This is a genomic window from Mucilaginibacter sp. Mucisp73 (genome assembly GCF_059491465.1).
The window spans coordinates 6,457,238-6,514,908 of the sequence record NZ_CP168507.1 but is presented as its reverse complement, the minus strand read 5'-3'; the positions used below and the strand labels follow the sequence as shown (position 1 = coordinate 6,514,908).

Sequence of the window (57,671 nt, the reverse complement as noted above, 5' to 3'; positions counted from 1 at the left end):
AGTTATTGATATTGAGTTTACCGCTCAGGTCGGGCAACTCGGTACTGCCATATTTGTTGTTAATGGTAAGCGGATTTTTGGCGGGCATGTAAACGGTATAATTGATCTCCATTTTACGCACAGAGTTTTTCTTACCAAACAGGTTGCCCCAACTGCCGTTATCATCATCGTTTTGATTAATAGAAGTTTTGAACGATACACCCGAGCCGTCTTTGCTATCCCTGATATTTACATTATCAAGCAGTTTTTGTGCTTTATCTTCATCATTGGCCCCAACCTTAATCTGTACATCAACCTTAACTTCGCTTTTAGCCCAGGTAATTACCGTGATTTTGCCAAATTTGTTATCAATGTTAATCACATCGTTGCCGTCAACGTTATAGCTTTTGCTGTAGCTTTTTGTTTTTTCAACTATATCGCCATTCTGCACCTGTTGCTCATAGCGCTCATCACCATCGTAACTGTAGCTAAAGTTCTGGTCGAAGTTTTTAAAGCCGAAGTTTATATTAGGACTAAGCATCTCAAATTTATCGGCAAACTTCAAGCTGTCAAATCCTTTAAACTTCATTTTAAATTTCAGGCTATCAAAGTTTTTAAGCTTCAGGCTATCCTTAAACTTAAAAGCAAGCTGTTTGTTCAGCTTCAGCATATTTTGCATTTTAAGATGCAATTGCTTTTGCTGCTGCACGCGCAGGTTGCCCATTTCCTTTTGCAGTTCGCGCATTTTGGCGTTCAGCTCTTTCATTTTTTGCTGATACTCCTTGCTGTCGGTTACCGAAGTCCAGCCATCCCCGTTCAATTCAGCGGCGGGAGGCGGTGTAGGAGGCAATTTTGGCATTGCCGGCGCAGGCGGGGCTGCAGGACTTACCTGTGCAAAGTTCGCTGTACTTATGGCTAATAAGCCGATAAGCATAAGCAGGGCCGGACTAAATATTTTTGGTTTCATTGTTTTGTTCCTTTTTCATCTGGTTAAACTGTTCAATTACATTTAATTGCTGAGTTAGCACCTCGGTTTGTATTTGCAGGTTCCGGATCATTGCACGTAAAACACGTTCCTGGTTAGGGCTGGTGGCTAAATCACTGTTTAGTTTTTTATAGGTGGAATCCATCTTGGCTATCTCGGCGCTGAACTCCTTGTATAGCTGAGGATCATTTTTAGATGCTGACTTAAGTTCGGTAAGCTTGGTTTCAACAAGCGACGCATAGCGCACCTGCTGTTGGGCGTACTCGGGGTTAATAGCGGCAAGGTCAACGCCTTTTGTTCCTTTTTGGCTTTGTATAAATATGCCGAAGCCTATGCCCATTATGATGATCACCGATGCGGCCACTTTTAGCACGAAGCCCAGCGAAAAAGTCTTTGCTTCCCGCTTTTTTGGTTGTTCCTGCTCCTGGTCCAAAAAATTGAGCTGTGCCTCAATTTTACCCCACAAATCTGCCGATGGTTCTATTTCGTTAAATTCCTCGTTATTGTCGTGCATGAAATCTTCAAATCGCTTGCTCATGATACTTGTCCTTTCCTGTTTAAAATTTCAATTAACTTTCTTTTAGCTCTCAAAAACTGGGTTCTTGATGTGTTTTCTGATATGTTCAATATTTGTCCTATTTCTTCGTGGTCATATCCTTCAAGCAGATATAATGATATCACCACGCGATAGCCATCGGGCAACTGGTTCATGCCTTCTTTTACCCTGGCAACCTGGTACTGCAGGTCTTCATCGTCCCAGCTCTCGTCATCGGCAATATTTTCAAGATGGCCATCTTCCAGCTCAACCAGTTCCAGCTTTCGTTTGCGCAGCAGGTTGATCGACCGGTTCACAACAATCTGCTTAAGCCAGAGGCCAAATGTGGTATCCTGCCTAAAATCCTTCAGCTTGGCAAAGGCATCCACAAAAGCTTCCTGCAGCACATCTTCTGCTTCGGCAATATCGCCCACTATCCGAAAGGCCACGTTCAGCATAGCTTTCGAATACAAACGGTAAAGCTCATAACAGGCTTTTTTGCTCCCCTGTTTGCACTCAATTACCAGGTTGTAATGTTTATCAATATATATTGCTTCCAAATTCGTGACCGGCTTCAGGTTAATAGACGCAAGGCATTTTGCAACGTTGCACGTATGTGAAAAATATTTTTTTAATAAGGAATAATTTTTTTGACAGTTTTAAGTTGAGATGGGTTTAGATAAGCAGGTCCGCCTGAAAAATGCCTGACAAAATAGTTTAATAAAACAGCATAATGAAGAATTGTCATTGCTTCGCCCCTAATGATCACGCTCATAAGTTATTGATTATTAATGATATTTAAAATTAACCTATAAATATGGGCGTTGCCTGCGGCCCGTGCTATGCGCTCATACTGCACAGGCATTAGCCACAAGGCCGGTATCCGCTCCTATCACTAACGCGGCCACCGCATAACATCACTAAAATATATATTGTACACGTTATCACTTTTTTTTAGGATTTCACATGGTGGTTCCTCCAATGAGGCTTTTTTAAACATCATCTGCACATCATCCGGCAACATCTTTTAATCCTAAAAATCAGGGTTCAGATATTCATCGACCACTTTCACCGCATTATCATACCTATCCTGCCCAAGGCCGGAGATTACCTTATAATTAGCGTTGAGCGCCTGGAGTTCGCGGTGCCAAACGTTCATGAAATATGGGCGCTTGGTTGGGAAATTGCGCAAGGGATCATCCTGCCAGGGCAGATCGATATCCAGCAGTAAATAAAAATCATAAGGATGGTGGGGCAATTCGTCAAGCACCTCCTGCGGGGCGTTGCCAAACATTTCCTCGCTCCAGATCTTTACTGTTAAAAAAGTGGTATCACAAATCAGGATCCCGTTAGCCTGCGGCAGCAGCTTCTTTTCGAGTGCCAGCTGACCGTGAAACATATTAACCTCGTCTTGCCAGGTACAATCGCCCTTAAGGTTTGCACAATACTCACGCGAATACTCCGGCACAGCTATCGTGTTATAATGCGCCGCCAGGTATTCAGACATAGTTGACTTTCCTGTTGATTCGGGGCCTACAACTGCTATTTTGAGTATTTTGTTCATGAGGTAAAATTACATTAAATAAAAATCCCCTCATGGGAGGGGATTTGTGTCAAAGTGTTCTTTTTTTCGCCAATGACAACAGCGCAGCTATTGGGAAGACAAAAATGTCATAGGAGGAACAAAAGTAATCGTATGCTATACAGGGCGGCTTTGCTGCTGTGCGATTGCCACGCTATCGCTCGCAATGACATGTTCTTTTATTCTTTTCTGTAAAGGGAGCAAACTAATCTCTAATCACTGACCTCTAATCACTTATTCCGTTTTCTTCGGAACCCTTGTTGGTGTATCCTGGCCCGAAACTATAGTGCGCGAACTCAGGGCTATAGCGCGGATGGCCGAAGTAATATTATTCACATCCAGCGAACTAAATTCATCGCCAACAGTATGGTATAATTTGTCTATATCGATCTGGTCGGTTGAGATGGTGTGGGCCGGTACGCCAACTTCGGCCAGCGAAGCGTTATCACTTCTGTAAAACAGGTCCTGGTCCGGGTAAGGGTCCGGGTAAAACTTAAAGGCGGTACCTTTCAGGTTCTTCTGCAGGATCTCGCCAAAATCAGATCTTTCAAACCCGGTAATAAATGCCGAGTTAGTGCCAAATTTAGATGCCTTACCAATCATTTCGATGTTGAACATGGCAACTACCTTATCTGCATCTATTTGTTTGGCAAAATACTGCGACCCGTATTCGCCAATCTCTTCGGCAGTAAAGGCTACGAAAATAAGCGTACGGGCATTATTGTTGAGCTTTTTATAGTATTTAGCCAGGCTCAATACCGCGGTTGTGCCCGAAGCGTCATCATCCGCGCCATTGGCAATGCTGTCTGTTACGCCGGGTTTATCAGGTTTGATAATCCCTAAGTGGTCATAGTGGCCCGAAAATACCACATATTCATTCGGTTTGGTTTTCCCGGGGAGGATACCGGCAACATTAAACAGTGGCAATTCTTCATTTTTGATATCACAGTTAACATCAAATGATGCTGTGTTATCGAACTTGCCCAATACAAATACCAAGGGCTGCTTTACTGTGCCTTTAAAATTTGTGCTGCCTGTCCCCAGGTACGACTTAACCCGGCTAAACAAGTCTTTAAATTTAGGGTCGATCAGCAAAAGTGTTTTTTTGCCGCTTTGTGAAGCTGACCGGTACTCGGTCCTGAAATTTTTTTCCGCACCAACGGTAACTACCTGTACATCTTTATCGCTTGCCCATTTAAACGAATCCGTACTGCTTGCAAACGCGCTGTCTGCAGCTATAGCCTTACCATTGATGCTTACAGTCAAGCTAACAGGGGTCGACCGTACCATCGTAAAGTTTTGACGGTAACCGGTATTGCCTGCCATAGGTTTAAGACCGGCCTTTTTATATTCGCCTTCAATAAATGTAGCGGCCTTTTCAATGCCCGGCGTAAAAGTGGCTCTGCCCTGCATATCATCGGCAGACAGGGTTTTAATGATGCGGGTCACATCATCTTTACTGATCAGTTTATTTACATCCTGTGCAAAACCATAAGCCGAAACGCTTAATAATGCAGCTGTTACTATAGAGATCTTTTTCATTATTATTTGACTTTTGACTGCAGCCAGTTGTTACGGAAAGTTTCCTGTTCTTTGCTTAATTGTTTGCCTGCTTTTTCAAAGGTTACTACCTCAAAGTTTGGATTTTCCTCAAGCGTTATCGTAGTTTCATGGGCACCGGTCCGGTTTTTATAGTTTACCATGATCTTATCGCCCGGCTTTTTATCGGCAATGGCATCACTAAACCCTTTCTGATCTTTCACATCTTTTCCATCAACTTTCAGGATCACATCACCCGCATCGATGCCTGCCTTGTAAACCGGGGTACCTATAGTCGTGCTCGACAATATTGGCAAGCCTTCGGCATCAGCAGCACGTACCTGCCCGGCGCGGCCACGGCCTGGCGTAACTGCCAGCGGACCAGCCCAGCCTTTGCCCGGTTGTACTTTACGCAATACCAGGCCTGCTTTAGCCAATAGTTCTTCGTAATTGTTTTTGTCGGTTCCGTTGATGTAACGCTTAAAGAAATCGGCCGCGAACTTGGGGTTATTGGTTACTTTACCTAAATCGGTTTGCAAATCAGGTATGGTATACGGTTTCATTACTTTACCCCGGCTAAGCCAAACAGCACGCATATAATCATCAAGCGTCATGTTAAAATCGCTGCGGAGGCGAAGGTCGAGCGCTAATGCAATGGCGCCGCCATAAGTGTAATAACTGGTAAAATCGTTAACGTTGTTGTTAGGATCTATAGATACACCGGCATCGGCAAAAACCGAATAGCGGCTCATTTGGGCGGCCGAATATTTGGCAGCGGCAGGTGTGTTTAAGATCTGGTTTACCAAACCGGCAATGGTTTTGGTATAATCATCAACCGTTACAAAGCCGGCGCGGGCAAGTAATAATTCGCCATAATATTGCGTAAAACCTTCGGCAAACCAAAGCTCGCTGCTCATGTTGGCATGTTCAAAGTTAAAAGGCTCCAATGATTTTGGACGGATGCGTTTTACATTCCAGCTATGGAAGTATTCATGTGCATAAACACCCATGAGGTTATTTTCAAATCCTTCAACCTTGGGTGCCGGGATAGTTATGGAAGTTGAGTTACGATGTTCCATACCGTCGCCTGATACAGCAGGATTTACATCGCTCACAAAAGTGTACTCGCCAAAATCATAAGTGGGCAGTTCGCCAAATACGGCTTTTTCTTCCAACACCAGCTTCTGGATCATCTTGCCGAAGTTATCAATCACGGCCTGGCTATCGTCTGAGTGCATGGTAAGGTTTATTTTTTCTTTCTTACCATCGGTATTTACTACTTCCCAACTGCTAACGTTGTAATTGGACAGTTCGGTAGGGCTATCCATCATATATTGCAGATTGGGTGCGCTGTACACATTTGAGCCTTCATGTTTAAGTTGTGAAGCTACTTTCCAGCCGTATTTATCAATGTCGTTAAACTCAAAAGTAAGGGGGCGTTTATCCTGCCCTACCACCCACATAAACGTGGCGGGCATATTCAGGTGGGCATGACTCGGATCGATAGAAGCATAAGTGCCATCGGTCCAGTTGCCAAAAAGTGTATAGCTCACTTTCACCGCGGCCGGGTGTTCTCCCACTTCGTAAACGTCACCTTCAATTTGGGTTAAAGGCAGCTCCTTACCGTCAACATCGGTAGCTTTAACGTTGTAAATATTTTTACCAAACTCATGGGTTGCATACCGGCCGGCAGATGAGCGGCTCATCCGTACCCTGAAAGCACCTGATGGTGCCTGCGGAATGGTCATGCTTATCTCAGCCTCATGATGGGCGGCGTTTGGGAATGATATGGAATAGTAAATAGCTTTTTGTGGTTCCTGCTGTGCCATAGCACTGCACGCAAGTACCGAGGCGGCGGTAAAGAGTAGTAATTTTTTCATCAACTTAAATTATCTGCGCTGAAATTACTATTAAATCGCGAAAAATTTATATCAATATTATTACCTGATATTCTCTAATACTATCAAAGTTTTTTGTCTCAAAACCGGGAGATCATTAATGATAACCTGCCAGATAAGATTAAAATCAACGCCAAAGTATTCGTGAACAAGAATGTGCCGCATCCCGATAATCTGTTTCCATTCTAAATCGGTGAACATTGCCTTTGTTTCGGGCGTAATGTAGTTGGCGGCCTCGCCAATAATTTCAATTTGCTTAACGCAGGCAAACCGCATCATTGAATTTGAAAGAAATGTTGTTAAGTCGGTATTTAAAGTATAAGAATGAATCTCATCAATTGCCTCTAAAATATGTAGCAATCTTTGGCTATCGCCCATCTTACCTCTCATAAATCAAAATTTTGTCTTTTTCGATAAATGGCGAAAGGTATTTAGATATGGCTTTTGACGAAATAAGGTCTACCTTTTTATGGAGCCTTTGTTGTATATCGGCTTGCATAGATACAAACCCCAAACCAATGTGCTTTGAGTAGTCAAGATCAACCAGGATGTCGATATCGCTTTCATCGTCGGCCTCATTGCGCGAATAGGAACCAAACAGATATGCCTTTATTACGGGTTGCCCCGAAAAGTAATCTTTTAGTATTTGTATGTCCTTAGTTGATAACTGCATCGCTATACAAATATAACGAATCAATTGCTAAAATTACCTCCTCCAAACCTTTCGCTACTTCATTTAAAAACCGGTTTGGCGCCATTCATTCTGTTTTATTATATGTATATTTAAAGAAATTTGCCGGCTTATGATCCTTTTTTCAAAAAGAAATCTATACTACACCGATTATCAATGGACTACTTACATCCCGAATGATCCGCGTGTAAATGGCAGACCCGATCATACTACGTTTAACAAAAACGAAGGGAACGAGATGGTATACCTGATCAATAAATTAATGGTGATTTGGGATTACCGCTTTGCCAATACCGGCAATAAAATGGAAAAACTGATCCATGATGAACTTCCTGCCGATATCACCAGCCAGGAAGGTGTGCAGAACTGGCTTAAAACAAATTTGAAGTTTTAGGGTGAAAAAGCTAAAAGCGGAATGCTCAAAGCTTAAAGCATGAATAATAGGAAGCAAGTTAATCGCTTTTCGCTTTGGGCGTTCGGCCTTAAGCTCCCCTCTTATCCAAACAACAAGCTAAAAACCTCTTCGATACTACTTACAATTTTGATGTCGATATCGTAGCGGGACAAATCCATGCGCTTTTTATCCTGGCCGCTGGCAGGAAGGTTATATTTGGAGATAAAGATCTGGTTAAAGCCAAGCTTCTGCGCTTCGGCAATGCGTTGCTCTACGCGGTTTACCGCCCTGATTTCGCCCGAAAGTCCCAGTTCGCCTGCAAAACAGGTTTTGAACGGAATGGGCATATCCTCGTGCGATGAAATAATGGCCGCCGCCAAACCAAGGTCAATAGCCGGGTCCTCAACCCTGATACCGCCTGTAATATTCAGGAATACATCCTTTGCGCCCAACCTGAAACCACAACGTTTTTCAAGTACGGCCAGCAGCATGCTCATCCGCTTGGTATCAAAACCCGTAGCGGTACGTTGCGGGGTACCGTAAGCAGAAGCACTAACCAGTGCCTGGGTTTCAATTAGCATCGGCCTCATCCCCTCTAAGGTAGCCGAAATAGTGATGCCACTCAAGGGAGTTTCCCGGTGCGAGAGCAGGATCTCCGACGGATTGGACACTTCCCTCAATCCTTCACCCATCATTTCGTAAATACCCAGCTCTGATGCCGAGCCGAAACGGTTTTTGATGGTACGCAATATGCGGTAAACGTGGTGCCTGTCGCCCTCAAATTGTAACACGGTATCAACCATGTGCTCCAATATCTTCGGACCGGCAATCATCCCATCTTTGGTAATATGGCCTATTAAAAATACCGGTGTCGAAGTCTCTTTGGCAAAACGAAGCAGTTCGGCGGTACATTCCCTAACCTGCGATACACTGCCAGGAGTTGATTCAATATGTGCCGAATGCAGGGTTTGGATCGAGTCGATCACGACCATATCCGGTTCTAATGATTCTATCTGTTTAAATATGTTTTGGGTAGAAGTTTCCACCAAAACATAGCAGCCCCCCCCGCCCCCTAAAGCGGGAGCTGCTAACCCGCTTAGCCCTGTATAGTTGCCGCTGTTGGCACCCCCTTCAGGGGGCGGGGGGGGCGAAGCTAACCTTTCGGCCCGCATTTTTATCTGCCTTTCACTCTCCTCGCCCGATACATACAAAACTTTTTGGTTTGGCATATTGAGCGCAAGTTGCAGCATCAGGGTTGATTTGCCTATGCCCGGCTCACCGCCTATCAATACCAGTGAACCGGGCACTATCCCGCCTCCCAAAACGCGGTTAAACTCTTTATCGGGAGTTGGCACACGGTGCTCTTCGGTATAAGTGATCTCCGTTACGGCCACTGGTTTATTGGCCCGCTGCTGACTGGTTGACGCAGGTTTCCAGGCAGGTACCGCTGCATTGCCTTTTTCAATCACCTCCTCAACAAAAGTGTTCCATTGCTGGCATGACGGGCATTTACCCAGCCATTTAGGCGATTCAAAGCCACAGCTTTGACAAAAATACGCGATCTTGGATTTGGCCATTATTTATTCAGATGTGCAGATTACAGATGTGCAAATATGCAGATTATTTATTTTATTACTAAATTAATTAGCAAAACACATTGATGAATACTACTCAATTACCTTTACTTTTTATCTGCATAGAGCCTGAAATAGCCACACTCCTTAAGCGCTTCTTTATAGTAAGCCGTGTTATTGTATTTCTCTTTTAACTGTGCGAAATATTTGTAATACGCATCGGTAACAGGCTGACTGGCTTTTATATCGGCAAACTTGTCGGCACCTTTAAAGTTTGGGTCATTGTATATTTCATTCAGGGCACATTTACTCAGCATAAATGTACAGCGGGCACGCTGTTCATCTGTGGTGGCATTTTTGCGGGCCAGTTGATAGTACTTCATCGCAATTTGCATCGATGTCAATTTATCATCCATGCGCTGTTCGCCTTCGTAATAATAGCGGCCGGTTGGCCCGGTAGCTACCGCATCCGATTCGTAAAACAACCGGGCGTTACCGTAGTATGTGATATTGTAATAGGCATTCGCAATGGCATAAGCATTACTGTATACGTTTTTGCCTTGCTTAATTTCTGTATTTAAAGTGTTAAGCGTTTGCAGAAAACTTAGCGGCGTATATTTTTGCTTTTGCGGGGCTGCATGATCACAGTCATGGCAGTCAACTAATCTACCGGTAAAGGGGTTGCCTGCAAGCACAAAATCTTCGGGCTTCATTTTTTTGAGTTGAGCAATAGCTTCAGGTAACTTTTGCTGATAAACCAATGTGATAGCCCGATGGTAATATAAATTGTTAAGGGTTATAGGATAATAACGCAACATCGTTTGTTCAAAAGCAGTTTTATCCGGTTTATTTAACAGATCTATCATGTGCTGCACCCTTGTGCTATCCGCATAAAAATCCTGTGCATTGTTGTTAAAGCATACCTCCCTGATTGGGTTGCCTTGCTTTTTATAAAGCCGCGATATGGCAAGGTTACAAACCGAAATGGCATTATCAAACCGCAGGTCTTTGATCTTAATCTTACTATCGCGCAGGTTGGCAAGCCAGTTAAGGGGCTCCGTTAATTTTGCCTCTGCAGTGGCATCCATTTTTTTAAGGTTTTTGATATATAACATAAGGTCGAGCAACTTGCCCTGTGCTACAATCATTTTATCGCCGGCGGGGAACTGGTTTTTTGCTGTAGCATAAAACTTACCGGCTGCGGTGTAATTGCTATCCAAAAAGTTAAGGTAACCTGCCGCGAGGTTCCAATAGTAAGGCTTGGCTGTATTATTTTTAAAGGCAATGTTTTCAACAAGCCGTTTACCATCGTTATCGGATTTTATTACCGAATCGGCAGGTTTACCGCCTCCTGTTGTGGCCTCCCGGATGTTAATCAGACGGCTTAGCAGCAGGTCCAGTTTTTCGGATTTTGGGTTGATAGCCGCGATAGTTTTTATAGCCCTTGCGGCATCATATTGTACCCCCATCATATGCCACAGGGTTATTTTTTCTTCCGGCGTTTTGGCAAGCCTGAGTGTGGCATTCCAATCACTTTCATTTTGCGGGTGGAAGCTCCAGAAACTCGGGATCTTTAATTTATACGTGTAATCATAACAAAGGCTGTAGAGGTAGTTTGATAGGGCGTAGTTTTTTTGCCTGTAATAATATCCGGCTACATAGCCCATTGTACGGTAGTAAATGAGGTTTTTAGGAAAATGGTCTTTAAACTGATTAAACAAGTTCACAGTTGTTGCCGACGACGAATTATCCAGGAAGTAATAATAACGAACGGCTTGAAACCATAAACGCTCCTTGATAAAAGGATCTGTTTCGGCATCGAAGGCACTAATCAGCGTTGAAGCCAGCTTTACCGGCGAATGATTGGGTTTTACCTTATCCCACGAATAATATTGATCGTTTACCGAATAAGCCTCACTTATTTTGGCCAGCTTAAGGTAGCTATAAAAAGCTTTGAGCATTTTTGCCGATACAGTACCGGTGCTCATAACCGGGTATTTAGCGGGCAATACTTTGAGCGCGCCTGCTGATTTACGGGAAATGGAATCAACAGTGCCGGCACTGGCTTTAATAAGCAGGTACTGCAGTGAGGCTTTGCTGAATTGACGGTTAAAATGATCGTACCATTCGTCAACAATAATATCGTTATACCAGGTATTGCTCCCATCGGCATAGCCTAAGCCATAGTAAACCTCGTTCCCCGTGTAAAAGAAGGGGGAGTATTGCTTGTTGACAAAATATTCGGGAGTAAAAACGGAATATTCTTCCTCATACGAGTCGGCACAAGCCCAGATTACGCCGGCTATCGTTAGTGTGCATAAACTAAAAACGAGCAGAAATTTGCGTAATGGTTTCCTGGTTAAATTTTGAAAGGTCGATGTTGGCCAGTTCATAGTAGATGATGGTTGTATGTTTTTGTTTAGGCAGATGCTGTGTTAATTGCTGGGCGGCAGCGTTCAATGTATTGCTGTCCGTTTCTTCAAGTTTAAAAATATCATTTTGTTTGATATAAATTCCATCAAGAAAAAAGCTTGTTTTGGCCCTGTAATTTGCCTGCCCTTCAATTGGTTCAAAATGAGCCTGATCGGTAAGTTGCCTTCGCCCTATTTTTCCATATACCTGGATCACCCGGCCCTCCCTGATATGAATAGCCCAGGAAAATAAAGACAAGGCAATATCCAGCTTCAGGGGATAGCTGCCCAGGTAAGCGATATACTTATCCGCATCATCGCTATTGTATATTGAATTGGGCTGCTGCAGATCGGCGTTGAGCTTGCCCATGTTGTAAAACATCAATACCCCGCGGTCGGCAGGAGGCACACCTGTACGGTCTTTAAATTTAACCTGGTGCAGGCGGATGGTTGCTTCCAGTTGTTTATGGTTCAGGTTTTTAAAAGCCGTCAAAAAGCTGAAATATTTTAACCGTGTACTTAACGACCAATCGCAATCAATTTGTACTTTGGTATAGTTGATCTTCCTTTCCATGGCAAGTTCATTGATCAACTTATTACAATGTGCCGCAAGGCTGACTACAGCAGTATCTGCAGTGTTTTCGAAAGTTTTATTGGTGATGTAAATAACCGGGGTAATATTTAAGCCCGCCGGGAGCTCATTAAGTTGAACAATCGCATTAGGATATGAGCGTTGTTCTTTATCGTTCCAGCTTACATCAAAAAAACGGATATAGGCATTGTTGCCGGTTTGCTTTAATAAGGCTGTTTGCTGTTGATTAAGGTTGAAGCCGGTTTTCCAGTAATAAAAGGCTGTTGTGGCATTACCGGGTTTGCGACAGGAAGCCGTTGTTAACAATGCAGCCATTACTATCAACCACCGGGAATATTTAAGCATAGGTTATGAAATAGGTTGTTAACGATGGTAAAGTAAGGGATTTTTTTTATATTGTTTTAGAGGGGATAGGCTTGCGCCCGTACCCATATAAAAGATGCTTATGGTAGAAATTGTTTTCTTGAATGAACCCGATAAATATTTTGATGAAGGCGAATTTGTCGCTCATCTTCCTGCAGTTGAAGGAGAAGGTGAATTATTAAAAAAGCTAAGTGAGGTACTTAAATTTCCAGACTATTTTGGGGGTAATTGGAATGCCGTTTACGATTGTCTGTGTGATTTTCATTGGATAGAAAAGAAAGGAGTTGTATTGGTGCATAATGTTATGCCCATGCTTACCGAAGAAAAACTAAAAGCATATATAGAGGTACTTCATGATGCAACTAAAAGCTGGGGCATTGATGAAGCACATTATTTTAAAGTGATGTTGCCTGTAAAATCGATGCCGTTTTTAGAGCATATTTTAATTAATCTGAAATAAAAGCCCAGAACTTGCCAGTACTGGTCGAAGTACGCCGTCGCTTAACTTCGACCAGTACAAGACCATTAATACCTTACTTATTCAATTTCTTTTCAATTGCACTTCGTTGGTTGGAGCCTGCTGATTTCTTTGCCGCTTCCACCTTTTTTGCGGTTGTTCCTTCTTTGCGTGCTTCGTAGTTCAATTCGTGTGGCTGCTCTGATACAGAGTTCCTTTCCACTTTTACGCCTCTTTTTGACATTGCTTTTTTTATTAGATGTAACTGATTAACAACGGCGTACTTTAATGGTTTTAACCACCGGGTAAATAATTGTCTTTTTAAATTAATTACAACTAAATGAAATTTAGCTTGTTCAGCTATAAAGGAAAAAGCTATGAAATACCTATTTGCACAAAAAAACAATACCGGACTATGGATCACAGCCGGCATAACAGGAGTTTTGGCAGCAGGCGCGGGGATCTGGTTTTACTTGCGTGGCAAAAAATCAGATGAAACAGCCGGCCCACAAAAAGAACACGTCCAGGACTATCTTGAAGCCAAGCACCCCAAAAAGAAAAAACATAAAACCGATGTGGACGAGTTGGCAGACCTGGTACATCATCAGGCAACCTGAAAAGATTGTATGCCCCTAACTGGTCGGAGTTAAGCAGCCGGCAAACTCCGACCAACAGGGTTGTCGGCACGAACCAACTGGAAACAGCACAACCACCATTATAAATGTTATATATGAGAGGGAAACGTACCGGTACTTAAACAAGAATCTACTCTTCTGATGTCAGCATTACGGCGCACAGCGCCCTTATTGTTTCAGTTAACTTACCTTCGGCGTTTAACGCTACAAGTTCAGTCTCCCTAAAAACCCGTTTATGTAATTTCCCCTCGTGCTTTGCCTCAATGGTAATAAAGGCTTCGGCGTTTAAGCTATCCGGGCCAGATCTCGTTACCTTCAAAACTTCGAAGTTAGGCTCGAAAATCTCTTTTATTTTATCAATTATCTCCATATCTCAAAAATAAATGTATTGGTTTTAAAAAACATCAGATCAAATCGGGCTATTTTTCACATTTACTTATGTCTTGCTTTAATAACCAACATTTGATTACCTCCTTTTTGAAATTCGTAATCCACTTTTTGTATATCAATATTAAAATCCCTGCCAAGCACGTCAAGTAATTCGTCAAAAAACACAGGAACCCCGGCATTGAGGTTTAATATTGGGAAGATCCGCAATTCGGGGCATATGCGCATGATTTCCTGTATCGCTTCCGTATGAAACTTTAACCCCAGATTATCATACAGCAATAAAAAATGGGAGCTTAGGCCCAACTCAAATGCGTTATCCGCGAAAGAGGTTTTAGCGGGCATGGCATGTTTAATATATCTTTGCCGAAAGCCGTCCTGGTCAAAATCCCGCAGAAAATGGTTCATCGCGGTCATTCTTATTTCCTGCAGTTCTTCCACATCTTTAATGTTGTTCCAAACAAACTTATCGGCGTTAGCCCTCACCTGGCCTATCACTTCTACACAGGTTTCATCAATCCGTTTTCGGATATCATCAGTCGAAAATTGATATAAAGGATCGATGGAGATAACCTGCTTACCCATTGCGTGCATCTCCGCATTAAAACTTGCCGGACCATCACCTATACTGACAATCTTTTTGGTAACATCACCGGCGCTGAGGTTAAACATTTGCTGATATTCGGTAAACGTGCGGCCCCAGGGCACAACGTTATTTAGTTCAAAAGCCATTATTGTAATTTTGTTATAGATAAAAAAACAGACCCGTATAATGATACTGCCGGACGGATATTGAAAAAAAGGACTAATGCCTGATAGTCGTTATGATACCGGCTGCACAAAGCTGTGACGCCACCAATTGAGTTTGGTTATGTGATAATTGATCATTGATGGGCAAGATATGATTAAAGACTGGCAATAGCAAGGTTTGTTATTTATTCCAAATGCTAACCAACATAAGGCTTACGTCATCTCTGCTGCCATAAGGCTATTGCACCTGATACATATGCCGAACACAGCGACAGCCACGACAGGTAACACTGTTTTGAATTGGGTTAAGGTACCCCCAAAACAAAAAAGAGCAGATGCTCATCCAAACACCTGCTCTTTTTAAAGATCTTTAATTTGTGCCATTTTCAAACAGTTGCACTTCTGAATTTTTACAGTTTAATTTCTTCGTCTTTTGATGAGAAGAAATGGAATTCCGTGATCTGGTACGATGGGTTATTTTTAACCTTTATCCATTGGCCATATTTGATAAACCACTTCATTTGGCGGTTATAAATGCCCTTTTTAATAAAAGCCTCTATATATGGGTGTACGCACAGAGTTATGCCTTTTTCGTTTTGCTCGGAAAGGATGTAATTGAAGTTGTTCTCAATATCATCCATCAGCAAAATGGTTGGCCTGATAGTACCTGTACCATTACAGGTAGGGCAAACCTCGCTGGTAACAATGTTCATTTCGGGCCTTACCCGCTGACGGGTGATCTGCACCAATCCAAATTTGCTTGGTGGCAAAATGGTGTGCTTGGCACGGTCGTACTGCATTTCGGCACGCAGAAAATCAAAAAGCTCCTTACGGTTCTGCGGTTTGTGCATATCGATAAAATCGATCACCACAATGCCGCCCATATCGCGAAGGCGTAACTGCCTTGCAATTTCTTTGGCAGCTTCCTTGTTTACCTGGTAAGCGTTCTCTTCCTGGTTTTCTTTGCTGGCTGTGCGGTTACCGCTGTTTACGTCAATGACGTGCAGGGCTTCGGTATGCTCAATTACCAGGTAAGCGCCACCGGCAAGGTTAACTGTTTTACCAAATGCGCCTTTAATCTGCTTTTCGATACCGAAATGGTCAAATATAGGCTCCTTATGCTTGTGCATGCGGACTATACTCTCCATATCGGGCGAGATTTCATGAATGTATGACCGAATTTCTTCGAACATACTATTGTCATTGGTATAAATGTGCTGAAAATCTGGGTTCAAAATATCCCTGAGGATAGTTGATGTACGCCCAATTTCGCCCAATACCTTTTTTGAAGGCTCAACAGATGGCAGCTTGGTAATAAACTGTTCCCATTTCGAGATCAGGTCAAGCAAATCTTTCTGTAGTTCATCAACCCCTTTACCTTCGGAAACAGTACGGATGATAACGCCAAAATGCTTTGGCTTAATGCTTTCAACTACTTTACGGAGGCGTGTACGTTCAGTATTGCTTTTTATCTTTTTCGAAATAGAAATTGCTTCCGAAAAGGGTACTAAAACAACATACCGGCCCGCTATCGACAGGTCGGAACTTAAACGCGGCCCCTTAGTTGATATGGGTTCTTTAGCTATCTGTACCGGGATAAGCTGGTTTTTGGTCAATATCTCGGAGATTTTGCCTCCTTTATTGATATCTGCCTCAAGCTTAAACCCATCCAGTAGCTTTGACTGATATCCCCCGCTACGTACCTGCTTGGTTAGTTTAAGCAGGCTCTGCACCTGCGGACCAAGATCAAGATAATGCAAAAAGGCATCCTTCTCATAGCCAACGTCAACAAAGGCGGCATTTAAACTGGGCATGATCTTTTTGATGCGGCCCAGATAAATATCGCCAACTGTATAGTTGTTGCTTACCTGTTCTTTGTGAAGCTCTACGAGTTGTTTATCCTGTAATAATGCAATGGTAGCCCCGTTGGGGGATGAATCGATAATTAATTCCTTTATCAATTGCTACTCCATTTCTTATAACGGTAAAAACCGTGTGTTAATAAGTGGGTAAAAAACACTAATAAATAAAAAGTACCCACCCCGGTTTGGGGCAGGTAAAATCACTAATGTTTAGTCTTAAGTCGTTGGTCGAAAGCTTAAAGTCAGAAAAAAAGACTTTGTACTTAAGACTAAGAACTATCGACTTAACATAAATGCTTATTTCTTTTTATGTCTGTTTTTTCTTAAACGTTTTTTACGTTTGTGGGTAGCCATTTTGTGTCTTTTACGTTTTTTACCGCTCGGCATAATAATAATTTTAAAATGTGTGTTAGTTATTTAATTCCTTAATATATCCATCAATGCGCTGACTGAATACAGGGTCAGGCATCATTTCTTTGCATTTCTGGTAAGCGTCGATAGCTTCCTTTTTCATGCCTAATTGCTTATAGCTTTCGGCTAAATAGAAAGTAGGTTCCAGTTCCTGCTTTTGCGCAAGCAGTGTTTTAAACCTGCTTACCGCTTTTTCATACTGACCCGATTTCATGGCGAACATACCTAAGTTAAGGTTAGCGTTCCAGTTTTTCGGGTCTTTTTTAACAACCTCAAGCAACAGCGCTATACCCTGCATAGGGCCTGCTGCGCCATTAACGTAAGCTATGCCCAACCCGGTTTTACCTTCAAGGCTTTCGGGTTGTAATTTCAAAGCATTTTGAAATGCTTCGGCAGCATCATTCACAAACGCAGGTTGAAATAAAGTATCCTGTGTAAGTTTATATGCATCATTAAAACGGTTACCTGCATTTATCCAGTCTTGTACCTTGTTTTGTTTACGGGCTAATGCCTGGTAGTAAAACGCTGCCGGTGCAGGCTGGTTAACATCGTCCCAGTGCTTGGCAAGCTGCGCTTGCAAAGATGGCGCATCTGCGTCTGATGCTTTTTTTAACTGGGCTTCAAGGTCATTGATCTTAGCCGCCAATGCATCCCCAATAGCTGCTTTGGCAGGGGCCGACACCATATCAACGGTAACATTAGCTGCCGGTTTAGCGGCGCCTGCAGAGGCGGCCATGGCCGGTTTGCCGTTTTTATCGTCTTTTGGTTTTACCAAACCTTTTACGGGCAACCAATACAAATAGCCCATAATAACAACTACGGCTGCACTAACGACTATTTGTTTTTTATTCATGATGGCTTATAATTATTTTTTGCTGGTTTTGTTACCTGACTTTACTTTCTCAACAAAAGTTTTAGCCGGCTTAAAGCTTGGCACAAAGTGCTCAGGGATAATGATGGCAGTATTTTTTGAAATGTTACGTGCTGTTTTCTTAGCTCTTTTTTTAACCACAAAGCTACCGAACCCTCTTACATATACGTTTTCGCCGCCAACCATTGAGCTTTTAACAACTTTGAAAAACGCCTCAACAGTTTCCTGCACGTCTACTTTCTCTATACCTGTTTTTGATGAGATTTCAGTTATAATTTCTGCCTTAGTCATATCTTATTTACTTAATTTAATTTTATAAATACTTAACTGTTTTGGGGTTGCAAAAGTATTGCTTTATCCGTTAACAGCGAAATATTTATCCGTTTTTTTTTGCTAGGGCCGTAAAACCTACATTTTCGTTACAATTTTGAGTATGAGAGGCTTATAAATTACTGGTTAAACATCAATTTGCCGGTGTAAAGAAGTGTGAAAAAAAGTGTGAAAATCTATCAATCCAACTGGTAGTAAAGGGCTTGTACTTTCACAGGTTAGTTGCCAATATTTTATCTTTTATTTTAAAATTTCAGATCCCCGGCCTCCCGGCTTTTCTCCTGGTTCCTGAATCTTGATTTCATATCTCCCCACCCTCCTCCCTCTTGTTGGTTCTTGATTGCCTGTCTCATGACTCTCCCTCTATGCCTCCTGCCCTCCTCTCTTGATTCCTGATTCTTGCCTTCTTGTTTCCTGCCTTCTTGTTTCTTAATTACTTTTACAACAATGAATTTTACCGACGAACTGGTACAATGGTACTTAAACAACAAACGAAACCTGCCCTGGCGCAATACTACCGATCCTTATGTGATCTGGCTATCCGAGATCATACTGCAGCAAACCCGGGTTGAACAGGGCATGCCATATTTTTATCGTTTCCTGGAAAAATATCCTGACGTAAGCAGTTTTGCCACTGCTCATGAAGATGAAATCCTGAAGCTGTGGCAGGGACTGGGTTACTACTCCAGGGGGCGCAACATGCTTAAAACAGCCCGGTTGGTACAGGAGCTCCATAACGGACGTTTCCCGGATAGCTATAATGAACTGATAAAACTAAAAGGCATTGGCGAATACACGGCCGCCGCCATCGCTTCGTTTGCGGCTAATGAAGCCAAAGCCGTGGTAGACGGTAACGTTTATCGTGTACTGGCGCGATACCTGGGTATCTATGAACCAATCAACTCAACCGGGGGTAAAAAAACATTTCAACAGGTTGCCAATGATTTTCTTAATAAGAAAATGCCGGGACTGCACAATCAGGCCATGATGGAGTTTGGCGCCATGCTGTGCAAACCTAAAAATCCGGCCTGTGGTATTTGCCCTGTCCGCCTGGGCTGCGTGGCCTTCAACACCAATGCTGTAGCCGCACTTCCGGTGAAATTAAAAACTGTAAAAGTACGTGAGCGCTTTTTTAATTATTTCCTGGTAACCAGCGGCGACACCATTTTGATGAACAAAAGGGGCGATAAAGACATCTGGGCCAATATGTTTGATTTGCCTATGGTAGAAACAAGCTCACTTTTAACCCTGACAGCGCTATTGAAACAACCCGAAGTTTTAGCTTTTTTTGGTGATGATATTGAAGCTACTGAAATCTCGCCGGTGCATAAACACATCCTTACCCATCAGCGGCTTTTTGTAAGGCTGATAAAAATTGAAAACCAGCCCCTTAAAACGCACGAAAACTGGGTTAAAATCAACGTTCAGAACCTGCCGGAGTTAGCTTTACCAAAAATCATTTTTATATTATTAAAAAATATTTTTAATTTGTAAAATAATTTTGCGTTAATTTATGGCATGTCTGGAATAAACAAAGTAATACTCGTTGGCCACTTAGGCAAAGACCCTGAAGTGCGGAATTTAGAAGGTGGCGTATCTGTTACGAGTTTCCCTTTAGCTACTTCCGAAACTTTTAACAAAGATGGCCGCAAGGTTGAACAAACCGAATGGCATAATATTGTAATGTGGCGGGGACTGGCAGAAGTAGCGGCCAGGTTTCTTTCAAAAGGGAAGCTGGTTTATATTGAGGGCAAACTCCGCACCCGCTCATTTGAGGATAAGGAAGGTATAAAAAAATATACTACCGAAATTGTGGCCGAAAACTTCACTATGCTTGGCCGCAAGAGTGATTTTGATACCGAGCCGTTAAAATCACCCTCAAAAAATGGGGACTCATTTATAGATCATTTAAATGCCGAAGACTATTAAATTACCGATACTTACTAAAACATCCCAAAGAAAAAATGCCGGTAACACTTGTCACTGGCATTTTTCATATCCCGCGGAATTATAAATCGGTTATTGCTTAAAATAGTTCACACCCTGCGGCGCGGTACAATCGTCGGCCGGTCCGCATATATATGTCAACGTAAGTACATTCCCTCCGGCATTTAAAACCATAGTGTAGTTCGCCGTTACCGCAATGACGTTGCTAACCGCCGCCAGTTCGGAAACCGGACCAAAAGCATTGTTTTTATTTTGATAATCGGTTATATCATACAAGGTTAACACCGAATTCTGGATCTTATACTTTCCAACCCTTTTTGACGCTGTTCCGATAAGCTTTTTGGAAACCGAGTCGATACTGGTCACCGTACCTTCAAATGTGTGATCGGTTTTAAAATCGTATTCATATTGTGTCCATTGTTTTGAAAAAGCAGCAGGAACAATCCATTTTCCGGATATGTTTAGCTCGCTGTTTGTTACTGTCTCTTTATGACAGCCCCAAAACGCGGTTACTAAAACAATAGCTAACAAGCCTAACACTTTGGCAGGATTCGTAATTTGTTTCATATCAATGATTACGCTTAAAAAAAGCATAATGATACAGCAGCATATTCTTTTTCCCGGCAAACGCAAAGCCCTCATATAATGGACTATATGAGGGCTTTGCCTGTTAATATATTATCTTCCTCCCGGAGGGCATTTAGCTTTCAGATACTGTGTAAATAACGTGCGCAAATGCTGTGTTGTACCTTCGCCTTCCGATATCGAGTGCGTACGGTTAGGGTATGACATCAGCTGGAACTGCCTGTTGTATTTCACCAGTTCATCAATCAGCAGCTCGGCATTTTTGTAATGCACATTATCATCGCCCGTGCCATGAATGTAAAGCAGGTTGCCTTTCAAATTCTTAGCATAAGTAACCGGCGAACCTTTGGTAAACACTGCACGACCTGCATCATCGGTTGGTACGCCCATATAGCGCTCCTGGTAAATGTTATCATAAGTAAGCTGGTTGCCTACGGCCGCTACCGCTATCCCTGTTTTATAAATATCTCCATACTGGAACATCAGGTTAAGGGTTGATGAACCGCCGCCGCTCCAGCCGTGCACTGCTATACGGGCGGAATCGACAAATGGCCATTTAATGATCTCTTTGGCAGCCATAGCCTGATCGCGGATATTGATGATCCCTATGTTCTTGTAAATAGCCTTGCGCCAGGCTGTGCCTTTAGGGGCAGGGGCGCCACGGCCTTCAACCGACATGTAAATATACCCGTCATCGGCCATGCTGCCTTCATACAGCCTGTTACGACCTGTTCCCCAGGTATCCGTTACGGTTTGTCCGGCCGGTTCGCCATAAACGGTAAACAGTACCGGGTATTTTTTATTTGGGTCGAAATTGGTTGGCTTTACCATCCAGCCGTCCATTTCAATGCCATCAACAGTTTTTACTTTGAAAAACTCGGGTTTATTTTTAGCGTTTTTATCAACGGCTATTACAGTACCGCCGATATGTTTATGAGCGGGCAAACTGATCACCTCGCTTTGAGGGTGGGTATAGCTGTTGCTGAAATTATGCAGCGCAACCTTGCCATTCGGCGAAATATCATAGCTATGCGTCCCCGGTTCATCAGCAGGCGAAACACGCTCGGCCGTGCCGCCGCTTAATTTTATTTTGTAAAGATATTTCTGTGTAGCATTATCCGGCGAAGCGATGAAGTATACATAACCCAAAGCTTCGTCGATCATGTCGATGCCGATCACATCATAGTTGCCTTTGGTGATCAGGCTTTCTTTGCCTTCGCGGGTTATTTTATACAAATGGCGCCAGCCATCCTTTTCGCTCAGCCATAAAAAGCTTTTACCTTTTTCAATCCAGCCCCAGCCTACCGGGTCGCCGCCGGCTACACGCGCTTTAACGTCAATCCATGAATCGTTGTGTTCTTCGCGAATTACACGGGTGGTACCGTTTGACACGTTGCCTATAAACACGCGGCTTTCATTTTGCGCACGGTTTAGTTGTTCAAGAATAACTTCGTTTGAGTTATCGGCCCATTCCATATTGGGGATGTAGTGCTGCACAGCATCGCCGGGCACATTGATCCAGGTAGTTGTACCGGTAGCGGTGTTAACAACGCCCACTTTACATGAGCTTGGATCTTCGCCCGCAACAGGGTACTCAACCGGCACAACATAGGGATAAACCGAATCGGTAGTGTTCAGCATCAAATAGGTTTTGATCTTGCTGGCGTCTAATTGCCAGTACGCAATTGATTTGCTATCCGGCGACCAGCGGAAACCATCGCGGCAGCCAAACTCTTCCTCATAAGCCCAGTCAAAAGTACCGTTGATAAGCGTTTGGGTACCATCGGTAGTTAATTGTTTTACTGTGCCATCGGCGAGGTCTTCCATGTAGATATTATGCCCGCTTACGTAAGCAGCTTTACTGCCATCGGGCGAAAATTTAGCGAACATCAGTGATGATGCCGGCAGGTTTTTACCCAACTGCCAAAGTTTTTTGGTGTTTGAATCATAAACCCAGTAATCGCCGCGGGTATCATAACGCCATACTTTTTTGGTATTGGTATTAATGAGCACTTTTTTGTTATCATCGCTCACCGTAAACCTTTTAACACTGATAGGCGCTTTGCCTGCAGGTGTCAATTCTTCTTTGGTAATAAAAACAGTTTTTTTGGAGGTATCGCGGGCATCAATCATGATGATCTGCCCGCCGGTTATGCGGTAATACTGATAGCCGTCTTTTGTCCAGTTAACGGCAGCCCGTTGCGCCCGGGCCGTATTTTGCAGTAAGATTAACAATAGCGCAGTAAGGAAAAATAATCCCGAACGGTAAAATTTCATATACATTTAGTTTGAATTAATAGAGCGGCGTTATTTTTATTTATTAAATAACGTCACTGTAAATTTTGCGTTAAATTAGCACAATAAAGAACTCTAAAGCCCTCTGTAATGAAAAAAATACCTCTATTGCTCGCTGCCTGCATGTTATTTTTCGCATCGGTAAACGCCCAGCGGGCCGACAGGAGCAAATTCATTAAAGACAGTTTAGACCTATATATCAGCAAGGCCTTAACCAACTGGCGCGTGCCAGGCATAGCTGTTTGTATTGTGAAAGATAACAAGGTTGTGCTGATGAAAGGTTATGGCATTAAAGAGCTTGGCCTCATGAACAAAGTTGATGAAAATACCCTGTTTATGATAGGCAGCAATACCAAGGCTTTCACGGCAACAGCGCTTGCCATGCTGGAGGCAAACAAAAAACTGTCATTAGATGATAAGGTAACCAAATACATACCTGAATTTAAACTGGAAGACAAAAACGCAAGCGACCAGGTAATAGTGCGCGACCTCCTTTGCCACCGCCTCGGCTTCCGGACCTTCCAGGGCGATTTTACTTTTTACAATACCAACCTTACCCGCCAGGAGGTAATTCAGCGTTTGGGCAAGCTTAAAGCTACCTATCCGTTCCGCACACGCTGGGGATATACCAACGCCGCATTTTTAACGGCCGGCGAGATCATTCCGAAGGTTACCAACGGGCACTCATGGGAAGCTTACTTAAAGGAAGCCATTTTTGCACCACTGGGCATGGGCAATACTTTGGCCCTAAGCAAGGATTTGCCAACATCCTTAAACCGCACGGTGCCGCATACTATTGTCGACGGCAGGCTTACGCCAATCCCTTATTGCCAGATAGATGGGATCGCACCTGCGGGATCTATCAGCTCGTCGGTAAATGACATGAGCAAATGGGCACTTGCTTTACTGAACGATGGTAAGGTTGGGCAGCGCCAGGTGATCCCTTCCGCAGCCATCCAGGCAACACGTGTGCCGCAGGATATTGTGAGTAGTGTTCATCATATGAACGGCGAAAATAACTTTGAGCTTTATGGCTTAGGCTGGTTTATCCAGGACTACTCGGGCCACAGGCTGGTGATGCACGATGGCGGGGTTAACGGCTATTTGTCGTCAGTAACGCTTTCGCCGCAGGATAACCTGGGCATCATCATATTAACCAATACCGATCAGAACCAGTTGTTTGAGGCCCTGCGCTGGGATATTTTAGATGCTTACTTCAAACAACCTTTCCGCAATTACAGCGAAGGTTATTTAAAACAATACAAAGCCAATATCGCAACCGAACAGGCCGAAGATAAAAAGCTGAGGGATTCTGTACTGTTAAACCCCAAACCAATGTTGCTGCCAAACAAATACATTGGCAAGTACAGCAACGATTTTTATGGCAACATGGAGGTTACCCAGGGCGAGGGCAACAATCTTGAAATGCGCTTTGAGCATCACCCTAAAATGTATGCCTTGCTAAAACCACTTGGCGGTAACCGCTTTTATGTAACCTTTTCTGATCCTACACTGGGGAAAGCTGTATTTCCGTTCATGGTACAAAACGGCGAGGTTACGGGAGTACGCGTAAAAGTGGCTGATTTTGTAGAGCGGGGCGCGTATGATTTTAAGAAGAATTAAAGCAGGGTTAAATAAGATAAAGATGAGCTAACAAAAGCGTGGGATTGTGCGGCTCCCCTCTTGAGAGGGGCGAAGGGGTGTGTCTCTGCTTTGATAAGCTAATTACATAAACACACCCCTGCTAACGCTCTCCCCTTCGCGCCCCCTCTCAAGAGGGGATTTGAAAATTTAAAAATCTCACATAAAAAAGCGGGATAATTTTTCCCGAAAGAAAAACTATCCCGCTGAAAATATTTAAGCACTAAGCCGCTTATTGCAGCACAATCTTACGGATACGGTTGTTATAATAGTCGGCTACGTAAACATTGTTGCCGGCATCAACTGTAATACCCTGCGGCGAGTTAAAGATCCCTGCAGTGCCCACACCTTCCGCGAACCCGCTTGTTCCGTTACCGGCAATTACTTTTAACACTTTATCCCTGGTGATCTCCAGGATCCTGCCATTCTGGTCGGCTATGAAGAGGTTCCCGCTTTTATCAAACGCAATGGCCGACGGGTTGCCAACAACTCCGGTCCGTTTATTACCGCCAACAAAAGTAGTAACAACACCCGCCGGGGTTATTTTACGAATGGCATGATTAAGCGTTTCGGCTACATATATATTATTATTGGCATCAATAGCTATGCCGTTGGGCTTATTAAAAGTAGCGCTGGTTGCGGTTGCATTATCCAGGTAGCTCGCACCCCTGCTGCCTGCAAATGTGGTAACAACACCCGCCGGTGTTATTTTGCGGATCAGGTTATTGCCCATATCGGCCACAAAAATATTTCCGGAGCCATCAATTGCTAACCCGCGCGGACTGTTAAACGTTGCTTTGGTGCCTGTACCATCGGCATATCCGGCATCGCCGCTGCCTGCAAAAGTGCTTACCACACCTGCCGGGGTAATTTTACGGATATTATTATTGCCATAATCGGCTACATAAATATTGCCCGTTGCATCGGTAACCAAACTTTGCGGAGCATAAAACTGTGCGGTGGCTATAGGGCCGTCAACATAACCAATGCTACCGTTGCCGGAAAGTGTAGTGACATCTCCTGCCGTAGTAACTTTGCGTATGGCACTGTTAAATGAATCGGCTACATAAATATTGCCGTCGGTACCTACGGTTATCCCCTGCGGACTGTTGAAAAGAGCGGCGCCGCCCAAACCGTCAACAAAGTCGGCCGTGGTATTACCGGCCAATGTGCTAACTGTGCCCCCTGTTGATGTTGTACCATCGCCGGTGGTAAACTGCACCACTTTACCGTAGCCTGTACCCGCGCTGTTTACAGCATATGCCCGTGCATAATAAGTTGTTTTAGGGCTTAAGCCGGTAAGTTTTGTAGTATAGGCGTACACAATTACCGTGTCGGTGGTTTTCTTATCGGCAGTGGTGGGAGTTTGATTGGTGGCGCTGTAACAGATACCGTAGCTGCTCAGGCTCACGTCAGTCGATCCATTAAATAAACCGCCTGTATAGGCTATGGTTCCACTTTCGGTAGTCACCACATCCATTGTGGTTAAATCAGGCACGGTTACGGGTGTAACGTTTCCTTTTTTACCACAGCTTGTGCCGGCCAAAGCAACGGCAAATAAAATTGTTTTGGTAAAGCTCTTTTTCACGAGTTAGTTTAAAAGTTATATGTAGTAAGTAAGCAAAATTAACTTATCAATACGTAGCAAATTACTTTAAAGTAACATTTTAACAAATATTAACATACTTATTACTTACCAAAAGGCTCCGCCGCCCTGCAAACACAAATAAAACCGGTCAACTGCTTCCACACGGGGGCAAAATCATCAAAATCCGGCAACATTTTTGGTGTATACCTGTTATTAATTTACTATGAAACTCATAACGCTGTTCATATCCATTTTGATAGCCAATACAGCTATTGCGCAAAAACATGTACCACTGCCCCACGGAATGATATTTGGCGAAAAGCCCGACACGATAGCTTTAATGCCCGCCTCCAAACTGGAAGCTTTTATGGGTAAAAAAACACGGATCACTACGGCCGTTAGCGGCAGGGTTATTAAAGTAACCAAAGAAAAAGGCGGCTGGTTTGAAATGGATGCGGGTAACAACCGGGTTATAACGGCCCATTTCACCAATGCAGGGATAAACCTCCCCCGACAATTGGCGGGCCGTACGGTAATCATTTCAGGAATAGCGGCCAAACAATTTATTGCCGATGACCTGCAGCACATGGCCGGCGATACGGTTAGCGGCAAAAACCAGCATAAGATAAATACCAACCCCGGCCGAAAGGTTAGCTTTGAAGTAAAAGGATTAATGGTAGATAAATAAAGCTATTCAAGCCGGATAAACACCTACCCGTTTGTTACAATGAGCTGCCTTAATTTTTCAGAAACCTCGTTTTTGTTTATGGTAGATGCATCGCGACGGCATTTTAGATAATGCTCCCGGGCAATTTTTTCGGCCAGGTCGCCGATGGTTTTTACATGCATCTCTTTGCCAAAACGTCCCGCGAGTTTTAAACCCATCCCGGCTATTACCATACCGGCAATACCTATGGCCAGGTAATAAAAGGCCAGAACAAAGCTAACCACCAATATCATGGAAAACAGGTTAACTATCCATTGCTTGGGCTGAAGCAACCGGATCTGGAAACCCATCTCTTCTTCAATAGCGGCCACAGCCTCAATACGGCTATCGCGCGGAAAAAGATCAGCGAGTTTGGTTTGGGGCTTTATGATATCTTTATCATACCCCGATGATGTATTGATGGCATTACGGAGTTTGTAAAACGCCTGCTGTGTGGTACAGCCATCATTTGTTTTTTTTACCTTTTCAACAACAACGTCGCAAAGTTTACCAAAGTTTTGCACATCGTTTACCGATGTATCGTTTAAACTGATGTTAAATGATTTTTCAATTTTCACTAAAACATCATCCATATCTTCAGGATCAACACTCTTCAGGTTGATTTCCTGACCATTAGCCGTATTAACTTTCAATCTATAGCAACTAAATACAACAATAGTGAACCTGCAATTAGGGCTGCAGGTTCACGTTATTAGCAATTAAACTACAAAGGCTGCAATTTAATGTTTTAATTATTTACTCAAATACATTGATTTCTCTTTGTACAAGTGCCTGAAGTATGGATCCTGCAGGTTAGGGATAAAGCGGATAGCCTCACCTGTCGATTTCATTTCAGGGCCAAGCTCCTTGGTAACTTCAGGGAACTTATCAAATGAGAATACCGGTTCTTTGATGGCATAACCCCAAAGCTTGCGTTCGATGGTAAAGTCGCTCAGCTTATTGGCTTCAAGCATAACCTTTGTGGCTATGTTGATGTATGGCACATCGTAAGCTTTGGCGATGAAAGGCACCGTACGTGAAGCACGCGGGTTTGCCTCGATCACATACACCTTATCATCCTTAACCGCGAATTGTATGTTCAGCAAACCGCGTACGTTAAGCGCTTTTGCTATTTTTTTAGTATATTCTTCTATCTGGTGGATTACATTGTCCGACAGATCGAACGGAGGCAATACAGCGAATGAATCGCCCGAGTGGATGCCTGCAGGCTCAATGTGTTCCATGATCCCTACAATATGTACATCCTCACCATCGCTGATCGAATCAGACTCAGCCTCAGCGGCACGGTCAAGAAAGTGGTCGATCAGTACACGGTTGCCAGGCAGGTTGCGCAGTAAGCTTACCACGGCTTTCTCCAGGTCTTCGTCATTGATCACGATGCTCATGCCCTGGCCACCTAATACGTAGCTTGGCCTTACCAACACCGGATAACCAACTTTGTGAGCAACTTCAAGTGCTTCTTCAGCGCTCTCAGCTACACCGTATTTTGGATATGGAATGTCAAGGTCTTTCAGCAGGTCGGAGAAACGGCCGCGGTCTTCCGCGATGTCCATGTCATTGAATGATGTGCCAATGATTCGGATACCGTGCTCGTGCATTTTCTCGGCCATTTTAAGGGCTGTTTGGCCACCCAGCTGAACAATTACCCCATAAGGTTTTTCAAGCTCGATGATTTCGCGTACATGCTCCCAGTAAACAGGCTCAAAGTACAGCTTATCGGCCATGTTAAAGTCGGTTGATACAGTTTCAGGGTTACAGTTAACCATGATGGCTTCAAAACCTGCTTCCTTGGCTGCAAGCAAGCCGTGCACACAACTGTAGTCGAACTCGATACCCTGGCCAATACGGTTAGGGCCCGAGCCTAATACGATGATCTTTTTCCTGTCAGATGCTACCGACTCGTTTTCGCCTTCATAGCTTGAATAGTAGTATGGAGTTTTAGCAGGGAACTCGGCAGCGCAGGTATCCACCATTTTGTAAACGCGGTGCATGCCTAAAGCCTTACGGCGCTGGTACACATCTTCCTCGGTAACGTTGCCTAAAATGTGGGCTATCTGCACGTCAGAGAAACCTTTTTGTTTCAGGGTGTACAGGAATTCTTCGGGAACGTTGTTCAATGAATAACGGCGAAGCTCTGTTTCAAGGTTAACCAGCTCCTGGATCTGGTTCAGGAACCAGCGGTCGATCTTGGTTACTTTACGTACCGACTCGATTGGCACACCAAGGCTCAGGGCATCATAGATGTGGAATAACCTGTCCCAGCTTGGATGCTCAAGACTGGCCATGATCTCTTCGAGGTTGCGGCTCTGACGACCGTCGGCGCCTAAACCGGCACGACCGATCTCCAGGCTTTGGCAGGCTTTCTGCAAGGCTTCTGTAAAGCTGCGGCCAATGCCCATCACCTCACCTACCGATTTCATCTGCAGGCCAAGTTCTCTGTTAGCGCCTTTGAACTTATCGAAGTTCCAGCGAGGTATTTTAACGATCACATAATCCAAAGTAGGCTCAAAATAAGCCGAGGTTGTTTTGGTGATCTGGTTTTCAATTTCATCAAGGTTGTAACCTATCGCCAGCTTGGCAGCAATTTTAGCGATTGGGTAACCGGTAGCTTTTGAAGCAAGCGCTGATGAGCGTGATACACGAGGATTGATCTCGATAGCGATGATCGCTTCATCAGCAGGGTTTACCGAGAACTGAACGTTACAACCGCCGGCAAAGTTGCCGATGGCGCGCATCATCTTGATAGCCTGGTTACGCATTTCCTGGTAGCAACGATCGCTCAGGGTCATGGCAGGGGCTACAGTGATCGAGTCGCCGGTGTGGATACCCATCGGATCAAAGTTCTCGATAGAGCAGATAATGATCACGTTGTCGTTGCTATCGCGCAGCAATTCCAATTCGTACTCTTTCCAGCCTAATACTGCCTGTTCAACCAATACCTCGTGGGTTGGTGAAGCCTGTAAGCCACGGTTAAGGGCAGCGTCGAAATCTTCTTTTTTGTGAACGAAACCCGCGCCTTTACCACCCAGTGTATAGCTTGGGCGAATAACCAGCGGGAAGCCAATTTCCTGCGCGCCTTCTTTACCTTCAAGGAAAGAGTTGGCGATCTTTGATTTGGCCACCCCTACGCCGATGTCAACCATCAGCTGGCGGAAAGCCTCGCGGTTTTCGGTTTTTTCAATGGCGGCAATATCTACACCGATAACTTTAACGCCATATTTTTCCCATATGCCGCGTTCAGACGCTTCGATACAAAGGTTCAACGCGGTTTGACCGCCCATGGTAGGCAGCACAGCGTCTATCTGCTGTTCGGTTAAAATTTTCTCAATGCTTTCGCAGGTGAGCGGCAGAAGGTAAACATGATCGCTGATAACTTTATCCGTCATGATAGTTGCCGGATTGCTGTTAATAATAGAAACGGAGATGCCTTCTTCTTTTAACGAGAGAGCGGCTTGTGAGCCGGAATAATCAAATTCGCAAGCCTGGCCGATAATGATTGGGCCGGAGCCAATGATCAGAACGGATTTGATGGAGGTGTCTTTGGGCATAGGGCTTTTTTTAAGTCAAAAGTTCTAAGTCAAAAGTCAAAGGCATTTAGGCCTTTAAACGGTTTTTCCTATGCGCTGAAAGCCAAGAAATCCCGACTTCAGCGTCGGGGTGCAAAGATAGAGTTTTAACAAACACCATTCATGTTTTTTTTCATATTTAATATTGTCGCAATAACACCCGGCATTTTTTAAGTTTAGGGGCACATTTTCTTAAAACAATAGGCTTACTATTTCCGTAAAATCTCACTATATTTACTTACAGCCCGGCCTGTAATTTCCAATTGAACCTGTAATTGCGCCAGGGCGCAATACTTTATATTTTAAGGACTATGATAAAGAAGCCTGTTTTTCCGTTGCTTGCGGCTATTTTATTTTGGGGCAGCTGTGCTATGCTGCAATCAGTTGTTAAATCAACATTCCCGTATACCGCCACTATGGTTATTCCGGCATCGGCCAAAGTTGATGAACCTGAAACCGCAATAAGCACGGGTAACAGCTTTGACCAGGATTTTACTAAAGATGGCAACAATGCCAGCAGGATAAGCGAGGTACGCATCATATCAGCCAAACTGCAGTCGAGCGACCCATCAGATTATAACATTGGCAATATAGCGTCATTAAGGGTATACATGGCTAAAAACGATGGCAGCGAAGAGGTGATGGTGGCCATACGTAAAGATATCCAACCCAACGCCGGCAACAGCATAGTACTTGACATTGACAACTCACACTTTTTAGACGAACTGGTGCGGCAGCCAAGCGTACGCATCCGGATGGTTTATCGCCTGCGTAAAGCTGCGGCAACTGATGCCAGCCTGAAAGTATCGTTGGGAATTGGATCGTACCCGGCCAATTAAACCGGGGATCTTACAAAAAATTTACCTGATCAATTTATTATCTGAATCGGGGAATATCAAAATTGGCTCATAATTCCGGGCTTCTTCAACCTCCATGTAGGCGTATGACATAATGATCACGATATCGCCAACCTGTGCCAGGCGGGCAGTAGCGCCGTTAAGGCATACGGTGCCTGTTCCGCGTTCGCCTTTGATAACATAGGTTTCAAAGCGGGCGCCGTTATTATTGTTCACTATCTGAACCTTTTCGTTGGGGATGATATTTGCAGCCTCAATCAGGTCTTCATCAATAGTGATACTGCCCACATAATTCAACTCCGCCTGCGTTACCTTAACCCGGTGAATTTTGGACTTTAATATTTCAATTATCATGGCGCAAAGTTAGGAATAAATTTAGTCGATAGTCCATAGTCGATAGTCCATAGATTGTAAAAGATTTTCCATCGGCCGGATAACCAGTCTACCAAAGCATCCATGGACTATCGACTATGGGCTATCGACTAAGAAATCAACACATTATCAATCAATCTTGTTTTACCTACGCGTGCTGCAACAAGGGCAACAATAGTTTCGGATGCAGGGGCGGCATGATGCAGTGTTTTGCCATCGGCTATCTCAAAATACTCCAGCTCAACGCCGGGTTCGCTGCTGATCATTTGAGCTGCCTGCTGCTGCAGGGTGTCAATTTTGTTGATATCGAAGTTGTCCTTAACCCGGTTAAGGGCTTTGGAAAGAATGAGCGAGTGTTCCCTGTCATACGGGGTAAGGTGGATGTTCCTTGAGCTCATGGCCAGGCCGTCGGGCTCACGCTCAATCGGGCACATCACCAGCTTAACGGGCATCTCCAACACCTCAACCATTTTACTGATCACCATAAACTGCTGATAATCCTTCTGCCCAAAAAAAGCGATATCGGGCTTCACAATATTGAACAGCTTATTCACTACCTGAGTAACTCCCTGGTAATGTCCGGGCCTGAATTTTCCTTCCAGCAGGTATTCCAGATCGCCCATGTCAAAATGCCATTTTTCATTATCAGCATACATCTCGGTAACCTGCGGATTAAACAAAATATCGCAGTTAACTTCTTCCAGGCGGCGGATATCATCTGTTATAGGGCGGGGGTATTTTTCAAGGTCCTTAGGATCGTTAAACTGTGTAGGGTTTACAAAAATACTGCAAACAACCTGGGTGCTTTGCTGCTTTGCCAGTTCAATTAAACCCAGGTGCCCTTTATGCAATGCGCCCATGGTTGGTACAAAGCCAATTACTTTTACCGGCTTACGGTTAAAATAATCGGTTATTTCATTTTTAGTGCTGAATATTTTCAACGTAATAGGTGTTACAAAATTTGGCAAAGGTGTACAATTGCTTAAAAATAACCAAAAGTTACTTGCATAATTCGTTGGCAGTTTATATAATATTAGTTATATTTGCAAACTCAAATTTTTTGACTTCTTTACATTTTAAATACTGATTTAGTGATGGGTAAATCTAAGCTTTTGTTTATAACTCATGAAATGTCCCCTTTCCTTGAACTCACAAAAATTGCTGAAATAACACGCCAACTTCCGCAGGCCATGCAGGAGAAAGGTTACGAGATCCGTATCCTTATGCCGCGTTTCGGCAATATCAATGAGCGCAGGAACAGGCTTCATGAAGTGATCAGGTTGTCGGGTATGAATATTATTATCGACGATAATGATAACCCGCTGATCATCAAAGTAGCATCTATCCCGGCGGCGCGTATGCAGGTGTATTTTCTGGATAATGAAGAATATTTTCAGCGTAAGCATGTGTTTGCAGACAAGGAAGGTAAATTTTACGCCGACAATGACGAGCGTATGATTTTCTTTTGCAAAGGTGCATTAGAAACTGTTAAAAAATTAGGCTGGGCACCGGATGTGATCCATTGTCATGGCTGGATGAGCGCGCTTGTGCCTGCTTATCTGAAAACAACCTACAAAGACGATCCTACATTTAAGCACTCAAAAATCATTTACTCTATTTATGAAAATGATTTTAAAGAGCAATTGCACAATGACTTTGCTACCAAAGCCATCATGAGCAATATGAACGAGCAACATGTGGAGCCTTACAAAGGCGGTACCAATTCGGCGCTGTATGCCGGTGCAATCCACTACTCAGATGGTATTGTTTTGGGCAGCCCTGATATTGATGCAGATGTGTTAAATAATGTTAAAAACAGCAATAAATCGGTTTTAGAATTTGATTCTACCGCAGATTTCGAAAATTATTACAATTTTTACGACGAAATTACCAACGACGAATTGGTGGATGTTGCATAAGACTTAATATTATATATGAAATTTTTCCGATTAGACTTATTGACCCTGTTAATAAGTCTTTTTATTTTGAACAGTTGTAAACGCCAGGATGGTATTGGTTTGGGCGTCAATGATCAAAACGAGATCAATGGCAACCTGATAGTTGATACCAACATTGTTATTAACACTGTTGTTGAAGATACCGCGGCTACCTCGGGTCAAAACCGGACACCGCTTGCCAACTTTACCGACCCGGTATTCGGCACAACAAAAAGCATTGTTGCTTTAGGTGTTAACCTGCCTAACGGCGCCGCTTACACTGTTCCTGCTGGCACCCTGACAATTGACTCGGCTGTACTTGTGCTTAGATACTCTGACGGCTTTTATGGCGATTCGCTGGCTTCACGCTATAAAATAAACGTGTATCAGCTTCAACAAAAGGTAGAAAGCAAAACTTATTACAGCAATAACCACTGGGATGCCGATCTGGGCACTTTGCTTGGGTCTAAGACCTTCACAGCCCGTACGCATGATAGTATCACCATAGCCCGCATCCGTACCGACACATTAGATACCGTTCAGCGCGTAGCACCTCAGTTACGTGTACCGCTTAGTAAAGCTTTTATCTATAACAACCTGTTTAATGCAAGCGGTGCTGTACTTGCATCACCAACAACTTTTCAAAGTACTATAAAAGGCCTTTACCTTTCATTAGACAAGGCACAGGCCAGCGATGCCGGCGGTATTATCCAGCTCAATCTGGCCTCATCGCAAATTGATGTTTTTTATAAGGTTGTTACCGCCTCCACCAGTACAACATCCAGTACCATTGATACGGCATCCGTAACCCTGCCGTTCTTTAACCGTGCTGCCGAAATTACGCATACTTATAGTACTACTATCCAGGCAGCCCTGAATAATACAACAACATCGCAAAATACGGTTTACCTCCAGGGGCTTGCAGGCTTAAGGGCTAAGCTCAGTTTCCCTGGTCTTGACAAGCTTGTTGACTCATCGGTAGTATTAAACCGTGCCGAAATTGTGATAACACCACGTGCCGGTTCAGGTGTACCTTATGCACCTTTGCCCAAGCTAACGATGTACAGGCTGGATATTGCCAAACAAAGAACATTAATACAAGACGCCACCGCAAGTGACCCGCGTTCGCAAACAAGTTTATTTGGCGGCAGGTATGACCGTACCAAAAAAGAATACCACTTCCTGGTTACGGCTTTTGTTCAGGACCTGATCCGTAAAAAAACAGTTGATTACGGTACCTACATTGCCCCGGTTGATACTACACTTATTAACACCACAACTGGTATTGACGTGGCACCGTCAACACAAACGGCAGCCCGTACGGTAATAGTGGGGAGCGATAAGTCAACCCCGGGTTACAGCATCCGCATGAACATCATTTACACCAAAGTCCGCAAGTAAGATATCTCTCAATAAACAAAAGAATCCCCGCTTAGGGGATTTTTTTGTTTAAGACAAACACACTTCTTAAAATACTTTTTTAAGTATTTCAAAACTTCCTCATTTTCGAAAAAAATCAAAATAATTATTGCAGATATGTGTTATATAGCTGTTTATTTTGCGGCGTTTAACATTTATACTTGATTATTTTATGTGCGGAATTGTTGGTTATATAGGATTCAGGGATGCTTACCCTATCGTTATAAAAGGGCTTCACAGGCTCGAATACCGGGGCTATGACAGTGCCGGTGTTGCCCTGCTTGATCATGACCTTAAAGTTTATAAAAAGGCCGGCAAGGTTGAGGACCTTGAAAATTTTGTGAAGGGAATTGACCTGAAGGGGACAATAGGAATGGGCCATACCCGCTGGGCCACCCACGGCGAACCGAGCGACCGTAACTCGCACCCCCATTCATCGGGCGACAGGAGGCTTACTATTATCCACAACGGTATTATTGAAAACTATGGCGTGATCAAGGAAACCCTTGCTGCAAAAGGCCATGTTTTTAAAAGCGATACGGATACCGAGGTTTTAATACACCTGATTGAGGATATCCAAAAGGCAACCGGCCTTGATTTGAAAGACGCCGTGCGCGTGGCTTTAAACAAAGTAATTGGCGCATATGCCATCGTTATCATGAGTGCGGATGAGCCCGATCTGCTTATTGCAGCCCGTAAAGGCAGCCCCATGGTAATTGGCGTAGGCAAAGGCGAATATTTCATAGCTTCGGACGCTACACCTATTGTGGAGTACACTAAAAATGTGATCTACCTGAATGATAACGAAATTGCCTATGTACACCGTGAAAACCTGCTGGTAAAAAACATAGACAATTCGGTACAAACCCCCTATATCCAGGAACTGGACTTAAAGCTGGAAATGCTGGAGAAAGGCGGCTACGATCATTTCATGATGAAAGAGATCTATGAGCAGCCCCGTTCCATCCGCGACTGCCTGCGCGGCCGTATTTACCCTCAGCAGGGCAAAGTTCAGCTGGGCGGCATTAAGGAATACACCGAGAAGCTTAAAAATGTTGACAGGATCATTATCGTGGCCTGCGGCACCTCCTGGCATGCCGGGTTGGTAGGCGAATATTTGATTGAAGAATACGCGCGTGTGCCGGTAGAAGTTGAATATGCCTCCGAGTTCAGGTACCGCAACCCAATCATTACTGAAAAAGACCTGGTGATAGCCATTTCCCAATCGGGAGAGACAGCAGATACCATGGCCGCCATTGAACTGGCTAAGGAAAAAGGCGCTACCATTTTCGGCATTTGTAATGTGGTTGGCGCATCTATTCCGCGTTTAACGCATGCGGGCGTTTATACCCATGCCGGGCCCGAAATTGGCGTAGCATCCACTAAAGCCTTCACCGCCCAGGTAAGCGTGTTAACACTAATAGCTTTTTATATAGCCCAGCAGCGGGGTAAAATCACTCAAAGCAAAATGGTTGAATATTTAACCGGCTTAAACGAAATCCCTAACCTGGTACAGGAGGCCCTGAAATTAAACGAACATATCCGGCAAATTGCAGCCCGGTTTAAAGATTCGACCAATTGCCTGTTCCTGGGCAGGGGCAGTTCATTCCCTGTAGCCCTGGAAGGCGCTTTAAAGCTCAAGGAGATCTCCTACATCCATGCCGAAGGTTATCCCGCTGCCGAGATGAAACATGGCCCTATCGCCTTAATTGACGACGAGATGCCGGTCGTGTTCATTGCCACCAAACATTCATCGTACGAAAAGGTGATCAGCAACATACAGGAAGTAAAAGCCCGCAAAGGCCACGTAATTGCTATTGTATCCGAAGGAGATACCGAAGTAAAAGGCATGGCCGATTATGTGATAGAGATCCCGCAAACCAATGAGGCGTTTGTGCCGCTGGTGGCAACCATCCCGCTGCAGTTACTGGCTTATCACATAGCTGTAATGCGCGGCTGTAACGTTGATCAGCCCCGTAACCTGGCCAAGTCGGTTACCGTTGAATAAGGAATAAAATCAGATTTTTACCAGCCCCTGCCAGTAACGGCAGGGGTTTTGTTATTTTTGGGAAGAAACAAATACCTGCTACCTATGAGTTTTGAAATGTTTACCCAGGCCGAGTCCTGGATCTCCCTGATCACACTTACGCTTTTGGAGATCGTTTTAGGGATCGATAACGTGATATTTATTTCCATCCTGTCTGATAAATTGCCTGCCGCCCAGCAAAGCAAGGGCAGGCGGATTGGTTTGGGCATGGCCATGATCACCCGCATCCTGCTGTTATTATCTATTAGCTGGGTAATGACGCTTACGGCCCCCCTGTTTAACCTGAGTTCGGTTTTGAGTATTACCAGCCCGGATTGGGTTGAAAAACTGGCTATTTCCGGCCGCGACCTGATCCTCATCATTGGCGGCCTGTTCCTGATCTATAAAAGTACTGCCGAGATCCATCATAAAATTGAAGGTGAAGAAGAGACAGAAGGCAATGTAAATAAACATTCGTTTTGGGGTACGATATTGCAGATCATGTTATTGGATATCGTATTCTCGCTCGATTCGGTGATCACCGCGGTAGGGATGGCCAGCCATGTAGAAATCATGATCTTAGCCGTCGTTATAGCCGTAGGTATTATGATGTGGGCATCAAACGGGGTAGCATCGTTTGTAAACAAGCACCCAACCGTAAAAATGCTGGCGCTATCATTCCTGCTGCTGATCGGCGTTTCGCTCCTGGCAGAAGCTTTTGAACAGCATATCCCTAAAGGGTATATCTATTTTGCCATGGCATTCTCTGTTTTGGTAGAGATGCTGAATTTGAAAATGAAAGCGAATAAGGGAAAGAAAGTGGTGAAGAAAGTGTGAGAATCAATAGCACTTGTATACGTTTTTTGTAATTAACGTAAGCTATAAAGAAGAACGTCATTACGAAACAATCCCAAGCTGTACAGGGTAGACCTGCTAACCGGGGATTGTTTCGTATCTTATGATGACTTATTGCAAGTTATTAAGTATATTCTTTTGATCCGTTTAAATATGGGCGTTGCCTGCGGCCCGTGCTATCCGCTGATACGCCTGCAGGCCTTATGCTCATTGGCCGGTATCCGCTCCTATCACTAACGCGGCCTCACGCATTTTTTCCAGGTTCCCTTGATAATTACTTACGGCAACGACGTTTTATAAATTTTGGCCAATAAATTAAGCCAATGGCCTAATGACTCAAATGACGCACTATAGCGCCACTACCATCGCTTTACCTGTATATTTAACAACCTTATCAGCCTTGGCTGTTAAAGCTACATCCGAGCCATGAGCACCTTTAACCATCACAATATTAAACGTGCGGCTTTTCAGCTGGCCGGGGAAATGCCCCTTGGTATCTGATATGGTAAGCTTACGGGTTTTATCATTCCAGTTCAGGTTAAATGTAGCTGATTGTCCTTTCTCGTAATTGTAGTTATCGTTTTCATCTTCGTAAAACTTAAATGAAGCATCAGCGCCGGGATAGATGCGAAGCTCAATATTGCTGTTTGGTTTTTCGGTTGCGTATTCAACATCCGGGCCCATTGGTATAATTGAACCTGCTTTTACATATAACGGCAAAATCTCGATAGGTGCCGCAGCGCTGATGGTTTGGCCGCCGTCAAGCAGTTCGCCGGTCCAGAAGTTATACCATTTGCTGGCGGCAGGCAGGTAAACCTGGCGCGCCTTGGCTTTTTTATCTGCATCACTTGAAGTATATAGTTGTTCGGTTACCGGGTTAACCATAAAGGCCGGCCCGAACATATACTGATCAGGAATGCCGTAAACCTTGCTGTCGCCGCGGTAATCAAACGCCAGCGAACGCATAATGGTATAATTATCATTAGTTACACGGCCTGCCAGTGAATAAATGTATGGCATCAAACGGTAACGGAGCTTATCAAAGTTAAGCAGGATCGACCTTGTATTTTCGTCCCAGTTTTTGCTAAAGATGGCTCGCTCACCTTTACCGTGGATGCGGAAAATAGGGCAAAACGTACCGAACTGGAACCAGCGGGTAAATAACTCGCGCTTATCCGGCTGCGACCAATCGGCAGGTTTCCAGTGATAGTGATAACCGCCGATGTCTGACGTCCAGTAAGGGATGCCAGAGGTACAGGCATTAATACCTTGTGGTACCTGGTCTTTAAAATCATGAAAAGTACATTCAATATCGCTCGACCATAATGTAGAGGCGTTGCGCTGCTCGCCGGCAAAAGACTGCCTTACCAAAAAGAAAGCACGTTTACCCGGAATATCCCTTCGCCAACCTTCGTATACGCCTTTGGTGTGTTGTAGGGAATAAGTGTTAAAATAATCAATGCCCTTGCCTATAGCAAAATTACTTTGACGGCGGGCGTCAAGCAACGCGCCATTATCCGGCTCGCACTGATCAATCCACCAGGCATCCCAGCCGTAGCGCTTAATGAGGCTGTCGCGGGCCTGGTCCCAGTAAAGTTCACGGGCTTTAGGGTTATGGGCATCGTAATAAGTATCAAAAGTATGGGTAACCACGTTATCCCAGGTGATATCAGTTAAACCTCCCATTTTGTTCAGCGCGTCATAGTTAGGAGTGCCTTTGCCAAACACCGGCCAGATGGAGATCATGGCGTGGATATTGGCTGCGTGTAAAGCATCAACCAATTTTTGCGGATGCGGGTAACGTTCCGGTTTCATTACATGTGAACCTATCGGCAATGGGTCCCAGTAGTACCAATCCTGCACAATCACATCAACCGGGATATGGTTATTGCGGTAATTATCCTTTACGGTAAGGATTTCGTCCTCGCTCAGGTACCTGTCCTGCGATTGAAACAAGCCATAAGCCCATTTACCAAACATCGGCGCTTTACCGGTGGCGGTTCGATAAAGATCGATGATATGGTCAAAGCCCGGCCCGTAAAAAAAGAAATAATCAACCTGCTTACCGCTTTCGGATACATATTTAAATTTAGTGTTGTCCGCTTCGGCACCATAAAAATTACTGGCCGAATAGTTATCCCACATTAAGCCATAGCCTTTTGTTGATAACAGCACCGGGATAGCACCTGTAAGATATTTAATAGCCAGGTCCTGGTTACGGCCTTTGTAATTGATCGACATAGAATCTAAGGGATGGCAGCCTAAACCAAACAAGGCCTCATCCTTCGGCGATGCAAACTGTGTAGTAACGTTATAAGTGCTGATCCCCGCGATGGTTGCCGGAGTAATGGATTTATTGTCGCTGTCCTCGGCAGTGATCACGTTACCCTTCAAATCGGTATAGGTGATGGCATTGGTAGCCTTATTGATCTTTACTTTCAGCTTTGCCGTAGTAATAACCACCTCGGTTTTCCCATCAGTAACCTGGTACGCTGAATGCTGAACCCATTTATTACTCACAACCAATGATGGCTTGGTCTCAAAAGCATCAAAGATGGTATATTTTACTTCAACGATATCGTCCCTGCGGATAAGCACTTTCATCAAACCTTTGTCGAGCGTGAAAGTAACGCCATCAGCCGCCTTTTTGAAAGATTTAATAACTGCCATAGCCGGCAAGGCGGACAAGCCAGCCAAAAGAAAAATGAACCACGCAATCGATTGCCCAACTTTTGCGCCTTTATGAGATACCTGTTTAAACATCATGACTATCACTGATTTGGTTTATACTGAGTGTGAGATTAACACTTAATTTGACACCGTGAATATAGCGTACTTTTTTTTAATTGGAGGAATTTTTTTATGTCGAATTATTAGTTAGCTACTATAAGCCCCGGATATTGAATACATCTTAAAAGTGATACAATTTACCACGCATTTTTTTGCAAAATGGTGATACTATATGGTCAGTGTTAAAATGTTTAAAACAGGGTATTCTACTAATGGAGACGTGATTTTGTAAGTTACTGATTATCGATAACAGTTGTTCATTCCGACTGTAAGAAGGTTTTGCAATTTTATAAATGTCTGACTATCAATGATATCATTACGTGGAATTTAACAAGTGTGCACCATTTAAAAATGGAACAGTGGCTTTTTACCGGGTGGCGTTTGCGGCCAGACTACTATATGAATAATAGAGTGACGGGACAGACAAGGCTTATGAAAAAGGTCATTAAACGCAAAAAAGCCTTAGGTATTAGCTAAGGCTTTTGCGATTATTGCACTATTGCAAGTGATAAAGGGTGGCACCGACCTACTCTCCCACGTTTTACCGCAGTACCATCGGCTCTGGCGGGCTTGACTTCTCTGTTCGGAATGGGAAGAGGTAGACACCGCCGATATAGGCACCTGAATATTTTATAGATTTGAGATGTTAGACTTGAGTATTGAGATTTTTATCTCATGTCTCATATCTGTTGTCTCATATCTAAGACAATTATTGAAAGAAGTACTTGAATTTAAGAGAAAACAACAGCTTTTGTTGTTTATCTGTTTGTCTTGGATTAGAGGCAGCGACTAATCTCTTAATCTCTAACCTCTAATCTCTGCTTTGAAGAAAGCTTCGGGCAATTAGTATTACTCGGCTATGATGTCACCACCTTTATACCTGTAACCTATCAACGTAGTAGTCTCCTACGACCCTCAATGGAAGTCTCATCTTGTGGCTAGTTTCGCACTTAGATGCTTTCAGCGCTTATCTATTCCCAACGTAGCTACTCTGCAGTACACCTGGCGGCATAACAGATTCACCAGAGGTTAGTCCAACCCGGTCCTCTCGTACTAAGGTCAGCCCCACTCAAACTTCCTACGCCCACAACAGATAGGGACCGAACTGTCTCGCGACGTTCTGAACCCAGCTCGCGTGCCACTTTAATGAGCGAACAGCTCAACCCTTGGGACCTTCTCCAGCCCCAGGATGTGACGAGCCGACATCGAGGTGCCAAACCTCCCCGTCGATATGAGCTCTTGGGGGAGATCAGCCTGTTATCCCCAGCGTACCTTTTATCCTTTGAGCGATGGCCCTTCCATGCAGAACCACCGGATCACTATATCCGTCTTTCGACCCAGCTCGACTTGTCTGTCTCACTGTCAAGCAAGCTTTTGCTATTGCACTCCGCGTACGGTTACCAAGCGTACTGAGCTTACCTTTGAAAGCCTCCGTTACCTTTTTGGAGGCGACCACCCCAGTCAAACTACCCGCCAAACAATGTTCTCCACTTTGTAGAGTTAGACACCAAATACAGAAAGGGTGGTATTTCAACGTTGACTAACCAACTCCTAGCGAAGCTGGATCACAGTCTCCCACCTATCCTACACATCCTGTATCCGATATCAATGTTAAGCTATAGTGAAGGTGCATGGGGTCTTTCCGTCCCGTTGCGGGTAACCGGCGTCTTCACCGATACCACAATTTCACCGAGCTCATGGCTGAGACAGCGCCCAGATCGTTACACCATTCGTGCAGGTCGGAACTTACCCGACAAGGAATTTCGCTACCTTAGGACCGTTATAGTTACGGCCGCCGTTTACTGGGGCTTCGATTCAATGCTTCGCCTTGCGACTAACATCCCCTCTTAACCTTCCAGCACCGGGCAGGTGTCAGGCCATATACGTCATCTTGCGATTTTGCATAGCCATGTGTTTTTGTTAAACAGTCGCCTGGGCCTTTTCACTGCGGCTGACATTGCTGCCAGCGCCCCTTCTCCCGAAGTTACAGGGCCATTTTGCCGAGTTCCTTAGCCATGATTCACTCGAGCACCTTAGGATTCTCTCCTCGACTACCTGTGTCGGTTTACGGTACGGGTTTTTATTACCTGAAGCTTAGCGGGTTTTCTTGGAAGTCTGATTACCTGAACTATCACCTTGTCCGAAGATTCGGTGTACTATCAGCTTTCAGCAAAGTCTGCGTACTTAACTACAAACTCTATACCTACAGCCTTTAACGAACTATTCCGTCAGTTCGCGTCAGTGTCACTACTCCGTCACCGCATCGCAGTAATAAAAAGTACTGGAATATTAACCAGTTGTCCATCGGCTACGCCTGTCGGCTTCACCTTAGGCCCCGACTAACCCTGATCCGATTAGCGTTGATCAGGAAACCTTAGTCTTTCGGTGGGCGGGTTTCTCTCCCGCCTTATCGTTACTTATGCCTACATTTGCTTTTCTATTCCCTCCACAGTCAGTTACCTTCCTGCTTCGCCGGATAATAGAATGCTCCCCTACCAGTCACATTACTGTGAATCCATAGCTTCGGTATACTGCTTGATGCCCGTTTATTATCCATGCCCGATCGCTCGACTAGTGAGCTGTTACGCACTCTTTAAATGAATGGCTGCTTCCAAGCCAACATCCTAGCTGTCTGTGCAATCGGACCTCGTTAGTTCAACTTAGCAATAATTTAGGGACCTTAGCTGATGGTCTGGGTTCTTTCCCTCTCGGCCATGGACCTTAGCACCCATAGCCTCACTCCAGCGTATATTATAAAGCATTCGGAGTTTATCTGGATTTGGTAGGATTTGACTCCCCCGCACCCAATTAGTAGCTCTACCTCTTTATAACTCAACCGCCAGGCTGTTCCTAAAAACATTTCGGGGAGTACGAGCTATTTCCCAGTTTGATTAGCCTTTCACCCCTACCCACAAGTCATCCGGAAACTTTTCAACGTTTATCGGTTCGGTCCTCCAGTACCTGTTACGGCACCTTCAACCTGCCCATGGGTAGATCACAAGGTTTCGCGTCTACCTCCCCTGACTATACGCCCTTTTCAGACTCGCTTTCGCTTCGGATCCGTGTCTTAAACACTTAACCTTGCCAGGGAAGAGTAACTCGTAGGCTCATTATGCAAAAGGCACGCCGTCACCCGTTTCCAGGCTCCGACCGCTTGTAAGTACACGGTTTCAGGTTCTATTTCACTCCCCTGTTCGGGGTTCTTTTCACCTTTCCCTCACGGTACTGGTTCACTATCGGTCTCTCAGGAGTATTTAGCCTTACCGGATGGTGCCGGCAAATTCCCACAAGGCGTCTCCGACCTCGCGGTACTCAGGATACCACTATCCTACTATCAATTACCCGTACGCAGCTCTCATGCTCTATGGCCGGGTTTCCCACCCCGTTCCGGTTCTCTTTAATATTCATGTTGTGGTCCTACAACCCCTGCTATGCCGTAACATAACAGGTTTGGGCTTCTTCCATTTCGCTCGCCACTACTCTGGAAATCACTATTGTTTTCTCTTCCTCTGCTTACTTAGATGTTTCAGTTCGGCAGGTTAGCGCATTTATGCAGTTATTCTTCAAATAACTAGGTTTCCCCATTCGGAAATCTGCGGATCAAATCATATTTGCTAATCCCCGCAGCTTATCGCAGCTTATCACGTCCTTCTTCGCCTCTGAGAGCCAAGGCATCCCCCGTGTACCCTTTCTTACTTTCTTCTACTCTTGCGCCTTTTGCGCCGCAAGGTATGTCTTTATTTTAGTCCGTCGTTCGACAGAGTCAAGAGTTCAGGAGTCAGGAAGCAAGATTAATCTTGTTTCCTTATTCTTGTAATCTTGGTTCTCAATCAAACAACTTCCTATCTGTTGTTTTCTCTTGTTTTCAATTACTTCTTCCAATATGTCAAAGAACGTTTTGTTGAGCTGAAAGCTAAATGCTTAAGGCTAAAAGCTTTTGAAGGCTTTCTGCTTTAGGCTTTGCGCTTTAAGCTTAACATCGTGGAGAATAACGGATTCGAACCGTTGACCCCCTGCGTGCAAGGCAGGTGCTCTAGCCAGCTGAGCTAATCCCCCGTTAGATGAGCGATCAGAGATTGGTTGATCAGTGATTAGTTCTTTTTCCTAATCTCTATTCTCTAACCTCTTCTTGCCTGCGGCTTGCGCCGCACAGTAGTCCCGAGCAGATTTGAACTGCTGACCCCTACATTATCAGTGTAGTGCTCTAACCAAGCTGAGCTACAGGACTATTTGTTTTTAGTTGCAGTTATCAGTTGCAGTTTGCAGGACTTTTCTGCCTACTGCTGCTGCCACTGCTTACTGCCACTTGTCCTGTGCTTACTTTCGTTTGCACATTCCACAGATGGCTTCATCTTCTGGGTTTCCTTTTGTCTTTTTGTTTGTGTTTTAAGAAATATCATGTAGGTAACAGTTCCGAATTACTCAGAGATACTGCTCCAGAAAGGAGGTATTCCAGCCACACCTTCCGGTACGGCTACCTTGTTACGACTTAGCCCCAGTTACCGACTTTACCCTAGGACGCTCCTTGCGGTTACGCACTTCAGGCACTTCCAGCTTCCATGGCTTGACGGGCGGTGTGTACAAGGCCCGGGAACGTATTCACCGCGTCATTGCTGATACGCGATTACTAGCGAATCCAACTTCACGGGGTCGAGTTGCAGACCCCGATCCGAACTGTGAATGGCTTTAAGAGATTGGCATCCTGTTGCCAGGTAGCTGCCCTCTGTACCATCCATTGTAGCACGTGTGTAGCCCCGGACGTAAGGGCCATGATGACTTGACGTCGTCCCCTCCTTCCTCTCTATTTGCATAGGCAGTCTGTTTAGAGTCCCCACCTTAAATGCTGGCAACTAAACATAGGGGTTGCGCTCGTTGCGGGACTTAACCCAACACCTCACGGCACGAGCTGACGACAGCCATGCAGCACCTAGTTTCGTGTTCCGAAGAACTGTGACGTCTCTGTCACATTCACTAACTTTCAAGCCCGGGTAAGGTTCCTCGCGTATCATCGAATTAAACCACATGCTCCTCCGCTTGTGCGGGCCCCCGTCAATTCCTTTGAGTTTCACCCTTGCGGGCGTACTCCATAGGTGGAACACTTAACGCTTTCGCTTAGACGCTGACCGTATATCGCCAACATCGAGTGTTCATCGTTTAGGGCGTGGACTACCAGGGTATCTAATCCTGTTTGATCCCCACGCTTTCGTGCCTCAGCGTCAATCATACTTTAGTAAGCTGCCTTCGCAATTGGTGTTCTGTGACATATCTATGCATTTCACCGCTACTTGTCACATTCCGCCTACCTCAAGTACATTCAAGCTCTTCAGTATCAAGGGCACTGCGATAGTTGAGCTACCGTCTTTCACCCCTGACTTAAAAAGCCGCCTACGCACCCTTTAAACCCAATAAATCCGGATAACGCTTGGATCCTCCGTATTACCGCGGCTGCTGGCACGGAGTTAGCCGATCCTTATTCTCAAGGTACATTCAACTTCTTACACGTAAGAAGGTTTATTCCCCTGCAAAAGCAGTTTACAACCCGTAGGGCCGTCTTCCTGCACGCGGCATGGCTGGTTCAGACTTCCGTCCATTGACCAATATTCCTTACTGCTGCCTCCCGTAGGAGTCTGGTCCGTGTCTCAGTACCAGTGTGGGGGGTCATCCTCTCAGATCCCCTAAACATCGTCGCCTTGGTATGCCGTTACCACACCAACTAGCTAATGTTGCGCATGCCCATCTTAGTCCTATAAATATTTGATATTAAAGCGATGCCACTTCAATATGTTATGCGGTCTTAATCTCTCTTTCGAGAGGCTATCCCCCTGACTAAGGTAGGTTACATACGTGTTACGCACCCGTGCGCCACTCTCATTAGGAGCAAGCTCCCAAATCCCGTCCGACTTGCATGTATTAGGCCTGCCGCTAGCGTTCATCCTGAGCCAGGATCAAACTCTCCATTGTAAAATGTTTTGTTTAACCACTGACCCTATTATTAATTAATAGAATCTGTATTATATATCTTTATACAGTCTCTCTTCTTTTTTGTAACTCTTCAATCTCCCTCAGCCTTAGCTTTGGTTGATCTCCCGTTACGCTACATGATTTCCATTTCTTAAAAGAACTTTTTCGCCTCATCATCCGAATCAGCTATATAATTTCACCTTACTTTCGCTTGGTTCAACTTGTCAGTTTATTTCCCCGAAAATCGCTTCCGGCTCTTTTGTTTTACTCATTAACTATCGTTAACTTTCTTCCTTCTCTTATTGACCGAACTCACTCAGCCTCAACTTCTTTCGCTCTCTCAAGCACCCTTCCGTTTGGGTCTGCAAAGGTAGAAAACCTTTTCTTATTTCCAAAACTTTTTTATTTTTTTATTTCTAAAGTTTTGATAGCGCTTATCTTCCTTCTCTTTCCCTATTCAGCACCGCTTCTTTTACCCTTTGTATGAACTACCGCTCCTGTTTGAAGCGGCTGCAAAGGTGCGAATTTTTTTTCATTCCCACAAAAAAGATTTTAATCTTTTTTTCCTTTACTTTTCTATCCTTTTAATGTACTAACCCGCTAACTCATTTCCTCGTTTGCGGGCTGCAAAGGTACATCCTTTTACGCCTTCTCCAAATTATTTCTATCTATTTTCCTTAATATCTTCTTAACATACTATACATCAGACAGAAAAAGTTTATAACCAACTGCAAAGAGTCGGCAATAATTCTTTTTTAAAATGGCAGACTTCCTTTTAAATAAACAATCAACATTTATTAATAACATATTAAAACGCGTTTCAGCGTGTTTCCAGATAGAAAGCCAGAACGTTTTTAACGATAAAACGATATTTATTAGCGCCCATATTACCGATGCCATGTTCCCATCCGGAGAGATCATCTTCAAAAAAACCGATGATATCAACAATCAAAAATCTGCTTTTAGGATCTTGGTGTACCCATTTCAATGCTTTCAAAAAATCGGGCTTTAAGAGTTGCTCGTCTGTAAGGAACATATTTGCCATTATTGCTCTGCATTTATTTCCTTCACTATGCAAATTCCACCTCGAATCCGAATAGCTATAAACTGCTCTTGTATATACCAATTCATTCTTTTGCTTGGGTAAATCGCAAAATTCAGTGAGTGGTTGAAATTCGAGCACCGGCGGTGGGAAGCGTATACCATTTTTATGCTGGGCAAAAGTGGTTTTGCACAGCAGCAATAAAAACAGAGTAAGAGTTATCAATATTTTATTCATCGGGTTTATTTGTTTCTCTAAATTAAATAAAAAGAGAGCCAACTTTTCATTTACAATGCCTAAAACGATTTATAGAAATCTATATTTGTTAAACAACCAATTCAAAACACAACACATCTTATATTATAATGGAGGAAAAACCGCTACGGAGCCGGCAATGGTTTGGTAAAAAAGGCAAGGATGGCTTCATATACCGCGCCTGGATGAAAAACCAGGGCATCCCAGCACATCAGTTGCAGGGGAAACCGGTGATCGGCATCTGCAATACATGGTCGGAGCTTACACCCTGCAATGCCCATTTCCGGGAATTAGCCCAATCTATAAAAAACGGCATTTATGAAGCCGGTGGATATCCCGTTGAATTCCCGGTGATGTCGCTGGGCGAAACTTTGGTTAAACCTACTGCCATGCTGTACCGAAACCTGGTAAGTATGGATGTTGAAGAGAGTATCCGTGCAAATCCGCTTGATGGCGTGGTGCTGCTTTGCGGCTGCGATAAAACCACGCCGGCACTGGTAATGGGAGCCTGCAGCGTAAATATTCCAACCATAGTAGTATCGGGCGGGGCCATGTTAACAGGGAAATACCGGGGCCGGGATATCGGAACATCGGATATCTGGCGTTTTTTCGCCGATCATCAAACCGGGCAAATGAACGATGAAGACCTTTATACTGCCGAAGCCTGCATGGCCCGCAGCCAGGGGCATTGCGCGGTAATGGGAACGGCATCAACAATGGCCTGCATGGTCGAATCGCTGGGACTTTCACTGGCAGAGAATGCGGCTATCCCCGCGGCCGACTCTCGTCGTAAAGTATTAGCGCACCTATCGGGCAATCGCATTGTTGATATGGTGCATGAAGACCTGAAACCTTCAGACATCCTTACCCGGCAGGCTTTTGAAAATGCCATCACCGTTAATGCGGCTATTGGCGGCTCTACCAATTTTATTATTCACCTGCTGGCCATAGCGGGCCGCATAGGGGTTGATTTAAGCATGGATGATTTCAATACATCATCCCGCAAAATACCCTTACTGGCCAATCTGCAGCCCTCGGGTAAATATTTTATGGAGGATTTTTATTACGCTGGTGGTTTACCGGCCTTAATGAAAGAGCTGCATGAACAACTTAACAGCGGTGCCATAACCGTAAGCGGCCACCCTATATTGCGTAATTATGAAAACAGCGAATGTTTTAACCGCGAACTGATAGCGCCGGTTGATAATCCATTTAACCCAACAGCGGGTATAACGGTACTTAAAGGTAACCTTTGCGAAAACGGGGCTGTGATGAAACCGTCGGCAGCAAGCCCGGGCTTAATGCAGCATACCGGCAAGGCCATTGTATTTGAAAATATAGAGGATTTTAATCATCGCATTAATGATCCGGCATTGGATGTGGATAAAAACAGCGTTCTGGTATTGAAAAATGCAGGCCCAAAAGGCTACCCCGGTATGCCTGAAGTAGGCAATATGCTGATCCCCAAAAAACTGGCCGACCAGGGTATTACCGATATGGTACGCATTTCCGACGGACGGATGAGCGGTACCGGCTTTGGCACGGTAGTACTGCATGTATCACCAGAAGCGGCCATCGGCGGAACATTGGCTATAGTACAGGATGGCGACATGATTAAACTTGATGTACCTGCCGGTACACTGCACCTTGAGGTTAGTAATGAAGAAATTGCCGAAAGAAAATCAAAGCTGGCATTAAATAACAATATCAGCAAACGGGGATACACTTATTTATACCAAACGCATGTAGAGCAGGCCCATCTTGGGGCTGATCTTGATTTTTTAAGAGGGGGCTCGGGAAGTGAGGTTTTAAGGGATTCGCATTGAGAGATTAAAAAAATGTCATTTCGACGAGAAGGGATGGACTGCGCTGTGGAGTAAGGAGAAATCTTATACACCATGCATTTGGATTATCGCTTGTATAAGATTTCTCCTCACCCCGATCATTCCCCAACACACATATTCGTCGAAATGACATAATGCAATAGATTAATCAACCTAAAAATGATAACTGATAAATTTAGCGGACAGGTAGCTATAGTAACCGGTGCCGGGCAAGGGATAGGTTTCGAAATAGCAAAACAGCTAAGTCTTGCCGGTGCGGCTGTATTATTGAACGATTTGAGTGAGGAACTGGCTGCTCAGGCGTCCGATACCATTAACGGGCTCGGCGGTAATTGTTACCCGATAGCCGGCGATGCTTCGGACATTGATTTTATACAGCAAATGGTTGATGAAGCGGTACAGCGTTATGGCAAACTTACCATTGCCGTTGCCAATGCCGGGATCACTTTGTTTGGCGATTTTTTGAATTACCCTGCCCAATCACTGCAAACTGTAATGAATGTTAATTTGCAGGGCAGTTTCTTTTTAGCGCAAAGGGCAGCCAGGCAAATTGTGAAACAAAAAAGCGGGGGCAGTATCCTGTTCATGTCCTCGGTTACGGGGCACCAGGCCCACCAGGACCTTGCCGCTTACGGTATGACTAAAGCAGCCCTCGAAATGCTGGCCAAAAGCCTGGTGGTTGAACTATCACAACATCAAATTACCGTAAACACTGTTGCTCCCGGCGCTACCCTAACCGAACGCACGATGGAAGATGCCGGATATCAAAAAACCTGGGCCCGCATTACCCCTATGGGTCGCGCCGCAACTGTTGAAGATGTGGCAAACGCGGTGTTGTTTTTGGTTTCGCCAGATGCAAGGCATATTACCGGGCAAAATTTGGTAGTTGATGGCGGATGGACGGCGGTTAGTACTTCTCCCTTTTAGTGAATGGTTGATTGGGTTCATTAGGTGAGTGGTTTGACAATACGTCCTATTTTCGAAACAGACTTGCGAAGTTTTGAAAATTTCGCAAGTCTTATCACAGTTCGAGGTTATTCAACAGATAATCAAACGTAAACTTTGGCTCATAACCAAAATACCGTTTAGCCTTTTCGCTCACATAAACCCGGTCGATACTTTTTGGGAACTCCCAGCCTTTTGATAGATAAACAGTTTCAGCCTGAGGATAATGCTTTCTTATTGCTTCGAGAGGGTTCTGTTTTAATTGTATAAGCTCATCCTTTTTAAAAAGAGAACTACTGGTAATGTTAAAGATCTCAAACTCGGAAAAAGTTTGCTCTAATGCTAAGCGAAGGCCTTCGGCGCCATCGCGTTCATCGAGGCCACGATACAGGCGATGGTTTAGTTTGAGGTTATCCGTTTCGGGCAGGAAACGGCCAACTCTATACACCGATGCCTGCAAACCTTCGCGGTAAAAAAAATCTTTACAAAGCTGTTCGGCCGTTTGCTTGGTGATATCGTAAATATCACGTGGTTTAATGGGCAGTTCTTCATCAACCCAAACAGCCTGGTTAGCATCCACCATCGCATCGCCATAAATAGATGTAGTACTGGTATACAGCATTTTTTGAACACCATTAGCAATACAGGCATTAAGCAAATTGAGCGTACCGTAAATATTTACATCGATGAACGCTTCCCTGGGGTAGTTGAGTTCATAATGTTTACCGTGGATTGCCGCGGTATGAATAATTGCATCGGTGTTTTTTGCGATGGCTAAAACAGCATCTTTATTTAATATATCAATCAGTTCATCGGTAGTTTCGGCCGGGATGATATCAATGCCGGTAACCTGGTGCCCATTTATCCGAAGATGGTTAACTGTAACCGCGCCCAATCTTCCTGATGATCCTGTTACTAAAACGCGCATAAGTTAATGACCGGGCGCAATAGCCAATATCCGGGACCACTCGGGGTGGCGTTTCAGGTACGATGCCACGTAAACACAAAGCGGCACCAGTTTCAGGTTATTCTGTTCGATATAGTTGAATGTTTTTTCAACAATGGCCGATGCCACGCTTTTGCCTTCCAGCTCAACCGGCACTTCGGTATGGATGAGGTAAATTTTATCGTCCTTTTTTTTGTAGTCGATAAAAGCACGGTAGCCTTCAACAGTCAATTCAAAATTGTGGATGGCCTCATTATTTACCAGAGGGATTTCTTCGTATTTCATAGCGTATATATTACGGGGTGAACAAATGTATAAAATGTTCACCCCGTTTAACAGAAATTACTTCTTAATTCCCCAAACCGATACCGATCCGGCCTTCACTTTAAACTCGGCCCAGCCATCAGCGGTGATCACTACTTCCTCGCCGTCATGTTTGTTTAAATAGTCCACAAAAACTTTACCGGCATGCCCGGCCCCAATTTCCATTTCCTTAAAACCATCCTCACTGTTTGAAATCACTACGGCACAACCTGAATCTTCGTGATCTGTATCGCCTTCACGCGTCCAGCCTACACAATTTGGGTGGTCAAAATAATCGCGCTGGGTTCCGTAGGCCATGTTTTTCCTTACATAAAGCATGGTTTCCAGTTCGGTTATTACAGGCAGCTCTATTTCATGATCTTCGCCGTCACCACCTTTGTCGGTATATTTTGAGCCATACATATCGGCATAAAAAACACAGGGATAACCGGCCTCACGCAGCAGGATCAACGCATAGGCCAAAGGCTTAAACCATTGCTCTACCGGTTGCTCTAACGATTGCAGCGGTTGAGTATCGTGATTTTCAACAAGTGTAACTGCCAGTTCGGGTTTTACACTTAAGAGCGTATTATCAAAAATGGTAGTAAGATCATAATCTTTTCCGCCCCTTGAGGCATGATGAAAGTTATCATGCAGCAGGGTATCAAAAAGCGACATGCGCCCTTCGGTAGCTTCAATATATGCTAACAGTTTAGGCAAATCAAAAGCCCAGTACTCACCAACGGTAAAAAACTCATGTTTAAACTCGTCGCGCATATAATCAAGCCATTCGTTGTAAAAGCCATGATCCATATGTTTTATGGCATCAAGCCTGAAGCCATTAAATTTTGCGGTTTTAAAATACCATTTGCCCCACTTTTTCAGTTCCTCCCGTACGCTTGGGTTACGGGTGTCGATATCTGAAAGCATAAGGTAATCAAAATTGCCGTTTTCGTCGTCAAGCACATCTTTCCAGCCTTCGCCATATTGGTTCTGGATGCTGAATATGGCCGTTTCTTTTTTATAGGCATCATAGTCAATACCCGAAAAGCACTGCCAATCCCATATAAATTTGGAGTATTTCCCCTTGCGGCCCGAAAAAGTGAACTTGGTATATGCACCTATTTCGTAAACCTCGCTAATAAACTCGTTCCGGTTGGCGGGGTCAACCTTGCGGGCGTTCACCTTTTCAATTTCATCGGCACCGCCCATATGGTTAAGTACCACATCAACATAAACCTTTAACTGGGCTTTTTGCGCCGCAGCTATGGCGTCGAGATATTCTTGTTTGGTGCCGTATTTTGTTGCGATTGTACCTTTCTGATCAAACTCGCCAAGATCATAAATATCGTAAACATCATACCCGGCCGAGAGCCCTCCGCTTGCCGCTTTATAAGCCGGCGGAAGCCATACCGAATCGATCCCTTTTTTCTTCAGGTTTTCTGCATCATTTTTTAACTGATTCCACAATCTGCCTCCGGCGGGGTAATACCATTCAAAAAACTGCAGCATTGTAAAATTTTCCATGCTTTTAATTAAGTAAGCTAATTATAAATGACTACTTAACTAAATATAAACAGAAAGGTTTTATCCCGGCTTAACCTCGATGTTAAATCATTATGAACCTGTTTACCCGGCATGAATCTGGCGGATGTTTTGTATGGCATTATCCGGGCAATGGTTTATTACAGCCGCTTTCGTCAATAAGCACGACGATACAGTCACTGTAATACCCCGTTTTAACACATTTAGAGCTATTTCCGGATTAGAAATCTTATTTAAGGATCAATACCGGGTGCCTGGCATTTAAAGACAAAGCTTCGGTTATGCTGCTGTGGGTTAAATTATAAAAAAAGCTGTGTTTGCCCGGTAGGGCAATGATCAATTGTACCTGCTGTTCTGTAGCAAAATTAAGTATGCCCCGTACAATATTTTTATCCTCCGAATAATGAAGCTTACATTCATAACAATTAACCAGTTGTTTTACCGATGCTTCAAATTCGGCCTCCCGGCCAATATGTTTTTTCTTTGGATCGACATAAAGAAGCATCAGCTTTGGGTTAAGCCAGCTGTGCGACGTGTTAAGGCCTTTTAAAACGCCAAGCCGGGCTACTGCTTCCAAATCACAGGGTACCAGTGCCTGTTCTATTTTCTGATAGCTACAATCGGGCGGAATAATCAATACTTTTACCGGGCTGCTTTTTGCAATTTCGATGATCTGTTCGCCAATCATACTTAACTCATGCCCCATATCGCCGCCAACTATCATCAGGTCAGGGTGCTGATCTTCAACTACATTGTGTATAGCCCTAACGATAGGCTCAGTACTAACTACCGTTTCTATCTCAATATTTTCGTGGCAGCGGTTTTTCAGCTTTTTCATGAGTTCCTTAAGCTGAACTTCTATTTTTTGCCGCTCATTTTCAATATCATCAGCGCTTATCAGTAAAAAATCGGGCGAAGGAAGGATTTGTTCATATACCGATGTATAATAACTTTTGAGCAGTATAATCTTCTTTACCGGCATATCACAACCCATGTCGGCTGCATATTTTATAGCATTGGTATTGGTGTCGGAAAAATCTACCGGTATTAATATAGTTTTCATAACAAACAATTTAGGTACGTACGAGACCCGTGCGCTTAATGCTAAATTTACGATTTGTTTAACTATTTAATACAACTATTTGTAGCTAAAACGCTAATAAAACCTTCCCCCCTTTATCATAAGCAAAAGCCTGCGCAAACTCATCAACTGTATAAGTTGCCGATGGGGAAAGCTGAAACTCGGCCCTGCCAATGGAATGTACTAAATGACTGATCATCTGAGTTTTTTCTTCGAGCGAAAGCCCTGCCACATATCCCCTCACACCAAAACCTTTAATGACCAGGTTTTTAAACACGACTTCGGCGTTGAGGTAGGCAGCCGGCTGTGGATCAAGCAAACCATAAACAATAAGGTGTCCTCCGGGCGATAACGAGGATATTATTTCAGTAGCCAGCTCCCCGCCTACCGCGTCAAGTGCGGCTTTGATGCCCTTGCCTTTGGTAATTTCATCAATAACCTGCTTAAGCTTACCGGGTTCAGGAACTATTACTTCCTCGGCTTTTAAAGCTAATAACTCTTGCTTTTGCGCCTCATCGCGTACGGTGGCTATAACACAAATACCTTTTTCGGCGGCAAGCTGTATCACTATGCGCGATACTGTGGAATGGCCCGCGGTAAGCAGCAGCCAGTCGCCGCTTTTTACTTGTGCTTCTTGTATTAAACCATATGCGGTGTACGAATTGAGTAATAATTGCGCGGCTTTTGCTAATGGGAAGGTATCGGGCAATAATACCACGTCCTGCTCGTCAACTACCACATATTGCGCCCATGCCCCTATTTTGCTAAAAGCTACCAGGCTGCCTTTGGGGATAATGCTGTCATGCCCGGCTTCTTCAACATAACCGGCGCCTTCCAGTCCCGCTATTTGGGGCAGCACCGGCTGATAGCGGTATTTTCCGGCAATAAAAAGCAGGTCGGCCGGGTGTACAGGGCAGGCCTTAACCCTGATGAGCAACTGGCCGGAAGCCGGTTTGGGGTAGGCTAAATGTTTCAGTTGTATCACATCAGCGGCATTGCCTGCCTGCTCAAAAACCAATGCTTTCATAGTTGAAATACAAATTTCGGCTGTGAAAGTTTTGAATGAGGTTAACATCTGCTACTTGGAGTGTAAGGTAAAACAAGCATGTTGGCAGGTCTGGTTTGCAAAATTGAGCTAAAAAGCTTCACTAAAATTTATACCCTAAAGCAATGCCCAGGCTCCGGGTCCTGGTTTTCTCGTACGGGTAATTACCAACCTCGATATTGGCAAGCCCTAAATTATGAACCGCATTAATCATTAAACCGTTATCAAACTCAAAGCCGGCGACTACGTTGGCTCCATAGTCAAAAGATTTAAAATTGCTCCTGTCATCACTGCCGAATTTGGCTTTGAAGCTAAAGTCGGCAGGAGATGATTGCCCCGGCGATTCGTTGCTTACCGGTGTAAACCTACCTGACAAAGCCCAACCAATATATGGCCCGGCGCCCAGATAAAATTTGTCGCCATGAACCGGAATGTTATAAACCAGGTTAACCGGCACCTGGATATAATATAAACGCCATTTGCCATACATCCGGTAAACAATATCTCCGCTTAAAACTTCTTCGGTAGTTTTACTGCTTAATGAATTGAAAATAATAGCCGGCTGCAACGAAAACCTGTTGACATTAAAGCTGGCAAAAGCCCCGGCGAAATAGCCGGACCCGCTTTTTTCGGCATCGCGGATCTGCACATCCGTGCCGGGCGTCCGGGATAACCAGGTGCCGCTTACGCCCGCCCTGATGCCAAATTGAATAGCGTTTGTTTGTGCGGACAATTTAAAACATGCCAATAATAGCAGGGACGACAAGGTTAAATGTAATTTCATGTTTGTGTAAAGTATGGTTTAGAAGGGATACGAAAAAATGCACCGGGATGCGACATTCAACAATAAATTTTAGCGATAAAAAAAGCTTACCCTTAATTGAGGTAAGCCTTTTATAATTGTATGCGATTATTTTTAAAGCTTAATGCTCATGCTTAATGTACCGCGAGTTGGGTTTTGTGGCGCCAAACGGAACGACCAATATTTTTCGTTAGTCAGGTTGTCCAGCTTAAAGCCTATGCGGAATTTAGGCTGATCATAAAATACAGTAGCATCAACCGTGGTATATGACGGTATGGTGAATTTAAACGTTGCGGTATTGGTTTGGTATGAATCACTTCCGTAGTTGCCGCCCACTCCAAAACCCAAACCCTGAATTTTACCATGGGTAATTCGGTAACTCATCCATAGGTTGGCCAACCTTGCCGGGCCGGAGTTGGCCGGACGCAAGCCCAGAATACTGGCAGCACCAGGTGCTGCATTGGTAATTTTACTATCGTTATAAGCAAAACCGGCGACGATATTGAAGCCGCTCAAAGGATTGGCGATCACTTCGGCCTCGATGCCCTTGCTTAACTGGGTGCCTGCCTGTGTAATAAATCCAGTATGCGCCGGATCATCCATTATGGTATTAGTCACAGAAATATTATAGTAACTAACTGTCGAGCTGATTTTATGATCCCAGATGTCGGCCTTTATACCGCCTTCCCATTGGTTGGCATATTGGGGCTTAAAGGTTGAGTTATCAAAGCTTGTAGCTGTGGGAGTAGCATTATTAAAACCATTCATATAATTACCAAATAACGATACCTGGTCTTTAACCACCTGGTAAACCAAACCAAATTTGGGCGACCATGCCGTTTGACCGAAATTGCCGGTGGTTTTACCATCGGCAGGTGTATAAGTGCCTTTGTTAACAAACCTGTCGATACGGATGCTGGCCATGGCATTCAGCCGTTCGGTAATATTAAACACATCCGATACATAGGCCGCGTAAGAGCTTTGGTTGTTTTGAACATAATCGCCGGGCTTGGGAGCCGCGGCGGCTACAAGTGCCGAAACTTTGTCTGCC

At 44.3% G+C, this 57,671-nt stretch carries 47 protein-coding genes, 2 tRNA genes and 3 rRNA genes (2 of these 52 running past the window's edge); 14 read left to right on the top strand and 38 right to left on the bottom strand.

The window, feature by feature from the left end; all coding sequences use genetic code 11:
* The 8 genes from ACEN82_RS27160 to ACEN82_RS27125 all read right to left on the bottom strand — a co-directional run.
* Positions 1–946, bottom strand: partial view of a DUF4097 family beta strand repeat-containing protein gene (locus ACEN82_RS27160; protein ID WP_413322240.1) — the 5' portion only. The gene continues 515 nt to the left of window position 1, outside the view; only the first 946 of its 1,461 coding nucleotides appear in the window; it begins with the start codon at positions 944–946; its stop codon lies beyond the left edge, outside the window.
* On the bottom strand, positions 927–1,502 hold the full coding sequence (locus ACEN82_RS27155) for a hypothetical protein (RefSeq protein ID WP_413322239.1): 576 nt from the start codon (positions 1,500–1,502) through the stop codon (positions 927–929). The genes ACEN82_RS27160 and ACEN82_RS27155 overlap by 20 nt, the downstream gene beginning before the upstream one ends.
* Positions 1,499–2,059, bottom strand: a complete 561-nt coding sequence (locus tag ACEN82_RS27150) for an RNA polymerase sigma factor (protein ID WP_091175659.1) — start codon at positions 2,057–2,059, stop codon at positions 1,499–1,501. The genes ACEN82_RS27155 and ACEN82_RS27150 overlap by 4 nt, the downstream gene beginning before the upstream one ends.
* 473 nt (positions 2,060–2,532) lie before the next feature.
* Positions 2,533–3,063 carry an AAA family ATPase gene (locus tag ACEN82_RS27145; protein ID WP_413322238.1) on the bottom strand — a complete coding sequence of 177 codons (531 nt, stop codon included), beginning with the start codon at positions 3,061–3,063 and terminating at the stop codon, positions 2,533–2,535.
* A 252-nt stretch (positions 3,064–3,315) separates the two neighbouring features.
* Entirely contained in the window at positions 3,316–4,623 is a 1,308-nt protein-coding gene (locus tag ACEN82_RS27140; protein ID WP_413322237.1) for a M20/M25/M40 family metallo-hydrolase, read from the bottom strand.
* A 2-nt stretch (positions 4,624–4,625) separates the two neighbouring features.
* Entirely contained in the window at positions 4,626–6,500 is a 1,875-nt protein-coding gene (locus ACEN82_RS27135; protein ID WP_413322236.1) for a M61 family metallopeptidase, read from the bottom strand.
* 60 nt (positions 6,501–6,560) lie between these two features.
* Positions 6,561–6,908, bottom strand: a complete 348-nt coding sequence (locus ACEN82_RS27130) for a HepT-like ribonuclease domain-containing protein (RefSeq protein WP_413322235.1) — start codon at positions 6,906–6,908, stop codon at positions 6,561–6,563.
* The gene (locus tag ACEN82_RS27125) at positions 6,898–7,191 is read right to left on the bottom strand and encodes a nucleotidyltransferase family protein (protein WP_112657309.1); all 294 of its coding nucleotides are present in this window, start codon (positions 7,189–7,191) and stop codon (positions 6,898–6,900) included. Before ACEN82_RS27125 ends, ACEN82_RS27130 begins: the two co-directional genes overlap by 11 nt.
* Positions 7,192–7,321: 130 nt before the next feature.
* Between ACEN82_RS27125 and ACEN82_RS27120 the strand changes: the two genes are divergently transcribed.
* On the top strand, positions 7,322–7,603 hold the full coding sequence (locus tag ACEN82_RS27120; protein ID WP_274985533.1) for a hypothetical protein: 282 nt from the start codon (positions 7,322–7,324) through the stop codon (positions 7,601–7,603).
* Positions 7,604–7,704: 101 nt separating this feature from the next.
* Here the strand turns inward: ACEN82_RS27120 and radA are convergent, their stop codons facing one another.
* The 3 genes from radA to ACEN82_RS27105 form a co-directional block, all read right to left on the bottom strand.
* Positions 7,705–9,180, bottom strand: coding sequence for a DNA repair protein RadA (radA, locus tag ACEN82_RS27115; protein WP_413322234.1), 1,476 nt, complete (start codon positions 9,178–9,180; stop codon positions 7,705–7,707).
* Positions 9,181–9,284: 104 nt separating this feature from the next.
* On the bottom strand, positions 9,285–11,570 hold the full coding sequence (locus tag ACEN82_RS27110) for a hypothetical protein (RefSeq protein ID WP_413322233.1): 2,286 nt from the start codon (positions 11,568–11,570) through the stop codon (positions 9,285–9,287).
* Positions 11,500–12,525 carry a hypothetical protein gene (locus ACEN82_RS27105; RefSeq protein WP_413322232.1) on the bottom strand — a complete coding sequence of 342 codons (1,026 nt, stop codon included), beginning with the start codon at positions 12,523–12,525 and terminating at the stop codon, positions 11,500–11,502. The genes ACEN82_RS27110 and ACEN82_RS27105 overlap by 71 nt, the downstream gene beginning before the upstream one ends.
* Before the next feature lie 100 nt (positions 12,526–12,625).
* On the opposite strand from ACEN82_RS27105, the gene ACEN82_RS27100 reads away from it, so the two are divergent.
* Positions 12,626–13,003 carry a barstar family protein gene (locus ACEN82_RS27100; RefSeq protein ID WP_413322231.1) on the top strand — a complete coding sequence of 126 codons (378 nt, stop codon included), beginning with the start codon at positions 12,626–12,628 and terminating at the stop codon, positions 13,001–13,003.
* Positions 13,004–13,076: 73 nt separating this feature from the next.
* On the opposite strand, the gene ACEN82_RS27095 is transcribed toward ACEN82_RS27100, so the two are convergent.
* Entirely contained in the window at positions 13,077–13,244 is a 168-nt protein-coding gene (locus ACEN82_RS27095) for a hypothetical protein (protein WP_354486956.1), read from the bottom strand.
* A 133-nt stretch (positions 13,245–13,377) separates the two neighbouring features.
* Between ACEN82_RS27095 and ACEN82_RS27090 the strand changes: the two genes are divergently transcribed.
* Positions 13,378–13,617, top strand: a complete 240-nt coding sequence (locus ACEN82_RS27090) for a hypothetical protein (RefSeq protein WP_176628780.1) — start codon at positions 13,378–13,380, stop codon at positions 13,615–13,617.
* 148 nt (positions 13,618–13,765) lie between these two features.
* On the opposite strand, the gene ACEN82_RS27085 is transcribed toward ACEN82_RS27090, so the two are convergent.
* The 5 genes from ACEN82_RS27085 to ACEN82_RS27065 form a co-directional block, all read right to left on the bottom strand.
* A complete protein-coding gene (locus ACEN82_RS27085; protein WP_413322230.1) occupies positions 13,766–14,005 on the bottom strand; it encodes a hypothetical protein in 240 nt (79 codons plus the stop codon).
* Between the two features lie 62 nt (positions 14,006–14,067).
* Positions 14,068–14,754, bottom strand: a complete 687-nt coding sequence (locus ACEN82_RS27080) for a hypothetical protein (RefSeq protein ID WP_413322229.1) — start codon at positions 14,752–14,754, stop codon at positions 14,068–14,070.
* Positions 14,755–15,182: 428 nt separating this feature from the next.
* Positions 15,183–16,733: an Rne/Rng family ribonuclease gene (locus ACEN82_RS27075; protein ID WP_413322228.1), complete on the bottom strand. Its 1,551-nt coding sequence runs from the start codon at positions 16,731–16,733 to the stop codon at positions 15,183–15,185.
* 310 nt (positions 16,734–17,043) lie between these two features.
* Positions 17,044–17,898, bottom strand: a complete 855-nt coding sequence (locus ACEN82_RS27070; protein ID WP_413322227.1) for a tetratricopeptide repeat protein — start codon at positions 17,896–17,898, stop codon at positions 17,044–17,046.
* A gap of 12 nt (positions 17,899–17,910) precedes the next feature.
* Positions 17,911–18,207, bottom strand: a complete 297-nt coding sequence (locus ACEN82_RS27065) for an HU family DNA-binding protein (protein ID WP_090534644.1) — start codon at positions 18,205–18,207, stop codon at positions 17,911–17,913.
* Positions 18,208–18,693: 486 nt separating this feature from the next.
* On the opposite strand from ACEN82_RS27065, the gene mutY reads away from it, so the two are divergent.
* Both mutY and ACEN82_RS27055 read left to right on the top strand, forming a co-directional pair.
* Entirely contained in the window at positions 18,694–19,740 is a 1,047-nt protein-coding gene (gene mutY, locus ACEN82_RS27060; protein WP_413322226.1) for an A/G-specific adenine glycosylase, read from the top strand.
* Positions 19,741–19,764: 24 nt separating this feature from the next.
* On the top strand, positions 19,765–20,175 hold the full coding sequence (locus ACEN82_RS27055) for a single-stranded DNA-binding protein (protein ID WP_090534639.1): 411 nt from the start codon (positions 19,765–19,767) through the stop codon (positions 20,173–20,175).
* 90 nt (positions 20,176–20,265) lie between these two features.
* On the opposite strand, the gene ACEN82_RS27050 is transcribed toward ACEN82_RS27055, so the two are convergent.
* Both ACEN82_RS27050 and ACEN82_RS27045 read right to left on the bottom strand, forming a co-directional pair.
* The gene (locus ACEN82_RS27050; protein WP_413322225.1) at positions 20,266–20,760 is read right to left on the bottom strand and encodes a hypothetical protein; all 495 of its coding nucleotides are present in this window, start codon (positions 20,758–20,760) and stop codon (positions 20,266–20,268) included.
* Between the two features lie 111 nt (positions 20,761–20,871).
* Positions 20,872–23,055, bottom strand: coding sequence for a S9 family peptidase (locus ACEN82_RS27045; RefSeq protein WP_413322224.1), 2,184 nt, complete (start codon positions 23,053–23,055; stop codon positions 20,872–20,874).
* Between the two features lie 108 nt (positions 23,056–23,163).
* On the opposite strand from ACEN82_RS27045, the gene ACEN82_RS27040 reads away from it, so the two are divergent.
* On the top strand, positions 23,164–24,696 hold the full coding sequence (locus ACEN82_RS27040) for a serine hydrolase (RefSeq protein WP_413322223.1): 1,533 nt from the start codon (positions 23,164–23,166) through the stop codon (positions 24,694–24,696).
* 250 nt (positions 24,697–24,946) lie between these two features.
* On the opposite strand, the gene ACEN82_RS27035 is transcribed toward ACEN82_RS27040, so the two are convergent.
* A complete protein-coding gene (locus ACEN82_RS27035; protein ID WP_413322222.1) occupies positions 24,947–26,302 on the bottom strand; it encodes an NHL repeat-containing protein in 1,356 nt (451 codons plus the stop codon).
* Between the two features lie 223 nt (positions 26,303–26,525).
* On the opposite strand from ACEN82_RS27035, the gene ACEN82_RS27030 reads away from it, so the two are divergent.
* Entirely contained in the window at positions 26,526–26,990 is a 465-nt protein-coding gene (locus tag ACEN82_RS27030; RefSeq protein WP_413322221.1) for a DUF4920 domain-containing protein, read from the top strand.
* A gap of 23 nt (positions 26,991–27,013) precedes the next feature.
* Here the strand turns inward: ACEN82_RS27030 and ACEN82_RS27025 are convergent, their stop codons facing one another.
* The gene (locus ACEN82_RS27025; RefSeq protein WP_413322220.1) at positions 27,014–27,661 is read right to left on the bottom strand and encodes a hypothetical protein; all 648 of its coding nucleotides are present in this window, start codon (positions 27,659–27,661) and stop codon (positions 27,014–27,016) included.
* Between the two features lie 99 nt (positions 27,662–27,760).
* Entirely contained in the window at positions 27,761–30,577 is a 2,817-nt protein-coding gene (carB, locus tag ACEN82_RS27020) for a carbamoyl-phosphate synthase large subunit (RefSeq protein ID WP_413322219.1), read from the bottom strand.
* Positions 30,578–30,906: 329 nt separating this feature from the next.
* On the opposite strand from carB, the gene ACEN82_RS27015 reads away from it, so the two are divergent.
* Complete coding sequence (locus ACEN82_RS27015; protein WP_413322218.1) at positions 30,907–31,434, top strand: hypothetical protein; 528 nt, start codon at positions 30,907–30,909, stop codon at positions 31,432–31,434.
* A gap of 21 nt (positions 31,435–31,455) precedes the next feature.
* Here ACEN82_RS27015 and panD read toward each other — a convergent pair whose 3' ends face one another.
* Positions 31,456–31,806, bottom strand: coding sequence for an aspartate 1-decarboxylase (gene panD / locus ACEN82_RS27010; RefSeq protein ID WP_413322217.1), 351 nt, complete (start codon positions 31,804–31,806; stop codon positions 31,456–31,458).
* A 128-nt stretch (positions 31,807–31,934) separates the two neighbouring features.
* Positions 31,935–32,765, bottom strand: coding sequence for a pantoate--beta-alanine ligase (panC, locus tag ACEN82_RS27005; RefSeq protein ID WP_495644052.1), 831 nt, complete (start codon positions 32,763–32,765; stop codon positions 31,935–31,937).
* A 153-nt stretch (positions 32,766–32,918) separates the two neighbouring features.
* On the opposite strand from panC, the gene ACEN82_RS27000 reads away from it, so the two are divergent.
* The 4 genes from ACEN82_RS27000 (at position 32,919) to ACEN82_RS26985 (ending at position 38,043) form a co-directional block, all read left to right on the top strand.
* Positions 32,919–33,743, top strand: coding sequence for a glycogen/starch synthase (locus ACEN82_RS27000; RefSeq protein WP_091175730.1), 825 nt, complete (start codon positions 32,919–32,921; stop codon positions 33,741–33,743).
* Positions 33,744–33,809: 66 nt separating this feature from the next.
* Positions 33,810–35,162, top strand: coding sequence for a DUF4270 domain-containing protein (locus ACEN82_RS26995; protein WP_413322215.1), 1,353 nt, complete (start codon positions 33,810–33,812; stop codon positions 35,160–35,162).
* 190 nt (positions 35,163–35,352) lie between these two features.
* Positions 35,353–37,188 (top strand): glutamine--fructose-6-phosphate transaminase (isomerizing), encoded by a 1,836-nt coding sequence (glmS, locus tag ACEN82_RS26990; protein WP_413322214.1) that lies wholly within the window; start codon positions 35,353–35,355, stop codon positions 37,186–37,188.
* An 84-nt stretch (positions 37,189–37,272) separates the two neighbouring features.
* Positions 37,273–38,043: a TerC family protein gene (locus tag ACEN82_RS26985; protein ID WP_413322213.1), complete on the top strand. Its 771-nt coding sequence runs from the start codon at positions 37,273–37,275 to the stop codon at positions 38,041–38,043.
* Positions 38,044–38,409: 366 nt separating this feature from the next.
* On the opposite strand, the gene ACEN82_RS26980 is transcribed toward ACEN82_RS26985, so the two are convergent.
* The 7 genes from ACEN82_RS26980 to ACEN82_RS26950 all read right to left on the bottom strand — a co-directional run bounded on the left by ACEN82_RS26980 (position 38,410) and on the right by ACEN82_RS26950 (position 48,091).
* The gene (locus ACEN82_RS26980; protein WP_413322212.1) at positions 38,410–40,827 is read right to left on the bottom strand and encodes a glycoside hydrolase family 31 protein; all 2,418 of its coding nucleotides are present in this window, start codon (positions 40,825–40,827) and stop codon (positions 38,410–38,412) included.
* Between the two features lie 537 nt (positions 40,828–41,364).
* Positions 41,365–41,476: ribosomal RNA gene (gene rrf, locus ACEN82_RS26975) — 5S ribosomal RNA — on the bottom strand.
* Between the two features lie 198 nt (positions 41,477–41,674).
* Positions 41,675–44,554 (bottom strand): 23S ribosomal RNA (locus ACEN82_RS26970).
* 279 nt (positions 44,555–44,833) lie between these two features.
* Positions 44,834–44,907, bottom strand: a tRNA-Ala gene (locus ACEN82_RS26965).
* 97 nt (positions 44,908–45,004) lie between these two features.
* Positions 45,005–45,079, bottom strand: a tRNA-Ile gene (locus tag ACEN82_RS26960).
* Positions 45,080–45,291: 212 nt separating this feature from the next.
* Positions 45,292–46,812 (bottom strand): 16S ribosomal RNA (locus tag ACEN82_RS26955).
* Together the 16S, 23S and 5S rRNA genes with 2 tRNA genes alongside form the textbook arrangement of a ribosomal RNA operon.
* A gap of 820 nt (positions 46,813–47,632) precedes the next feature.
* Positions 47,633–48,091, bottom strand: a complete 459-nt coding sequence (locus ACEN82_RS26950; RefSeq protein WP_413321465.1) for a hypothetical protein — start codon at positions 48,089–48,091, stop codon at positions 47,633–47,635.
* A gap of 128 nt (positions 48,092–48,219) precedes the next feature.
* Here ACEN82_RS26950 and ACEN82_RS26945 point away from each other — a divergent pair, with 128 nt between their 5' ends.
* Complete coding sequence (locus ACEN82_RS26945; protein WP_413321466.1) at positions 48,220–49,935, top strand: IlvD/Edd family dehydratase; 1,716 nt, start codon at positions 48,220–48,222, stop codon at positions 49,933–49,935.
* Positions 49,936–50,112: 177 nt separating this feature from the next.
* Positions 50,113–50,880, top strand: coding sequence for an SDR family NAD(P)-dependent oxidoreductase (locus ACEN82_RS26940; protein ID WP_413321467.1), 768 nt, complete (start codon positions 50,113–50,115; stop codon positions 50,878–50,880).
* A 94-nt stretch (positions 50,881–50,974) separates the two neighbouring features.
* Here ACEN82_RS26940 and ACEN82_RS26935 read toward each other — a convergent pair whose 3' ends face one another.
* From ACEN82_RS26935 to ACEN82_RS26905, 7 genes are all read right to left on the bottom strand, one after another.
* On the bottom strand, positions 50,975–51,826 hold the full coding sequence (locus tag ACEN82_RS26935) for an NAD-dependent epimerase/dehydratase family protein (RefSeq protein WP_413321468.1): 852 nt from the start codon (positions 51,824–51,826) through the stop codon (positions 50,975–50,977).
* Between the two features lie 3 nt (positions 51,827–51,829).
* The gene (locus ACEN82_RS26930) at positions 51,830–52,129 is read right to left on the bottom strand and encodes a GNAT family N-acetyltransferase (protein ID WP_413321469.1); all 300 of its coding nucleotides are present in this window, start codon (positions 52,127–52,129) and stop codon (positions 51,830–51,832) included.
* Positions 52,130–52,186: 57 nt separating this feature from the next.
* A complete protein-coding gene (locus ACEN82_RS26925) occupies positions 52,187–53,674 on the bottom strand; it encodes an alpha-amylase (RefSeq protein ID WP_413321470.1) in 1,488 nt (495 codons plus the stop codon).
* A gap of 247 nt (positions 53,675–53,921) precedes the next feature.
* Positions 53,922–54,755 carry a universal stress protein gene (locus ACEN82_RS26920; RefSeq protein ID WP_413321471.1) on the bottom strand — a complete coding sequence of 278 codons (834 nt, stop codon included), beginning with the start codon at positions 54,753–54,755 and terminating at the stop codon, positions 53,922–53,924.
* Positions 54,756–54,840: 85 nt separating this feature from the next.
* On the bottom strand, positions 54,841–55,800 hold the full coding sequence (locus ACEN82_RS26915) for a zinc-dependent alcohol dehydrogenase family protein (RefSeq protein WP_413321472.1): 960 nt from the start codon (positions 55,798–55,800) through the stop codon (positions 54,841–54,843).
* A gap of 121 nt (positions 55,801–55,921) precedes the next feature.
* A complete protein-coding gene (locus ACEN82_RS26910) occupies positions 55,922–56,602 on the bottom strand; it encodes a porin family protein (RefSeq protein ID WP_413321473.1) in 681 nt (226 codons plus the stop codon).
* Between the two features lie 132 nt (positions 56,603–56,734).
* Positions 56,735–57,671: the end of a TonB-dependent receptor domain-containing protein gene (locus ACEN82_RS26905; RefSeq protein ID WP_413321474.1), read on the bottom strand. 1,511 nt of this gene lie beyond the right edge of the window; only the last 937 of its 2,448 coding nucleotides appear in the window; the start codon falls outside the window, past its right edge; it ends in the stop codon at positions 56,735–56,737.

Coding starts and splice junctions, on each gene's coding strand:
- ACEN82_RS27155 (WP_413322239.1), bottom strand. CDS start 1,502: ATGAGCAAGCGATTTGAAGATTTCATGCACGACAATAACGAGGAATTT.
- ACEN82_RS27145 (WP_413322238.1), bottom strand. CDS start 3,063: ATGAACAAAATACTCAAAATAGCAGTTGTAGGCCCCGAATCAACAGGA.
- ACEN82_RS27140 (WP_413322237.1), bottom strand. CDS start 4,623: ATGAAAAAGATCTCTATAGTAACAGCTGCATTATTAAGCGTTTCGGCT.
- ACEN82_RS27135 (WP_413322236.1), bottom strand. CDS start 6,500: ATGAAAAAATTACTACTCTTTACCGCCGCCTCGGTACTTGCGTGCAGT.
- ACEN82_RS27130 (WP_413322235.1), bottom strand. CDS start 6,908: ATGAGAGGTAAGATGGGCGATAGCCAAAGATTGCTACATATTTTAGAG.
- ACEN82_RS27125 (WP_112657309.1), bottom strand. CDS start 7,191: ATGCAGTTATCAACTAAGGACATACAAATACTAAAAGATTACTTTTCG.
- ACEN82_RS27120 (WP_274985533.1), top strand. CDS start 7,322: ATGATCCTTTTTTCAAAAAGAAATCTATACTACACCGATTATCAATGG.
- radA (WP_413322234.1), bottom strand. CDS start 9,180: ATGGCCAAATCCAAGATCGCGTATTTTTGTCAAAGCTGTGGCTTTGAA.
- ACEN82_RS27110 (WP_413322233.1), bottom strand. CDS start 11,570: ATGAACTGGCCAACATCGACCTTTCAAAATTTAACCAGGAAACCATTA.
- ACEN82_RS27105 (WP_413322232.1), bottom strand. CDS start 12,525: ATGCTTAAATATTCCCGGTGGTTGATAGTAATGGCTGCATTGTTAACA.
- ACEN82_RS27100 (WP_413322231.1), top strand. CDS start 12,626: ATGGTAGAAATTGTTTTCTTGAATGAACCCGATAAATATTTTGATGAA.
- ACEN82_RS27095 (WP_354486956.1), bottom strand. CDS start 13,244: ATGTCAAAAAGAGGCGTAAAAGTGGAAAGGAACTCTGTATCAGAGCAG.
- ACEN82_RS27090 (WP_176628780.1), top strand. CDS start 13,378: ATGAAATACCTATTTGCACAAAAAAACAATACCGGACTATGGATCACA.
- ACEN82_RS27085 (WP_413322230.1), bottom strand. CDS start 14,005: ATGGAGATAATTGATAAAATAAAAGAGATTTTCGAGCCTAACTTCGAA.
- ACEN82_RS27080 (WP_413322229.1), bottom strand. CDS start 14,754: ATGGCTTTTGAACTAAATAACGTTGTGCCCTGGGGCCGCACGTTTACC.
- ACEN82_RS27070 (WP_413322227.1), bottom strand. CDS start 17,898: ATGAATAAAAAACAAATAGTCGTTAGTGCAGCCGTAGTTGTTATTATG.
- ACEN82_RS27065 (WP_090534644.1), bottom strand. CDS start 18,207: ATGACTAAGGCAGAAATTATAACTGAAATCTCATCAAAAACAGGTATA.
- mutY (WP_413322226.1), top strand. CDS start 18,694: ATGAATTTTACCGACGAACTGGTACAATGGTACTTAAACAACAAACGA.
- ACEN82_RS27055 (WP_090534639.1), top strand. CDS start 19,765: ATGTCTGGAATAAACAAAGTAATACTCGTTGGCCACTTAGGCAAAGAC.
- ACEN82_RS27050 (WP_413322225.1), bottom strand. CDS start 20,760: ATGAAACAAATTACGAATCCTGCCAAAGTGTTAGGCTTGTTAGCTATT.
- ACEN82_RS27045 (WP_413322224.1), bottom strand. CDS start 23,055: ATGAAATTTTACCGTTCGGGATTATTTTTCCTTACTGCGCTATTGTTA.
- ACEN82_RS27040 (WP_413322223.1), top strand. CDS start 23,164: ATGAAAAAAATACCTCTATTGCTCGCTGCCTGCATGTTATTTTTCGCA.
- ACEN82_RS27030 (WP_413322221.1), top strand. CDS start 26,526: ATGAAACTCATAACGCTGTTCATATCCATTTTGATAGCCAATACAGCT.
- carB (WP_413322219.1), bottom strand. CDS start 30,577: ATGCCCAAAGACACCTCCATCAAATCCGTTCTGATCATTGGCTCCGGC.
- ACEN82_RS27015 (WP_413322218.1), top strand. CDS start 30,907: ATGATAAAGAAGCCTGTTTTTCCGTTGCTTGCGGCTATTTTATTTTGG.
- panD (WP_413322217.1), bottom strand. CDS start 31,806: ATGATAATTGAAATATTAAAGTCCAAAATTCACCGGGTTAAGGTAACG.
- ACEN82_RS27000 (WP_091175730.1), top strand. CDS start 32,919: ATGGGTAAATCTAAGCTTTTGTTTATAACTCATGAAATGTCCCCTTTC.
- glmS (WP_413322214.1), top strand. CDS start 35,353: ATGTGCGGAATTGTTGGTTATATAGGATTCAGGGATGCTTACCCTATC.
- ACEN82_RS26985 (WP_413322213.1), top strand. CDS start 37,273: ATGAGTTTTGAAATGTTTACCCAGGCCGAGTCCTGGATCTCCCTGATC.
- ACEN82_RS26980 (WP_413322212.1), bottom strand. CDS start 40,827: ATGATGTTTAAACAGGTATCTCATAAAGGCGCAAAAGTTGGGCAATCG.
- ACEN82_RS26950 (WP_413321465.1), bottom strand. CDS start 48,091: ATGAATAAAATATTGATAACTCTTACTCTGTTTTTATTGCTGCTGTGC.
- ACEN82_RS26945 (WP_413321466.1), top strand. CDS start 48,220: ATGGAGGAAAAACCGCTACGGAGCCGGCAATGGTTTGGTAAAAAAGGC.
- ACEN82_RS26940 (WP_413321467.1), top strand. CDS start 50,113: ATGATAACTGATAAATTTAGCGGACAGGTAGCTATAGTAACCGGTGCC.
- ACEN82_RS26935 (WP_413321468.1), bottom strand. CDS start 51,826: ATGCGCGTTTTAGTAACAGGATCATCAGGAAGATTGGGCGCGGTTACA.
- ACEN82_RS26930 (WP_413321469.1), bottom strand. CDS start 52,129: ATGAAATACGAAGAAATCCCTCTGGTAAATAATGAGGCCATCCACAAT.
- ACEN82_RS26925 (WP_413321470.1), bottom strand. CDS start 53,674: ATGGAAAATTTTACAATGCTGCAGTTTTTTGAATGGTATTACCCCGCC.
- ACEN82_RS26920 (WP_413321471.1), bottom strand. CDS start 54,755: ATGAAAACTATATTAATACCGGTAGATTTTTCCGACACCAATACCAAT.
- ACEN82_RS26915 (WP_413321472.1), bottom strand. CDS start 55,800: ATGAAAGCATTGGTTTTTGAGCAGGCAGGCAATGCCGCTGATGTGATA.
- ACEN82_RS26910 (WP_413321473.1), bottom strand. CDS start 56,602: ATGAAATTACATTTAACCTTGTCGTCCCTGCTATTATTGGCATGTTTT.